Genomic DNA, 57,671 nt, shown 5'->3' with positions numbered 1-57,671 from the left:
CAAGCTCTTGACGACCTTGCGGCAAATCTTGGCTATTTCGCGCTCAAGGCTACGAACACCGGCTTCTCGAGTATAGAAGCGGATAATATCTCGAACCGCCGATTCGGTGATATGAATTTCGCTGTCCTTAAGCCCGTTGTTCTTGACCTGCTTTGGAATCAGATAGCGCATGGCGATGTTGACTTTCTCATCCTCGGTGTAGCCAGCGATGCGGATCACTTCCATGCGGTCCAGAAGCGGCGCCGGGATATTCAAAGTGTTCGCCGTTGCAATGAACATTACTTCGGACAAATCGAAATCGACCTCCAAGTAATGGTCGTTGAAAGTATGGTTCTGCTCCGGGTCCAAAACTTCCAACAATGCGGCAGCAGGATCACCGCGGAAATCCATCGCCATCTTGTCGATCTCGTCGAGCATGAACATCGGATTGCGGGTCTTTACCTTGGAAAGGTTCTGCAGGATTTTACCCGGCATCGAGCCAATGTAAGTTCTGCGATGGCCGCGAATTTCGGCCTCGTCACGAACCCCGCCCAAGGCCATGCGAACGTACTTCCGGTTGGTCGCTCGAGCAATCGACTGACCGAGCGAAGTCTTGCCCACACCGGGCGGTCCAACCAAGCACAATATTGGGCCTTTTAGTTTCTTGACGCGCTGCTGAACGGCCAGATACTCGAGGATACGCTCTTTGACTTTCTCCAAACCGTAGTGCTCGGTTTCTAAAATTTCTTCGGCACGCTGCAAGTCGTGACTGATCTTGGTGCGCTTCTTCCACGGCATGTTGACCATCCAGTCGACGTAATTCCTGACTACCGTAGCCTCGGCAGACATCGGCGACATCAACTTGAGCTTGTTCAACTCCGTCTCGGCTTTGGTACGAGCCGCCTCAGGCATGCCGGCCTTTTCGATTTTGCGCGATAGCTCCTCGAATTCGTTCGGCACATCGTCCATTTCCCCCAACTCCTTCTGGATGGCCTTCATTTGCTCGTTCAAGTAATACTCGCGCTGATTTTTTTCCATCTGCTGCTTGACCCGCCCGCGGATACGCTTCTCCATCTCCAGCATATCCACCTCGCCTTCCATGAGCGTCATCAAACGCTCCAACCTGGCCGTCACATCGCTCATCTCCAGAATCGACTGCTTGTCTTCGATTTTGATGGTCATATGTGCGGCGATGGTATCCGCCAACCGGCTCGGGTCGTCGATGCCGGCAAGCGAATTCAACACTTCGGGCGGTATCCGCTTATTGAGCTTGACGTAATGATCGAAGGTGTTGATGGCGGTGCGCATCAACACATCGATTTCTTGATCGGTGATGTTGATCTCGTCCAGCTGCGGCGAAACTACGGCTACGTAGTGCTTGTCGGCGACACGGTACTTATCGACCTTGCAGCGCTCGCTACCCTCGACGAGCACTTTCACAGTGCCGTCCGGAAGCTTCAGCAATTGCAGGATGTTAGATAAAGTGCCGATCTGGTACAGGTCATCGAAGCTGGGATCATCCAGTTCGGCTTCTTTCTGCGCTACGAGCAAGATTTGTTTGTTGTCCCGCATGGCAGAGTCTAGGGCCAGAATCGACTTCTCTCTGCCGACGAAGAGCGGTATGACCATGTGGGGATAGACTACGACGTCCCGTAAGGGAAGCACCGGTACCATCTTTTCCGGCTTTGCACGATTTTCAAGCGAGGTATTTTCCATTAGCCACCCATGGATATTAGTGAGTACGCGTTGTTACTGAGTATATAGGTAAGCTTCGGGCAAAAAACAAGACTAAGCCCGATAAAATCGGGGACTATTTGATTTGGCCAAAAACTTCAGATGAAGAGATCAGCAAAAATTCTGCGATCCCGTCCGGGTAAGTACGAAAAACTACTTAGATGCGAATGTATCGTCGAGATTCCCGAATCCGAACGATTTTCTATACAAAATGCGTAGATCAATGCGCGGTGATGCTTACGCGCTGAAATAAGCGACCGCTACCATTAGGATCAGTGAATGCAAACAGGTGTTTGTGCCGACAGGCGAGCAAGAACGCAAATTCAACTTGAAGGCTGCCCTAACGAGCTTTAAGACTGAGAAGCTATCAGCCATTAGTCAGACAGTGAAGTTCGGCCATCGATCAAGATCTGAAAATTGGCCGCATAACAAAACCCTGAATCGGCTACCGACGCCCGCTCGCCGCAAGGCATCGATAGCACTCGAAAGATATTTCACTCTACCGAAGCGCAGTGCTTTTCTTCGGTTTGATAAATCAGATACGGGTCCGATTCGCCGCGAATAACCTTTTCATCGATCACAACTTTGGAAACATGTTCGGCGGAAGGCAATTCGTACATCGTATCCAGCAACACGTGTTCGAGAATCGTTCGCAGACCGCGTGCGCCGGTTTTCCGTTCCATTGCCCTTCGCGCGATCACCCGCAAGGCGTCCTCGCGAATCTCCAGATCGCAACCCTCCATCTCGAACAACTTCTTGTATTGTTTGACCAGAGCATTTTTCGGTTCGGTCAGAATTTGAACCAATGCCTGCTCATCCAATTCTTCCAGAGTCGCCACCACCGGCAAACGACCGACAAACTCCGGAATCAGGCCGTATTTGATCAGGTCCTCCGCCTCCACGTCCGCCAAAACTTCGCCGACATTGCGGCGTTCGTCCTTGGTCTTGACCTCCGCGGAAAAACCGATGCCGCCCTTTTCGGAGCGTGAACGAATGATTTTTTCCAGTCCGGCGAACGCTCCGCCGCAGATGAAGAGGATATTCGCCGTATTGACCTGCAAAAATTCTTGCTGAGGGTGTTTGCGTCCGCCTTGTGGCGGTACCGAGGCCACAGTGCCCTCGATCAACTTCAGCAGAGCCTGCTGCACACCTTCACCGGACACGTCGCGGGTGATCGAGGGATTATCCGACTTACGGGAAATCTTATCGATCTCGTCGATATAGACGATACCGGACTCTGCCTTCTCCACGTCGTAATCGCATTTCTGCAAGATCTTTTGGATGATGTTTTCGACATCTTCCCCGACGTAACCCGCCTCGGTCAGCGTCGTCGCGTCGGCGATCGTGAACGGCACGTCCAACAGCCGGGCGAGCGTCTCGGCAAGCAAGGTCTTTCCCGATCCGGTTGGGCCGATCAAGAGGATATTGCTCTTGGCCAGTTCGACATCGTTCTTCTTCAGGTGGTTATGCACCCGGAGCCGCTTATAGTGGTTGTAGACCGCAACCGACAAGATCCTCTTGGCTTTCTCCTGGCCAATGACATACTCGTCGAGTACGGCCTTGATCTCTTTCGGTTTGGGCAACTTATCTACGCTAGCGGCAACATTTTCCTGAAGCTCCTCGCGAATAATATCGTTGCACAACTCGACACATTCGTCACAGACGAACACAGCCGGACCGGCAATGAGCTTTCTGACCTCATGCTGGCTTTTTCCGCAAAACGAGCAGTAAAGAAGTTTCCCGCCCCCGTCTTTGCCGTGCTTATCATCACTCATCGCAAACCTCTTATTCGTCAGATGACTGTTGTAGCAACCTACGCGAACCAACCGCTACCGGCATACGTCCACTAGTCCTTCGAACTCGAATTCCAATGCGTTTAACCGCTAGAACCCGGTTCTCGGCTAGCGAGCACCTTGTCGATTAGACCATATTGCGCTGCGTCTTCTCCACTCATGAAATTATCACGATCGGTATCGACTTGAATTCGTTCCAACGGCTGACCTGTATGTTTCGCCAATATTCGATTCAGTCTGTCGCGGGTCGCGAGAATTTCGCGGGCATGAATGTCAATGTCGCTGGCCTGTCCCTGGAAGCCGCCCAAAGGCTGATGGATCATGACTCGCGAATGGGGCAGACAATATCTCTTGCCGGGCGCGCCGCCCGCCAGAAGCAACGCTCCCATGCTAGCCGCCTGACCGATGCACAGGGTGCTGACGTCGGGTTTGATGAACTGCATGGTATCGTAAATCGCCAGTCCCGAGGTGACTATGCCGCCGGGAGAATTGATATAAAGATGGATGTCCTTGTCCGGATTTTCCGATTCCAGAAAGAGCAGTTGAGCGATGATCAGGTTGGCCATGTAGTCTTCGACCTGCCCAACCAGAAAAACCACCCGCTCCTTGAGCAAGCGAGAATAGATATCGAACGCCCGTTCGCCACGCGCCGACTGCTCGATAACGACGGGCACCAACCCCGTCGCCCGAGTATTGACGGTTTTATCAAAATCGCCGGTAAACATCATGAGATCTCTCGGGTTAAAGTTACGCCGCTTGTGAGGAACTGCCGGTAACCTGCTGCATCAACTCTTGAAACGCGATCTTTTCTTCGGTCACCTTTGCCTTGTCCAATACCAAATCCACCACCTGATCCTCCATGACCACGTTTTCCACTTCGCGAAGCCGCTCCGGCTCGGCGTAGTACCAGCGCACCACGTCTTCCGGGCTCTCATAACTCGCGGCCAATTCGTCGACGGTCGAACGCACCCGCTTTTGATCCACGACAAGATTATTAGTTTCAATGATCTTCCCGAGGATCAGCGCCAAGGCGACTCTTCGTCTCGCCACTGGCTCTAGCTGCTCCTTCAGCTTGGCTTCATCGAGATCCTGCCGCCTTTTCTGGGCCGCTTGCCGGTAGGGCGCCAACAAATGCTCAAGCTCATCTTGGATTAAGGCGTTGGGCAGAGCAATCGCATTCTTGGCGAACAGAGCATCCATCACCGAGGATTTCGTTCTCGTCTGCAGCGCCCGCTTCATCTCGCGCTCCATGTTAGCGCGGATATCGCTGCGGAAAGCTTCCACGCCACCTTCCTCGATGCCGTAGGATTTTGCGAATTCCGCGTCCACCTCGGGCAATAAGCTTTCTTCGACTTTCAGCGGCTCGATGGCAAATTGCGCCGTGTTGCCGGCCAGCTTTTGGTTGGGGTAGTCGGCCGGAAACGGCAATTCGAATTCGAGCGTCGACCCGGCCACTGCGCCGACCAACTTATCTTCGAATCCTGGAATCATTTGGTTCGTGCCCAGGACAACGGGCAGATTCTCAACTTTTCCGTCGGTAAACGACTCATCGCCGATCTTGCCTTCAAAGGCGATCGTAACACGATCCCCCGTTGCCGCCGCGCGCTCGACCTCTTGCCAGCTCTTCCGCTGCTCTCTGAGACGTTCGATCATGGCATCGATATCCGGCTCGGTCACTTCCGAAACGAACCGCTTGACCTCCAATGTCTCCAACGGCATCAGCACGAACTCCGGCATCACTTCGAAGCTCGCTTCATATTCCAGCCCACTGCCCTCGTCGACTCGGCGAGCGGTGATCTGCGGCACTCCCGCTGGTTTGAGCCTCTCCTCCCGGACGGCTTCATAAAAGCTCGATTGGATCAGATCCGAAAGGACCTCCTCCCGGACCTGCTGTCCATAGCGCTTTTTTACCAGACTTTGAGGCACTTTGCCGGGACGGAAACCGTCGATCTTGACCTTGTTCGCCAAAGTTTTGAGGCGTGAGGCTATTTTTTCCTGGATCTCTTCTTCCGGCACCTGTACGGTCATTTTCCGGCTCAATTCAGATGTCGTTTCGACAGAAACTTGCATGTCGCTGTTACCTCAAGAATGGAAAAAAGTATCGGAGGGACTGGCTCGAAAAGCACAATCGCCTAAATTGCTGGCTGATGCGCCGAACTCTGATATCCGTAATCGGATATTTATGCTAGGAAGCTTGGCTTCTTGGTGCTTACTGAACATTTGGTGCGAATGGAGAGACTCGAACTCTCAAGGGTTGCCCCACTGGAACCTAAATCCAGCGCGTCTACCAATTTCGCCACATTCGCACATAAAATCTGCCCGGATTATACTCCGTTTGCCGAGGAATTTCCGGCTCGGTCCCGCTTCCCTTCAAGATTCGATCCAAAAACTCGCCCCGCCGATCGGATGCAAGCTTTCTATTATAAAACGCGCGAATATTTTTTCATCTGTTCGTTCTTTGGACGCATAGCGGATTTTGCCGTTTTTCGCTTTTTCGTCCGGCCTGTAGTAATAAATATGTTCGGCCAAGGCTATGGATTTAAAGATGGATCAGAAACAGGACAGAGAAGGCGTCGTCAAGTATCGCCTCGATTACACGACGGCTCCGCCGGTAGATTCGGAAATCGTCGCCGAACTGAATGCCTCGCGGACCATCCTCTATCGTCTCGGACTCACCGGGCAGGACTCTCGTCGGTATGACGGCCTGGCCTACGGCAACGTCAGCCTTCGCCGCGGTGAAACCGCCTTCCTTATCAGCGGAACGCAGACCGGCGGCAAGCCCAAGCTCACTAGCGAACATTACTGTCTCGTCACCGGATTCGATCTGGAACAAAACCTCATCATCGCCGAAGGACCGATAGCGCCCTCTTCCGAAGCCCTGACCCATGCTGCGGTTTACCAAAGCGGAAGCGGGATCGATTGCGTACTGCATGTCCACTCGCCCGAATTATGGGAAAAGGCCGAAGCCTTGGCCATTCCCGTGACCGACCGGCAAGTCGGTTACGGCACGCCGGAGATGGCCCATGAGGTCGGGTTTCTGGTTCGAACTTCGAAAAGCCCGGTCATCGCCATGGGTGGCCATGAAGACGGCGTCATCGCGTTCGGCCGCACCGTCGAGGAAACCGCCATATGCCTGATTCGCAGCCTGGCGCAGGCATTAGCCTAAGATCACGACAACGTCGTGAGACCGCCCGTCCGATAGCAAAGGAATTCGTGCCGTTTCCCGTTCGACCGGCACCGGCCGTCCGTCCAGATCAGCACTGAGAACACGCCGAGGCTTTTTATTCGGATTCGTTACCCTGATCGTATAGCGCGTCGGATTGCCCGGATGCCGATAGCGGATCACAAACTCCGGCCACTCGGCCGGTATACAGGGTTTGAGCTCGATGAAAGCGCCCTCCTTCACCCGAAATCCCAAAATCGATTCCAAGGCGACACGGTACATCCAGCCCGCGGACCCCGTGTACCACGTCCAACCGCCGCGGCCCACATGCGGCGGTTCGCCGTAAACGTCGGCGGCGACTACGTAGGGCTCGACCCGGTAAACATCGGTTTGTTCCTGCGTCCGCGCGTGGCTCACCGGGCTGAGCATTTCCAATAGCCGCGCGGCCCGGTCGTTCCGGCCGAGTTCTGCCACGGCGCGCACCACCCAGCACGCGGCATGGGTGTATTGCCCGCCGTTTTCGCGCACGCCGGCCACATAGCCCTTGATGTAGCCCGGGTCATGCGGTGTGTTGACGAAGGGCGGCGTCAATAAACGAATGAGACCATTATGATCGGAGATCAGGTGCTCCTCGACCGCATCCAAAGCTCGATTCGCCCGCTCCGCCGGCGCCGCGCCTGAAATCACCGCCCACGCCTGGGCCAAGGCGTCGATTCGACACTCATCGCCGTGTTTGGTGCCTAAAGGGGTACCGTCGTCATAATAGGCGCGTCGATACCAGTCGCCGTCCCATCCCGCGTCATTGAGCGCCTGGTAAAGATGCTCTCGATAAGCCCGGTAAGCTTCGATCCGCGCCTGGTCGCCGCGCTTCTCGCAGATTGGCAGGAATTCTTCGAGAACGTGGTAAAGAAAGAATCCCATCCACACGCTCTCGCCGCGTCCTTCGCGGCCCACCCGGTTCATGCCGTCGTTCCAGTCGCCCGTGCCCATCAAGGGCAAACCGTGCGCGCCCCGGGTCAGGGAGCGGTCCAGCACTCGACAGCAATGTTCGTAGATGTCCGCAACCTGACCGGCATCGTCGGGTTTCAGATAAGCCTCGTCCTCCCCCTCCGCCAGTAAACGGGCAGTCACAAACGGCGCGGATTCGTCCAGTACGCTCCAATCGCCGGTGTGACGGATATAAAACGCCGTGACATATGGCAGCCAGACCAGATCATCGGAAAATCGGGTGCGCAATCCCCGCTCCAGGGGTTCAGGATGCCACCAGTGAAGCACGTCTCCCTCGACGAACTGATGAGCGGCGTGAAGCAGAATCTGGGCTCGAGTGAGCTCGGGGCGCAGATAGATCAGCGCCGAGGCATCCTGAAGCTGATCGCGGTAACCGAAGGCGCCTCCGGACTGATAGAACGCGGAGCGCCCCCAGACCCGGCAGCTCAGGTTCTGATATGCCAGCCAGCCGTTGACCATCAGATCGATGGCGGGAGACGGCGTCTCGATTTGAATTCCGGAGACAAAATCGCGCCAAAAACCTTGGGCTTCGGCCAAGGCGTTCTCGATGGCGCTAGCTTGCCGGTAGCGTTCGATGATCGATCGGCATTCGTCCTCGGAGAGGGTTTCGCCCAACAGGAACGCACATTCGAAGGTTTGCCCCGGTTCCAAGTCGATTTGAAGCTGAAGCGCCGCGCACGGATCGAGATTAGCGCCATTCCGTCCATCGAGCGATGCGCGTGCGAGCAAAGCCGCGGGGGCTTCCGGGCTGCCGTTCCGCCCGATGAAGCTCTCCCGATCGGCGGTGAAATACATGGCACCCGGCTGCCCTACCGCCGCCGCGAAGGCGACGCCGTCGGAAAACTCTCCTGCTTGGCGATTGATAGCGAACAGCGCCGACGTCTCCGGATCATGGCGGGTGATCACGAACCGGCTGCTGTCGGACGGCGTTCCGCCCAGAATTAAGCGCTGGTATGAAAACAGCGACAAGCGGCGGCGGCTAGCGCCCCCATTCGTCAGACGCCATCGGAAAATTTTGACCGGATCGTGGCGGGCCGCGAACAGTACGACGTCCTGATCCAAACCATCGTAGGTGCTGGTAAACCGGCTGTACCCGAACCCGTGGCGCGCCTCGTAAGCGGCGGGTGCCGAACAAGGCCCCGGCAAGGGAGACCAGAACGCGCCGGTTTCCTCGTCCCGGAGATATAACGCTTCGCCGAACGAATCGCTGACGGGATCGTTGAACCAAGGCGTCAACCGATGCTCGCGGCTGTTCCGATGCCAGGTATATCCCGCTCCCCGCTCGCTGACCAGAAAGCCGAAGTGTTCATTGGCGACTACGTTGATCCATGGAAGAGGCGGCCCTTGCAACTCGCCGTCGGTCAAATCCAAACGAACCACGTACTCGGTGCCGTCCGCGGCAAAACCGCCATATCCGTTGAAAAATCGAAGCGCTTCGCGCCCGGCCTTGAGTTTCGGCGTCTCCGGCGGCAAAAGGGCGCGCCGCGCTCTCGCGCTTGGAACCGGAAGCTCCGATCGAAGCGACGGCGCGTTTTCATCGACCACCAGGCGCGCAACGGCGCACAGCAATTCGAGATCGGCCGGCGCAATGTCTTTTTCCGCGCGAATAAAGATGTCCTGATCAAGCCCGCCCAACCCACCGAAGTCGGCCCCCTTGTCCGGACTCAAGATCATCAGCGCGAAACGTAAGCCTTTCGCCAGCCAATAGCGCTGCGCCTTGATGAGTTCGGCAACCCGTGAATCCTCGCGACTGTCACTGGCCCGTACCAGAACGATCGGCCGGTAGAACGGCAAGCCGTAGCGGTCGAGCCGCGCAAGAGGACCGCAGGCGCTCCGCAGCACCGACTCCGGAGCCCGAAGCTTCGGATCGCCGTAAAGCAACGCACCTGCGAGGGCTTGAAAAAACTCCGCCCCCGTTCCGGTCATGTCGAGCCGCCGGACGAGTTCCCGCTCGCCTTCGGCCGCGCGGGCGTAGATAGTATTTATCGCTTTTTCCGCCGAGCAACGCTCGATGAGCTTCAGCGCCTGCATCCTGTCTTCGGCCGCGCCGAACAGAAACACCACATCTCCCTGCGTGTTGGGAGCAAGTTCCAAGCAGCGCCGCAGAGCGAAAACCGGGTCGAGCACGTTGCCGATCCCGCCGGACAGCGGCTGTGTTTCACGAAGCGCCTGCGGCTCCGCCGGCGTCCGGTTCCGGCCGAGGAAGCGCATCCGGTCGGTCTCGTACTCCAATTCACCCGGCCCGAACGCCGCGCCGACCAACCACGGATAAACCTCATGAGCGCTGCGCGGCCTGCGACGAGCGAGCAGCGCTTCTCGTTCCGCCACGAACTCGGTTTGCACGAACAACTTGGAGAAAGCCGGGTGCGCCGCATCGGCCGCAGGATGATTCAGGACCACTTCGAGATAGCTCGTGATTTCGATCCGTCTGGGCCGATTCGAACGATTTCGCAGCGTGACTCGGCGCAGCTCCAGATCGTCGTCCGGGCTGACGCACACATCCAAAACGGCCTCGATACCGCTGTTCTCGCACTGAAGCCTAAACCGGCCCGGCTCGTAACGAGCGGTCCGTGCATCGGCTTCCATCCCCGTCGGCTGCAAACCGAGCGACCACCAGTCTCCGCTATCCAAATCCCGGAGGTAAATGAACCATCCCTCGCCGTCTTCGACGCGGTCTCCGCTCCAGCGGGACAGCGCGTGGCCGCCAAGCATCGAAAACCCGGTGCCGGCCGATGTCAGCAATACCGTGTAGCGTCCGTTGGACAGAAGGCGCGACGCCGGGACCGAATCGTTCGGTCGATCGAGACCGGCCTGGTTAGGATCGAAGCTCATGCGGACTCCTTAGGTCAAAAATCGAAATCAATTAGCTTGCTGCGTAATTGCCGCCCCGTAGTTCACCGTCACTTCCGCCGGAAACTCGCCGATCACCGCTTGATCGGCGGTAAACGTATCGACCGGTTTTCCGTTGACGGTAAGCGACCGGATGGGCTGGTCGGCGGGTGCCTTGAGAACGATCTTGCCTGGAGGCAGGGCGAGATCGCCGGAGAGCACGAGCCGCAATTTATCGGGTTCTTCCTGGCGCAAGGTATAGTTCAAGGTTCCATACCACGTGGGCAAACGCTTCACGCCCACATCGCCGCCACCCTCCAGCCACGCTTTCGGAATTCCTGCCGCCAGAACCAATGCTTGATCGCTTTCACGTTCATACGCGTACAGAGCGCGCATCGCCCGCACGAATTCCGCCCCGATCCAAGCATGGGGCATATCGCCTATGAACTTGGGATGCTTGGGATCGCGCCAGACGACCTCCGCCCAGTGATTCCAGTCGGCGGGACGTTGATCCTTGAGCAGAAAATTCAACAGCTCCAGCGCCTGCTCGCGCCGCCCCATACGGACCAGCGCTTCTACGGTACGCACTTCGTACGGCGTGTAAGCGATCCATTCCAGCTTGTCGTCGCGCCGCTTGTTGAAATAGTCGTAGAAATTGTCGAAGGTCTTGTTCAGCGCCTCTATCGGAAGATTGGTCTGCTCGCCGCCGACCGCGACCGCCATGGCCGTGGCGGTGGCGTCGAAATCGCCCAGCTCCGCCGAACCCGGCATGAAGGCGATCTTGTGCTTGGCCATGGTGCGCTTGATGGATTGGTACAGGTCGCTGCGAAAATCGTCCCGCAAAGCGTCAAAATGCGCGGCATTGTTTTCGTCCATGACCAGCACGGCCAAGTCGGCGGCATCCTTGAGCCCGCGCAAAGTCCAAAAGCCGTCCCAGTAGGAGTGTACCGGATGGGCGCTGTAACCTTCGTGACTGATGGATTCGGGCATCATGCCGAAAAACATCGATTTATCGGAGGACTTGTACTCTTCGCTCTTCCGTTGATTGCGCAACTGCTCGATATAGTGCACCGATTTCACGATCGTCGGCCACATCTCGTATACAAAACCGATATCGCGCGTGTAACGGTAGTATTCGGCGACAACGTAAATGAACTCGCCGTGGCTGTCGTTCTCGGGGACGCTATCGGGCCCCCTGTGATCGACGCAGCAGGGAATCTTCCCGTTGGGAAACTGGAACCCGGCATACCATTCGATGAAGTGCCGTACTTCTTCGGTATACCCCATGCCGAGCAAGGCGGCGGACATCAAGGCCGCGTCGCGAATCCAGGAGCGGGCGTAGGAGCGAGAACCGGGATAAAGCGCGGCGCCGTCCCGGTTGATGAAGATATAGGCCAGATTGCTCCTCACCGTATCCCGAAGCTTTTGCGCCTCGGGCGGAACGATCAGATCGGCGCGGACGATCTTGGCCTCCCAGAAGTTGACGGCATCCCGAAACCGGGCCCGACCGAAGGCACTGCCGTTCCCCTCCACTATATTCGCCGCCTCCAGAATGGCCTCCGGATTCTGATACGGAATCGCCAGATAAATCTCCCGCGACGCGCCGGGAGGCAAATCCAGCTCGTATTCCAAGGCGGCGGACGCATAGCCGAAGGGGTCGTGAGCTTCGGTCTGCTGCGGCACCTTGCCTTCCATCAAGAAATCGGTAATCGAACCTTGGTCGAAGGTCGTCGCACCAAAGTGATGAGGCGGGGTCAAGGGGATTACCGAGCGATTCTCGTCGACCCGGATGATTCGCCCGTCCAGCGCGATATCGTGGATTTGCGCCACGCCCCCCACCATATTCAAGGCCTGCCAGGGCGGATTGACTTGAAACGGACGGATCGCGAGCAAGAGCTTCAACTGCTCACGCTCGCTGCCGTTGTTCTCCACCCGATAGCGCGCATAAAGCGCCTGCCCGGGCTTGCTGGCGGCGAAAGCCGTCGTCTTCATTTCGACCGAATCGGACCGCCAGGTCACCGAGGGCACGGGCAAATAACCGCGCTCGAGCTCCTGTACCGGAAACACGTCGTTCCAGGTAACGAGCTTGCCTTTGGTGTATAAGAAGGGTTCGATGGAAAATGCGTTCTTATCCACTTCCAGCGCCCCTTCCTCGTTCAGCAAACCCTCCTTGTCGCTGCCGTTGGCGCCGATGACGGTGAAATAACTTTGCTCGCCGTAAAAATATTTCGGGTAGATACCGCGGGGCGCTTCACGGGCAATGGTTTCGAAAAATGCGTTCGGCGAGGCGGAAAAGTCGAACGGTTTTATGGTCAGCGAGCTGATGCCGTATCCCCGGCCGCGGCTGCTTTTCTGCAACTCCAGCCGCAAATAGCGGGATTCTGCGTCGGGCATATAAATGTAATCGCGGCGCCCGTTGCCCAGACTGACCGTGTACACCGGCTGCCATAGCTTGCCGTCTTGGGAAATCCGAACCTGATAAGCGGTGGCGTAATCGTCGCGGTCCCACTCGATGATCAAGCCGCCATATTCGCGGCGCTTCAGAAAATCGACCTGCAGCCACTGGCTTTCCGCGAGCGCGCCGCTTTGCCATGAGGTTTCGGGCTTCGCGTCCAGCACCGACTCCGGGTCGTGATCCTTGGCGGTGGTCGAGGCCGTGACTTTGGGCGTGAGATTGTAGGCGGTAATCGGCTCGCGCTTCTCGAAGCGGAAATCGTCGAGCCAAATCGATCCCTTGCCGCCGGTGCTCGACGTGATCGAGAACTCGACGAATCCAACCTGCTTGAGTGGCGTATTGGACGGTCCCCACGCGAAGTCGAACATGCGTTTTTTCACGCGGTACTGTTGCCAGTCCACCGGCAACTTGAAATCGAAGCGCCGTCGCCACCAGACGTTATCCCCGGAGGGGTCGATGATCTTAAACTCGACATTGTTGGCCGGCGCTTCCGCCCGCGTATAAAACGTGAATGCGTAATTTTCGGGCAGCGGGATGGAGAACTTCTTGCGCACGGTAACAAAGCCCGTACCGCCCCTGAAATCGAAATCGAGGCGTAGACCCATGCCGGTCCGGCCGGTATCCTGAGCCAATTCCACATGAGTGCCTTCCGCGGCCACGGCGGTCCAGCCGCTCAGCGTTTCGAAATCGTCCAAAATCACTGCTGCGGAATTCGCCGCCCGCGCCAAACCGAACCCCACCAGACATGCCAAGCCCAACAAGAGCTTGATCAGTTTTCGTCTATTCATTTCTATCAATCGGAAAAGCAGGTCTTCTCTATATAGACAAGCTTCGAGACCTTCTTGACGAGAGCGTAAGCCTGATCCGCTCGGCCAGGCAAGCATGGAGGTCCCCGGAATATCGTTGATCAAGCGGCGGGCATCTCCCCACGGATAAGAAAATCGGTTTTAATCCTCAAGCTTTGCTCTCCGACTCGATACACATAACGCCGATGCACTCCGTCCGCCACTGGCTTCCCTCGCCTTTTCTGCGCTATTCCGCGGCTTTTCAAGTCATCGGCGGGTCCGCCGCGCTTCTTGCGCCCGAGGGATCGACGCTGCTCGTCGAGGCCCTCGCAGCCAATCACGCGATCGTATTCGGCGCGAGCTTTTGGCCTACCAGCCCGCTGCTCGGCCCGAACCTCACCCGACTCCCCGCCGAACGAGCGGAACGCAAGGAAATCGCACTGACCTTCGACGACGGCCCCGACATCGAAACCACGCCGAAAGTGCTCGATCTGTTGGATCGTTACCAAGCCAAAGCCAGCTTTTTTTGCATCGCCGCCAGAGCCGAAAAGTATCCGGAACTGGTTCGCGACATCGTATCGCGAGGCCATCGCATCGAAAATCACACATACCGCCATGCGCATACCTTCGCCTTGAGCGCCGTCGGCGGTTTCAAGGCGGAAATCGGGCGAGCGCAAGCGGCGTTAACAGCTCTCACGGGCGCCTCACCGCGCTACTTCCGGGCCCCCGTCGGCATGCGCAACCCGTGGCTGCAACCCGTGCTGAGCAGCTTGGATCTGACCTTGGTTTCATGGACACGCCGTGGCTACGATGCCGTGTTCGGCGACCCTCAAAAGATCGTGCGGCGTTTGTCCAAAAACCTCCGCGGCGGAGATATTTTGCTGCTGCACGATGGCTCTTCGGCCCGCGACCGGAACGGCCGCCCCGTCGTACTGGAAGCCTTGCCGAGATTGCTGGACGAAGTCGCTCGGCTGAACCTGATTCCCGTTCCGCTATGACGACTCCAAGCTTTAAAAAGCTGTTACCCACATAGAAGTTTCGGGATCGACGCTAACTTAATGTGAACGATTGTTGCCCTGAACGCGGATCCTTTGCACAATCGATCTGGGGGGATAAAGGATCGTCGGAACAGCGATTCGTGCTTAGCGTCCTCTTGGGATTTTCCGTCAACCAACAAAAAGAGAAAAAACAATGAGACTCAAACCCGTACTCGTCGCCTTATTCGTCGCCGCTTTCGTTCTCCTGGCCGGTTGCCGGACTTCTCCGGTATACAACGTCTACGACGCGCCGGTCATGGTGACGGGCAACAAGCCTTATACCGCCGAGGACGTCGAGAAAGCCATCATTCGGGCAGGTGCCGGACTCGGCTGGCAGGTCAGAAAAGTAAAGCCGGGACAGCTCATCGGAACGCTGTTCATCCGCTCCCATATGGCGGAAGTGGACATCACCTACAGCAAGGACAAATACAATATCCGCTACAAGAACAGCAACAACCTGAACTACGACGGCACCAAGATTCACAGCAATTACAACGGCTGGATTCAGAATTTCGATAATGCCATCAAGCGCGAGCTGTTGAGCATTTAAAAACGCGCAGTGATCGTCGATTTCGGCCATTTGGCCGAACAAACCGCCCGCCGCTATCGGGCGGCGGGCCGCTTCACCGAAGGATTCGTGCGCGGCAAGCTGCGGCACGATCCCGTGTACGCCTATCTCCTTTCCAATCCCGATTGGCTTCCCCGAAGCGGCGCGATTCTCGATCTCGGCTGCGGGAGAGGCATTCTCATGAGCCTATTGTCGGAAGCTCGGAGACTCGATCTGATTCCGCTGAGCAACGCGCAATTTTTCGGCATCGATCTGCGTCCGAACGACGTAGCCGCCGCCAGGCTGGCCTTGGGCGACGAGGCGGAAATCGCCGTCGCCGACGTGCGCTCGGCAGCCTTGCCCGCCTGCCGAGCGGCTGTCCTGCTGGACCTTCTGCTTTATCTCGCGGCGGACGAACAGGAGGCGCTGCTCGAGCGAATAGCGGACGTACTGCCCGATGGCGGTGCGCTGGTCATGCGGGAGGCGGATGCCGGTTCAGGCCTAAGTTTTCAAGCCACCCGAACCGCAGAGCGGCTGTGCGCGCTGGCGCGGGGCCATGTTCGGCAACGCTATCATTACCGCAGCGAGACGGAATGGAAAGGCTTGCTCGAAGCCTTGGGATTTTTCGTGGAGACCGTTCCGATGAGCGAAGGCACGCCGTTTGCCAACGTGCTTTTCATCGCCCGGCGCCGCAATCCGTCGCTTACGGCAGATTGACCAGCCGCGGCGGCTCCCACGCCGGATCGCGGTGCTCGGCGACAACCGTGGTGTAGATACCTCCACGTACATTGAAGCGGGCGGTCACGCGCATGAAGTTCGGAGCGCAGGCACTGACGAGATCATCGAGAATTCGATTGGTCACCGCTTCGTGGAACGCGCCCTCCTCGCGGAAAGACCAGATATAAAGCTTGAGCGATTTGAGCTCCACGCACGATCGGTTCGGCACGTACTCGATCAGAATGGTGGCGAAGTCCGGCTGGCCGGTTTTGGGGCACAAGCAGGTAAACTCCGGAATCTCGATGCGGATAGTGTAATTGCGGCCGGGTTGCGGATTATCGAAGGTTTCGAGGTCTTTGCTAGGTATTGATGGCATAGGAGAACGGTAAAGGATCTTCAGAAATGCGCGATGCGCAGTAGTGGCGGAACACAGACAGGACATAAACAAGTACGGAATGACGCCGTGACTTAGTCCGCTATAATAGCGCCCGGTTCCATTACAAACCAGACTAACGGACTTGCCCGCCATCGCGCCCACCATCATTTTCCTGCTGTCGTCTCGTACTGCAAAACTCATTTACACCCTCTGATGCGGCTGGACAAGATCAAACTCGCGGGCTTCAAGTCCTTCGTCGACCCCACGCCGATTCCGCTTCCCGGCAATCTGGTGGGCATCGTCGGACCGAACGGCTGCGGCAAATCGAACATCATCGACGCGGTGCGCTGGGTGATGGGCGAGAGCTCGGCCAAGCATCTCCGCGGCGACACCATGGCCGACGTGATCTTCAACGGGTCCAGCACCCGCAAGCCGGTGGGCATGGCCTCGGTGGAACTGATCTTCGACAACAGCGAAGGCAAGGCGCCGGGCGAATTCGCCAGATACCCGGAAATTTCCATCAAGCGCCAGGTCACGCGGGACGGGCAATCGACCTACCTCTTGAACGGCACCCGCTGCCGCCGCAAGGACATCACCGACCTGTTCCTCGGCACCGGGCTCGGCTCCCGCAGCTACGCCATCATCGAGCAAGGCACCATCTCCCGGCTGATCGAAGCCAAGCCCGACGAACTGCGGGAGATCATCGAGGAAGCGGCGGGCATTTCGAAGTACAAGGAAAGGCGTCACGAAACCGAACTCCGCATGGGTCACACCCAGGAAAACCTAGACCGGCTGCAGGATCTGCGCGACGAGGTGGCGAAACAACTGGACAATCTCCGGCGGCAGGCGAGAAAGGCCGAAAAGTACACGGGCCTCAAGCAGGAGGAGCGGCGCTACAGAGAGCAACTGCTCGCCATCCGCTGGCGCAAATACGACGAGCTCCTGCGCGATCATCAAAAGTCCCTGGCAACATCCGAACAGCTGTTCCGACAACTGGTCAGCGAAGGCAACGGCTTGAACGAAACGCTGGAGCAATATCGAGACCAGCACGAAGCGCTGCAACACCAACTCGGCGAGCATCAAGGCCGCTTTTACGAGCTGGGCTCCGAAGTCAGCCGGCTCGACCAGGCGATCAAGCACGCGCACAAGACGCGCGAAACCCTGCGTCAGGAACAAACCCGGCTCCAAGGGGAAAAAGAACAGGCGCTGCGCGACCTGGAAAACGATCGACACCAACTCGAAGCCGTGCGGGAAGAGCTCGCGTCAGTCGAGACCGACCTTGATCGGGGTTTGGCCGCCGAAATCGAAGCGGTCAAACACCGAGACGAATCGGACCGGGCGCTCAGAAACCTGCGCCAGGCCTTCGAATCGCTGAGCGGCGAAATCAACCGTTGCAAAGGCCAGGCTGAGCTTCAGAAATCGCGGCTCAAGCAACTGGAACAACAGGAGCGACAATTCCAGTCCCGGCGGGAGCGGCTGGAAACCGAGCGCGACGAGCTCGAAGACACGCTGCAAACCGAGGGCCTGGAAGCGCTGCAACAGGATCTGGCGGAACTCGAAGCCGAACGCGCGGCGCTGCACGAGCAGCTGCAAAGCCTGGTCGAACGAATTCAGCAGGAACGCCAGCGGGCCAAAGCCTGCCAGGACGAACTGAACGCCGGCCGTGCCGAAGTGCATGCCATACAGGGCCAGATCAGCTCGCTGGAAACGCTGCAACAGCACGCCATGGGCAAGGACCGCGCCGCAGTCAGGACATGGCTGGCCGAACGCGATCTCGATCGTGCCGGGCGCCTGGCCGAACACCTGGACGTGCGTTCCGGCTGGGAGACGGCGGTCGAAAGTGTCCTCGGCAGCCATCTCGAAGCCCTGTGCGTCGAGGGACCGGCCGTCTATTGGCCGCATCTGGACAAACTTCCCGGCGAGTCGCTGAGCTTCTTTGAAACCCACTCGCCGAATGGGGCTGCCACGCCGGCCGCAGAGAAACTCATCGGACAAGTGCAATCGCCCTGGGATCTCGGTCCGCTGCTCGGTGCCGTATATTGCGCGGAAAATCTTGCGGCAGCGAAAACCTTGAGCGAGCGGCTGGCGGACCACGAATCGGTGGTGACTCCGGACGGCATCCGCCTCGGCCGGGGCTGGCTGGCCGTCCACAAGCCGGAGGACGGAAAGGCCGGCATGATCAAGCGGGAGCGCGACCTGCGGGAACTCAAGACCCGGCGCGACAGCCTGCTCGAAAGAAGCCGGATACTGGAGCACGATCTCGCGCAAGCCGATCAAGCAGTGAAGGATGCGGAGCACGAGCGCGAGCGCCTGCAGTCTCAGGAGCGTACTTTGGGCGCCGATCAAACCCGTCTCAAGGCCGAGTTGAGCGCCGCCACGGCACGCTGCGAGCAGGCTGCGAAGCGTCTCCGGCAGCTCGAATACGAGCTGGACGATCTGGAAGAACACCAGTCTCAAATCGTCGAAGAAACCGCCGAGGCCAAGACTGCCTTGCTCGAGGCGGAAGAACGGCTTGCCGAGCTGGAACCGAAAACCGCGGATCATGCCGCCCGGCGGGAGGCGCTGGAAAATGTTCTCGGCAACGCCGATGCGTCCTTGAAAGCGGCGCGCGACCGGGTCCACGAACTCAAAACCCGTCTCGAAACCCTGAAGTCGGCTGAAGGTTTAACCCGAAAACACCTTGAGCGGGCCCAAAATCAGTACGACCAGTCCCTGGGACGGCTGGAAACCGTCAGCGCACAGATGAACGAAGCAGAAACACCGGTCGAGGACGAACAAGCCCGGTTGGAAGAACTGCTGGAGCAGCGCGTCGAGGTCGAGCGGACACTGTCGGATTTACGCAAGCGCGTCGGCGACCTGGAAGCCGAAATTCGCCGCGTCGACCAAGCTCGGGTCCGTAATCAGAGGGACTTGGACGGCCTCAAACAGCGCCTCGAACAGACCAAGCTGGAACTCCAGGCCAACGAAGTGCGCCGACAGACGGTGCAGGAGCAATTCGATGAACTGGGCGCGGAACCGGACGCGGTTTTAGCCGAATTGCCCGAGGACGCGGATGAAAAGATCTGGCAGAAGCGAGTCGCCGAACTGGGGGAAGAAATCATCAGGCTCGGCGCGGTCAATCTGACGGCGATGGAAGAATACCTGGCGCAAGAAGAACGCATGAAGTTTCTCGATCAGCAGCACCAGGATCTGATCGAATCGCTGACCACGTTGAGAGAAGCCATCGAGAAAATCGATCGGGAATGCCGAGCCCGCTTCAAAGAGACCTTCGACAAGGTGAATGCCGGCCTGCAACGCATGTTTCCCAAGCTGTTCGGCGGAGGCCAGGCATCCCTGGACCTCACCGAACGCGATTTGCTGGAATCCGGCGTCAGCATCATGGCGCGGCCGCCCGGCAAGCGGAACAGCTCGATCCACCTGCTATCGGGCGGCGAAAAAGCGCTCACGGCGGTAGCGCTGGTGTTCGCCATCTTCGAGCTCAACCCGGCGCCCTTCTGCCTGCTCGATGAAGTGGACGCTCCGCTGGACGACGCCAACGTCGGCCGTTTCAGCCAGTTGGTCAAAGAAATGTCCGAAAAGGTACAATTCCTGTTTATTTCGCATAACAAAGTGACGATGGAAATCGCCCAGCATCTGGCCGGCGTTACCATGAAAGAACCCGGCGTGTCCCGCATCGTCGCGGTCGATATCGACGCGGCGGTGGAAATGTCGGCGGTTTGAGTTCCTGTGCCGTGTGCGGGCCGGTTTTCCGCACGAGATAACTTGGCCGCCATTGGCGGCTTCCTTGTTTGCAGGCTGTCAAGTGCCTTTGAGGAAAGGAGATGGATAGAGATACCGTACGTTTGGTCCTGCTGGTGATCGGCGTCATCGTCATCGCCGGCATCTATGTCTGGGGACGCCACAAGCAAAAAGTCCTGGATTTTCTACAACGGCGCGGCGAGTTCGACGAACTGGATTTCGACCCTTCGATCGATAAGGAGTCGCCTGATTACGATGAGGAAGAATTCGAAAGCGTTCGCGTCCTGAATCGAAACGAGCGGCATTTTTCCGATAATGAATTCGATTTCGAAGACGAGGCGGAAGACGTGATCGAGGCGCCGCAGGAACCGCCGCGAACAACGCAGAGAGAAGCGGACAGAACCGCCGCTTTGGGCGCCCCGTTTCTGATACAACTCAGCGTGGTGGCGGGAGACGAGTTCGTTTTTGCGGGTGACGAACTCAAGAATGCTCTGTTGGACCTCGACCTGGTCCATGGCGAGATGGGCATCTTTCACCGTTATGACCGCGAATTCCGCAAACCTCTGTTCAGCGTGGCCAGCCTCGTGAAACCCGGCACCTTCCCCGTCGACGACATGGCGTCGTTCGAGTGCCCCGGCGTGGTCCTGTTCTTTCAACCCGCCACGGTCGACGATCCCTTGGGCGTGTTCGACGATTTGGTCAACACTTGCCATGAGCTGGCCGTTCGATTGGACGGGATCGAGTGGGACGACGCCCGCCGTCCGCTGACCGGGGAAAAAATCGCCCAGATGCGCAACCGCCTGGAAGAAGCTTACGAGTAGCCGTGAACGCGCCGGAAGAGATTAAACGTCGCGCGGACGAATTGCGCAAAGAAATCGAATTCCACAATCTGCGCTACTATCAGCTCGATTCGCCGCTGATTTCCGACGCCGAGTACGACCGCCTGATGCAGGAGCTCTTGGCGATCGAGCACCAGTATCCGGAACTTGCCACCCCCGATTCCCCAACACAGCGGGTCGGCGCTCCGCCGGTCGCAGCATTTGCCGCGGTACGCCACGAAATCCCCATGCTGTCGCTGGACAACGCCTTCAGCGACGAGGACGCCGAGGATTTCCATCGCCGCGTGAGCCAGCGGCTCGGACGCAACGACATCGGCTACTTGGTGGAACCCAAGCTCGACGGCCTCGCGGTCAGCCTCATCTACGACAAGGGCGTCCTGGTTTGCGGGGCCACGCGCGGCGACGGTCAGACCGGCGAAGACATCACTCACAATGTCCGCACGATCCGCGACATTCCGCTGCGGCTCAGGGACAGCGGCTGGCCGGAACGCTTCGAAGTGCGGGGCGAAGTGTTCATGCCGAAAAAGGGTTTTCTCGCCTTGAACGAGCGGGCGCGGCAAAACGGCGACAAGGTCTTCGTCAACCCGCGGAATGCCGCCGCCGGAAGCCTCCGCCAACTCGACCCAAAGATTACCGCCTCACGCCGCCTCTGCTTCTTTTCTTACGGCTATGGCATCTTTCCGAGCGACCAGCTGCCGGATACCCAGAAAGAGTTGATGGACCGGTTCAAGTCCTGGGGCATTCCCGTCAGTCCGGAACTACACGTGGTCCAAGGCATAGCCGGCTGTCTTGCTTACTATCGGGACCTCTTGGCCCGGCGGCACGATCTCCCCTACGAAATCGACGGCGTGGTTTACAAAGTGGACCGTCTGGCGGACCGGAGCGCATTAGGTTTCGTCGCTCGCGCGCCGCGTTGGGCCATCGCCCATAAATTCCCCGCGGAAGAAGCCACCACCAAAGTCATCGCCATTGAGGTTCAAGTGGGACGCACCGGCGCCCTGACCCCGGTGGCGCGGCTCGAACCCGTTTTCGTCGGCGGCGTCACCGTAACCAATGCGACGCTGCACAATGCGGATGAAGTGCACAGGCGGGATATTCGGGCCGGCGATACCGTCGTCGTCCGGCGCGCCGGCGACGTAATCCCGGAAGTGGTGAAAAGCCTGCCGGAACTCCGCCCGGCCGACGCCCCGGTCTTCCAAATGCCTAGCCACTGCCCCGTGTGCGGCGCGGAGGTGGAATTGGAGCCCGGCGAAGCCATCGCCCGTTGCAGCGGCGGCCTCTTTTGCCCCGCGCAGCACAAGGAATCCATCAAGCATTTCGCCTCGCGCCGCGCCATGGACATCGACGGCCTGGGCGACAAGCTGGTCGATCAGATTCTCGAAAACAAGCTGATCGAGACGGTCGCCGATCTCTACCGACTGACCGCGGAACAGCTGGCGGCACTGGAGCGCATGGGGCGAAAATCGGCGGAGAACCTGATCAATGCGCTGGAACGGAGCAAGCATACTACCCTGTCCCGCTTCCTTTTTGCGCTGGGCATTCGGGAAGTCGGCGAAGTCACGGCGCACACCTTGGCGGCTCACTTTCGCACCCTCGACAACATCGTGGCCGCGGACGAGGAAGAACTGCAGAATGTTCCCGACATAGGCCCTTCCGTGGCCCATCATATCCATACCTTCTTCCGGCAAGCGCACAATGTCGGGGTGGTCCGAGCTCTGCTCGATGCCGGGGTGCATTGGGAAGAAGTCGCGGAGGTAAAAACCGAGCAACCGCTCCAGGGCCGAACCTTCGTCATCACCGGCACGCTGTCCTCCATGAGTCGAGAGGAAGCAAAAGCCAGGCTTCAGGCTCTAGGCGGCAAGGTCACCGGTAGCGTGTCCAAGAACACCAGCTACGTGATAGCCGGAGCCGATCCCGGCTCGAAACTGGCTAAGGCCCAGGAACTCGGTGTCGAGGTATTGGACGAAGCGGCGTTTCTGGACTTGGTAGGAAATTAAGGACGTAGGCGGATCAGGTTTAACCGGTCCGCGAACGGTCGATTTTTGCTCGGTCCGCCGTGCGCCTTTCGATCAGAACTGAAAGTAGATCGCAAGAATGACGGCGATCAGCAGGCTGGCACAGATGGCCAGTCTTTGCCGGTTCGATATTCGGGTTTGATGTAGATTCAAGCGGTCCGACCTTAGCGCAATCCATTCGCGAAACAGGCTTACAGTCTTACGAAAAATGAACCAGCCGAGCAGCAGGAATAGGAAAAGCCCGGTCCAGGCCGTCAGGATCTGTGCTGTGCGTTGAGATACATGAAATGTCGCTTCGATCAGGTGCTCAAGGCCCAGTTCCAATACCTCGATCGCGTAATGCAATAACGATCCGATCCAACCCAGAACGACGTCGCCATAGAGCATTATGACGATAGAGCCGGCCATGAGCAGGACCATCCGTTCATCCATCTTGGCCTTTATCCAGAAAAGCAAATTATTCAGCTTCACTGAGAAGCGACCCATCATGCCTGATTGCCCTCCACGAATCAGCACCTTCGACCAGAGGATTTCGCGAATCGATTTGCAACCACAAAAAAAAGGTCGGCTGAGGAGGCTCGGGCCGACCCTATAAGTCTTCCTTCGCTAGTTCGTTGAGGTATTGAATCTAGCTACTGCCTTGAGGGGGACACGACGGCAGTGAAGTCATATTATAGTTTCGACTCGATATATTCAAGCATTTTTTAAAATAAGAAGAGCCCCGTTGAGGTCTTTTCATTATTAGCACTCATCGAGTTCCGTTCTCATGTCGACACCGCCAAGAATTCCATTCGCCATCCGGACATCGATCTGGGACTGTTTCATCTCGGCGGCACCCGGATTATGAGCATCCTGGTCACGATGGACGCTAAGGAGGGCATTGAAGCGATAAGAATCGTTAACCCTCGCGAGGCGATTCCTATCCACTACAACGATTACCGGGTTTTCAAATCACCGCTCGAAGACTTCAAGAAGGCCGTAACCGCCGCCGGTCTCGATGATCGGGTGAGATATCTGAGTCACGGCGAAACTTACCGCTTCGAGGTTCCGGATCGCCGACTTTCAGCCGGACCGCGCAGTTAAGGTTCAAGGACCGGGTTGCACCGCGCATGCGGCGAGGTGCCGTTGTCTCTTATGTGAGCTTTCCATGGCCATGAAGAGCCTCGGGCGGATGAGTCTCCCGCTCGCCATATTTCTTGGCCGCCTGACGGCAGAAAGCTTCGACAAAGGACTCGGTCACTTCCTTGAAAAAGCCGCCGAAGGCCATTCCCAGCAAGGCGTTGGCAAACTCGAAATCTAGGCGGAAAGTCGCCTCGCAACCGCCAGTCGCACTCGGCTCAAAACGCCAATGCCCGCGCAAGTGCTTGAACGGCCCTTCGACCAGATTCATCCGGATATGCCTGCTGTCCTCCATCGAATTTTCCGTCGTGAAGGAAAACTTGATCTTGCCTTTCGACAGCGTGATGGTAGCCCTGAGGGCATTCGGTGTTTTTGAATGCAGCTTTACATTGCTGCACAAAGGAAGGTAGCTGGGATAGGATTGAACGTCGTTCACCAAATCGTACATTTCTTTGGGCGTATAGTTGACGCAAACGCTCGTGCAAATAACCGCCATATCAAAACCTTAACTTGCTCATAATCTGCATTTACGGCGTCGGCCTAGCGACACGCACATTTGCGGCCGAACGCGAACAGCGCCGGGAAACTTCTTGACCACACCGTCTTATCGCTCATGCGTCTTTCACACGGCAAAGACGCCGGCTTTTTTATTTCGTCAGCCTAGAGACATTCTCCAAGTTTTCGCTCAGGCGCTTGATCTCTTCCTCGGCCCGTACCTGGTTGGTCACATCGTACTGAATCCCGAGATAATAAATCACCTTCCCGTCTCGATCGAAGAGCGGCGTGAGTGCGAGATGATTATAAAAGAGCTCGCCGTTCTTTCGATAATTGCGGAGCGTCACTTCAACCGGCTGAGCGTTCGCCAGCGCTTCGCGGATCTGGGTACGAGCGTCCTGATCTCTATCGTTTCCCTGTAAAAACCGGCAGTTTTTCCCCACTATCTCTCCCTGGTCATATCCCGTTATCTCTTCGAAGGCTTTATTGACATAAACGACGGGCATATCGTCCAAATCCGGGTCGGCCAGCGTTACGCCATTGACGCACGAATCAAGAATCTTAGCCAGCACCTGCGGGATCAGTCCCGGATCTTTTTCCACAATGAAGGCCATAATCGGTTCCTCCTAATTCTTCACTTCAATCTCTCGCTTCCGCTTATTGTTGATCGAAAAACCTCGCCAAATTCCTTTTGACTCACGAATGGCCCTCGATGAGGCCTTTTAGATTTTTCACCGTCTGCTCGGCACCATCCTGCACGGCGACTCGAATCAATTTCTCGAACGGACGCATGAACAGCTCGAGCTCCGATAACTCAAAGGTAAACGCGACCTGCGTGGATGGCGACTGCGTACTCTTTTGCTCGAAATCATAGACACAGCGGAAAGGGCTGGACACTCCGCTGAAGCAAAGCCGCTTGTTCGGTTGATAATCAGTCACCCTGAACGTGGATTCGGTCCGGTGCCCATGATCGACTCGAACCTGCCGCGCCAGAGTGCCAAGACGCATTGGCCCTTCCGACAAGGGTTTCAATTCGACGACTTCGGGTGACCACTTCGGGTAATTTTCGAAGAACTCGTCGCTTATAAAATGAAAAACTTCCTCTACGGGTTTGTTGATGACCGTGGTCGCCTTGGCTTTTACGGGCTGACTTGAGCCAAACATCATTTGCGCCTCCTGAATTTTCCGGCGTCATTATTGGACGCACCGATATCCCATATGAATCCAGTTCACCTGCTCACGCTTTGACAACAGCGCCGCAAATATACGCCTTGCCACCTTTCCTCCAGCCGGTCACAACACATAGGTATCGATGCCCGCAAGCAATAGATCGTATTGCGCTTCGACGATTTCTTTCACGACCGCTGCGGGAAATCCCCCGACCACATTGCGTTCCAACGCCACCCATCCCACGGAATCCTGAGGCCCCAGGCTGACCAGATAGCCCAGATCGCGATGCAGATACGGCTCCAGCAATTTGACGAGCCCCGAATGCCTGAGAATGTTTCGAGCGGCCAACTTACCTTTGCGCACGGCGGACTGAGCCGTCATGGCGTTCGATCCCAATGAGCGATAGTACGAGCAGTCGCCGGCGGTGAAAACCCGGTCCAAAATGTCTCCGTCCACAACGACTTGGCCGAAAAAATTGGCGTGCAAACGGATGTTGGCGCTCTTGCCGACGAAAAGCAGGCTCAGCTGGGAATCGAGTTCGGACAGCTCGCCCGTCTCAACCTCCTCGAGCACGACACGATCCGCCTCCTGAGCGCGGAAAAAACGACCTGTCACATGCTCGATTCCGAGGTCCGCCATTCGAGCCTCCGCATACTGCCCCAATTTCGCATTGAACTGCGTCAGCACCCTGTGCTCGGAGTCCACCAGACGAAGCCGACAGGGAATGCGGTGCTCCCGCACGAAATTGGCGATCTCGAACAGATACTGGATGCCGGTCGCACCGCCTCCGACCGCGGTAATCCACGGAGCGGAAGAGTTCGCAGCCGCCAAGTTCTCTTGCAGGACCTCCGGCCCCGGCTTTTCGATGAAATCGTCGAGATCGATCACTCGGCTAGGTTTCTCGAGCTTCTTGAAACCCGCTCCGGTGGCGATCAGAAGATAGTCGAACCCGATCTCCTCCTGCCCGACCGGTATGACCCGGTCGCTTTGCCACTGTTTCAACGCCGTATCGTCGAATCTCAGATCCGCCATGACATGGCGAAAATTGAACCGCTTCTCCAAGGCCGCGAAAGACACTTTGAAGTCCGTCAGAGGACGGCGAAAACTTTCGTGCAGATGGGTAATCTTAAGGTGATAAGGCCGGCGATCGATCAAGACGATCTCGGCGTCGGAACGGTATTCACGGATCGTAATCAGCGCCGACAGCCCTGAATAGCCGCCGCCTATGATGACGAGCTTGAGCGCTTCCTTACTGGGGAAATAAAATGGCAAAAACATATCCGTTCTCTTCTTGTTGTTTCTTCTTGTATGAACTTCCCATGGTCGACGGACTGATTTCCAGAAGCACGGTATCTTGGCCGCCTTGCCGGGGAAATTCCCGCTCTTCATAAGACTTGCCGGCCCGACAAAGATTCCCCTTTGTTCGGCTCCCCATTGCTCCGGCTATTCACGTCTTATTTGTGTAGACGCGTCGCTCGACCTATGAAAGCCCCCGGTTAGATCGTATTGTGTTACCCGGCATTTCCGAACTGTGACAAAAAGGAACTGATGTATGACCGACCAAGACACCAAATCCAAGCGTATTCTCGTGGTCGATGACAACACGGATGCCGTCGAAAGTTTGGCTTTATTACTGGAACTCGAAGGCCATGACGTCCGAACCGCACTCGATGGGCCGGCCGCTCTCGATTTGGCATCCGAATTTAGGCCCCAGGCCGTGCTGTTGGACATCGGCCTCCCGGGCATGGACGGCTACGAAGTAGCCCGCAGACTGCGTGAACGTCCGGAGACGCGCGAAGCGCTGATCATCGCCATAACCGGTTATGGCCAGCAAGAAGACCGAGCTCTCACCAAAGCCGCGGGGTTCGATCATCACCTGGTAAAGCCGGTCGATCCGGAAGAATTGGGCGCCCTGCTCGGATAGCCCTACCGAGATGTAGCCCACGCTCTCTCGTCAGAGACATCAAGAAAATATGTGTGCGTCATTTCAAACACCTGACTGCGTGATTTGCCGCAGTTTTACGGATGGCTTCGGAACCGAGCGCCAAGCAACCTTGCGCCGCGCAACGGGTTCGGCATGCTTGGCTCGATTTCTGCGTGATGCTCCGCCCATTTGACCGGCCTTTTACAAAAGCCTTGGCGATCTGCGAAAACACACACTTCAACATTTACCGAAGCAAAGAGTTTTTCTTTACTCGTGGAGCAAGAAGCAAGAAATGCATGCCGTAACTTTGACCATCGGCCTTTGCAGCCAAAGGACTTCGATAACGGCGGCCAAGTTCTTTAAGGAATCTCTGATTAAGTCCTTCGACAGGCTCAGGACGAACGGTAACGTATTGATTCCGTTCGTGATGAGCCTGCCGAAGGGCATGACCGGAATCCACTTGTTCAGAGCTTCCTTAATGTTTCACCGGCTGGTGTTGTTGCGGGCAGCGAAACCTTAAACATGGCTTTTCGTACGATGTCCCTCATCGCGACCGAGTTGAACGGTTACCCGGCGGAACCGGGTTACCGCATCGCCGGTCGAACCAGGGTTACGTGCAGATGGGGCGGCTAATTTGCGAACCGGGGGTTTGATTTCAAGCGTGTTGTCGATCGGACTCAAACGAAGAGCGATTCGGACGAGGTCTTTCTCCGGCGTCCGCAATCATCTGGCCTCGCTGTGTTTCTGGGCTTTGTCCGTGGCGGTCTTGTCCGGTTGCGCGTCCATAGGTTCGCGAACAAAGCCGATTTCGGACGGATTTGAACATTATCGCGGCATGGACATAAAGCTTCCGGTCTCGGCGGCTTTCGGCCCCGACCGACGGCTGTGGCGCGTCGTGCCCACCACCGACCGCGTCTACGTCGATTTTTCCAGCGATTACGGCAAAACCTTCAGTCCCCCGGTAGCAATCAACCCGGAGCGCGTGCCGATCAGGACGCAAAGCGAATACTGCCCGCAGATCGCCGTCGATCCCGCCGGCCGAATCTACGTCGCTTACCCGGCCTTCGGCTTGCAGCCTTGGACCACCTATTTGAGCATTTCCGAAGATCAGGGGCGGCATTTCACCGCGCCGGAGCCCTTGAGCGACATGGCTAGAACAGCCAACTCGTTTCAGGCCGTACTGGCGGTTGATCCCCGCGGCGATTTGCACGCGTTTTGGCACGACGAGCGCGAGGGCGTCGACGAAGCACGGGGCAACGACATCTTTCACACCGTCCTGGGCGCCAACGGAAAGCCCCTTCAATCCAATCAAAAAATCGTGGACGACGTTTGCAGTTGCTGCCGCCTCGCCGTCGATTTCGATACCGATGGGCGGCCGGTTTTGATCACCCGGTTCATTTATCCCGGCAACATCCGCGATCATGGCCTTCTAAAGCCCGAGGACGGCCGTGCCGAGTGGGCGGCGACACGAGCCACGAATGACGGCTGGAAAATCGAAGCGTGCCCGGTTCATGGACCGGCACTTTCCATAGGCCGGGACGGCCGCTACCACGTCGCATGGTTTACCCAGGGAACGAAACGCCAGGGCCTGTTTTACGCTTATTCCGACGATCGGGGCCGCAGCTTTTCAGAGCCCATGGCCTTGGGCGATCCCGACCGATTGCCGGGACATCCGGACGTCTTGGCCGCGGGCGATCGGGTGATTCTCGCCTGGAACGAGTTCGACGGCCGGAAGAATCGGGCGATGGTCAAACAGTCCAGGGATGGCGGAAAAACATGGTCCGAGGCAGTCGCAACGGTGGAATCGGACGCCGAAGTCGATTTTCCGTTCCTCTTGACCGACGGCCAAGCGATTTTTCTATCGTGGAATAGCCAAGACAAGGGTTACCGCCTGATCCGCATCGATTAATCGATCCGCTTTTATCCCTTCCGATTCTTATGAATACCCATATGAAAAAATTATTCGCTCTGCTTTGCCTGTTCCTGACGCTATTTTCAGCTCCGTCATTCGCCGAAAATCAAACGCAGCCATTCAGGGCCGGCAGTCTCAGCGATATCTTGAAAACCCGCCAGGGAAAACCTTTCATTCTCATGTTCTGGTCCCTGGACTGCGCCAGTTGCATGAAAGATTTGGACGCCCTGGCAGCCTCGATGAAAAAGCATCCGAAGCTGGATCTGGTGATGGTCTCCACCGACGAAGCCGAATTTGCCGGCGAAGTGAGTGATATGCTGGCGAAACACAAGCTGAAGCAGGTCGAATCGTGGATTTTCAGCGATTCCAATGCGCAGCGGCTGCGCTACGAGATCGACTCGTCCTGGTACGGCGAGCTGCCCCGCAGTTATTTCTACGATGCGGGCCATAACCGTCTGCCGGTCAGCGGCGCGATCACGACCGAACACATCGACGCCTGGGTCGCCGCGGTCAAGCCTTGAGGAATCTCTGAAAAAGCCTTCTCCCGCAAGGTGTCGCAAAAACCCCTCTCCCCTTGGGCAGAGCGAAGCGAGGGAGATGAGGCCGGTCGGGGTTAGCTCCCCGGTAATTGATCAGGGAAGCATTTGTGAAGGCCTATGTTTGCTCTCCCGGTTGCTATTAATCAGGCCCGTAAATACCCTCCTGGTATTTCGGGCCGCCGCCCAGGCCGGTACACGCCCGGCCTGGGCTCACGCCGTTTGTCGCCGCGCCGGGGCATCCCTGCCCCGGATTAACCCGGCCTATATTTATAGGCCGGGTTAATAGATTGGGCATCGATTCGCAACGGCCAATGGGAGTGAAACCTGATTTGCCGGGATTTGCTTCACTCTTCCAGCCCACATGGACTGCCCCTTTTCCCGTTGGAGACCAACGGCCGCCGAAGGCGGTCGGCTGGAACGACGAGTCGGGCATTGCAGCAAGCAGGGGGCGGGGCACTACTTTACGATTTGAGCGCTGAAAAGTATCCGGCCGGCCAGAAATGGCGCCATCGGCTTAAATAGAATGAGCAGAATGCGATCGATCTTTGCAAACAATTCAGATTGATCGGGGATAATTCTCGTAACCAGAAAGTTGAAGTGCTTCTCAAAACGCCGCGCCTGCAGAGGCTTGGTGATCTCGGCAAGGTCGCTTTCATTGAGTTTCCGTTCATCTTCCGTGATATAGGGCTTCTCGGGACCATAAATCAATCGTCGCATGCGCGGATACAAGAACGACTCAACAAGAGAGGAGCGGCGGACCTTCTCGGTTATAGAATGTGAATAAATCTCGTTCACAATGAACTGAGCCCCTGGCTTTGCCACGCGAACAATTTCGCTCATGGTTTCGGGGATGTTGACGTGGTGGAGGATATCTCTGCAAATCACATAGTCAAAACTGGCGTCCTTGTACCTCATTCGTTCAGCGGGCATTTCGTCGAAGGCGATCTCCAAGCCCTCGCGAGCGGCGAGGGTCCTCGCGATCTGGAGCACGTCCGGACTCAAGTCGAAAGCACTTACTTTTGCACCGAGTTTGGCGAGCCGTAGAGCGTCGTCTCCGAAGCCGCATCCTACAACCAGTACATCCTTGCCCTTGAGATCGCAACTCACAAGGTAGGCGTACATCTGCCAGTAGGCGTTCCACCATCGACGACCGGGGTTCAGAAGCACATCCCACGAAAACGGCTCGGCAAGAATCGCTCCGTGTTTCTTCGCATGTTCTCGATGATAGTCGAGCTCTCTCTGCTGCCGTTCCGTTAGCTCAGGTTTCATGTTCATGAGTTGTTCCTATAGTAATGCTCAACTGGAAATAACACCCTAAGCGGCACAAACCATTGCACCTTCGAGGTGGAAAATGTTAGTCATGTGCCTGTATTGATACAAGCGTAACCTTGATTGAGTGTTACAAGCCGATAAGTTGTCGGGTTTCATAAGAGTCTGAGAAGGGAGGAGTAAATAGGATGGAACGGCTACAGGAGGTCGTGAGGACGTGTAAGGGGCAGTGTAAAAATCTGGCTTTTGTCATCTGTTTCTGTTTAAGCGATTCCGGTCTCCACAGTGGGAATTGACCAAGCCTACTGAGCCGGAAGGACGAAGACAAAGACGAACAAGAAAATCCTGACTCCTTTTCCAACGACATTGGGCCAAGGGTGCAGTCCCTTGGATCAGGGCCGGCGGCCGGTTAAGCTTCCGTTCTTTGCTCAACGTATACTGCCGTCATGTTCAAGATTTTCGCCTATGGCACGCTCCAGGTTCCGGAGGTAATGCGAGCCGTCACCGGCAGTGTTTTCCCATCGCAACCGGCCCGGTTACATGGTTTTGCCCGCTATCGTATTCGCAACCGGGTCTATCCAGGACTTCGCAGAGAGACGGGCAGCTTTACCGACGGTGTACTCTACGAAGATGTCTCGGCACGCGCGCTTAAAGATCTGGACGCGTTCGAGGACGACTTTTATCGGCGCGAAACCCTGACCGTGGTCACCCGCACGGGGATTCAAGCCGATGCGGAAGTTTATATCGTTCCGCCCGCGCATTACCGGCTGCTCGTCCGGCGGAGCTGGAATCTGGAGGACTTCAAAGAAACGTGGCTCCGTGAATTTTTAACTCATTGCCGCCGTCTAAGTAATTAAACCAATCGTTTCACGCCGGTAGTTCCGGCCCGATAAGAACATGTGAACGGTAAGCTGCTGCAAGATCTGCTCTCGATACGACTCGCAATCGTCACAAGTCCCCGGATTACAAGGCGCTGAAACACGACCCGATTGCCGCGCCGGTATTCGGCGCGAAAACTTACCTACAAGAACTTTGCGCCTATGTCTTTGCCGATGAATTCCACGTTATTATTCTCCGTGCAACTTGTCCTATAGAAACAATTGCGGATGCTGGAGCCAAACGATGAATATCTCGACTGAAAATCGTAACGGCAGGACCATCCTCAGCCTAAAGGAAGAGCGCCTCGATGCGCACAACTCCGGCGAACTGAAGGATTACATCCTCAAGCTTTTGGAAGACGGTCACACGCGCTTGGTTATCGATTTGTCGGGCGTCCGTTTCATCGACAGCTCAGGCTTGGGCGCTTTGCTGTCCGGTTACAAGAACGCTTCCTTGCGTTCCGGCAGCTTCGTACTGGCGGGACTACAGCCGCGTGTACAATCCATGTTCGAGCTTACCCGCTTGCACCGGGTGTTCGATATCTATCCCAGCCTTGGGGAGGTACCGAGCAGCAACTAGCCAGGAGATTTCGATGGGCGGCGAAACCGACATTATCAACGTCGAAATTGTGGTCCCGAACCAAACTCGGTATTTGAGTTTAATCGGCAATATCGCCGAACAGGTGGCCAAGACTTTGGATGTCTACACCGGCGACCGCGATGCGCTTGCCTATCATCTCAACCTGGTTTTGACCGAGGCGATGGTCAACGCCATTCAGCATGCGGCACCGGGCGACGCGAACGAGACCGTTAGGGTGTGCATGCGCATAAGAGACAAGGATCTCCGGATTTATGTATACGACCATGGTCAGGGTTTCGATTTGAATGCCGTACCGCCTCCTAATCTCGATGCCTTGAACGAACGCGGCCGGGGCATTTTCTTTATGCGTACATTTATGGATTGGGTCAGCTACCGTAAGGCGGACAACGGCAACGTGTTGGAAATGTACAAGAGGCTGGCCTAGACCTCATCAATCGGCCGAACTCGGATGCGGCGAAACTCTAACCATCCCAGCCGAGAATACAACCGGCATTCCGATTCGGCAGGAGAAAAAGACTATGCCCTGGGAACGCAGCTTCAGAATTTTTCTCGACCAGGCCGCTCGGGAATTCCACCAAACCGCCCCCTCGTTTCCTTATGAGCAGGCTTTCTCCGCCGAATACCGCGCGCTCGTTCCTCCACAGTTGGCGACTCGTGACGCATTCAAGGTAGAACAAGTCATCCGAACCGGCCGGGAAGCCGTCGACCTGTGGGAACCCGACCGGCAACTCGGCGATCCGTTCCATCGCCTTCAGCTTTACGGGCTGCGCGAGCGGAGCCTGGACGAGATCATTCCGATCCTCCAGGACCTGAACTTACGGGTGGTCGATCAGGTTCAGTTCAGGGGCGAGATCGGATCGCAGCGCATCTATATCCGCAGCTTCTCGGTCAAGCCCGCCGCGGACGGTTTCGATTCCCTGATACCCGTCAAAGAGCCGTTGCTGGAGGCCTTCATGGCACTGCTGACGGCACGGGCGGACAACGATGCCCTCAACGGTTTGCTGCTGCTGACGGGGCTTTCGTGGAAGGAAATCGACGTCTTCCGCGCTTACCGAAACTACTATTTTCAGCTCGGCAGCCGTTTCGGCCGTTTCCGCTTTCATCAGGCGCTGCTCAACAATCCCAAAACGGCCCTGCTGCTTTTTCACTATTTCGAGAGCCGCTTCAAGCCCGACAGGCGCTGGATCGATCTCGCCCGGCGCGAGGACGAAGCCATGTTGCCGATCCGCATGGAACTGGGCTCGTCGCTGAACGAGGTGGAAGATTCGAACGAGGACCGCATCCTCCGCGATCTGTTCAACCTCATCGACGCCACGCTGCGGACCAACTTCTACCGGAGGATGGATCAGCCGGACCATTTCGTCGCCTTCAAAATCAGCAGCCTCGGGATCATCAACATGCCGGCGCCGAGGCCGTTGTTCGAAATCTACGTCCATTCGGCGCTGATGGAAGGCATACACCTGCGCGGGGCCAAGGTGGCTCGCGGCGGCATCCGATGGTCGGATCGGCCGGACGACTTCCGCAGCGAGATTCTCGATCTGATGCAAACTCAGATGATCAAGAATTCCTTGATCGTTCCGCACGGGGCCAAGGGCGGATTCATCGTCAAGCAGACGGCGCGGGATCCGGCCGATCGCGAGCGGCTGGTCCAGGAAGCGTATTCCACACTGATTCGCGGGCTCTTGGACTTGACCGACAATCTACAAGGCACCGTCGTGACGGCCCCCTCCGAGGTCGTGCCCCACGACGATGCCGATCCCTATCTCGTGGTCGCCGCGGACAAGGGGACGGCGCGGCTGTCGGATCGCGCCAATATCATCGCATCGGAGTACGGATTCTGGCTCGGAGACGCCTTCGCCAGCGGCGGCTCGCATGGTTATCACCACAAGAAGCTCGGCATTACCGCCCGCGGCGCCTGGGAGTGCGTGAAACGGCACTTCCGCGAATTGGGCCAGGATATCGACACCCGACCGTTTACGGTGATCGGCATCGGCAGCATGGACGGCGACGTGTTCGGCAACGGCATGCTGCTGTCCGACAGGATTTGCCTGCGCGCCGCCTTTAGCGCCAACCATATCTTCCTCGATCCGAGTCCCGACCCGGCGCAGTCCTATCGAGAGCGAAAGCGCCTGTTCGATCTTCCCTACTCCAGCTGGGACGATTACGACCGCGGCTTGATCTCGCCCGGCGGCGGCGTGTTCCGGCGCGATGCGAAGGACATTCCACTTTCTCCGGACGTCCGCGAGTGGCTCGGGGTGCACCACGTCACGGTCGACGGCGAAGAACTGATCCGGCTAATGCTGACTGCTCCGGTCGATCTGCTCTGGCTCGGCGGCATCGGAACCTACGTCAAAGCGAGCACCGAGACCAACGAGGACGTCGGCGACAAAGTCAACGACAGCACCCGCGTCGACGCCAACCAGGTCAAGGCGAAAGTCGTCGGCGAAGGGGCCAACCTCGGCTTCACCCAACTCGCCCGTGTCGAATACGCTCTGAGCGGAGGGCGCATCGATACCGACGCGGTCAATAACTCGGGCGGAGTAGATCTGTCCGATCACGAGGTCAATCTCAAGATCCTCATGAATCTTCTGCAACACAAAGGATTGATCGCCGACCGGGAGGAACGCGACCGATGGCTGGCGGAAGTCAAGGACGATGTTTGCCGTTCGGTCCTGGCCAACAATTATTGGCAAAGTCTCTGTCTCTCGCTGGACCACCAACGCTGCCTACAGGATGCGGAACCGTTCCTCGAAGCCGCCGCGCGCCTGATCAACGCTGGACTGCTCGACCCGGCGGTGGAGTCGTTTCCGTCCCGCAAGGACATCGCGGCACGCTCCCAACAAGCCTTGACCCGACCGGAACTCGCGGTATTGATGGCTTACGCCAAACTAGCCTTGAAGCGGGCTTTCTTCGATAACCCCGAGTTTCTGTCGGCATCCTGGGCCGGGGATTGCCTGGCCGGCTATTTTCCGGCCGCGGTACGGGAGCGTTTCGCCGAAGCGCTCGACGAACATTCGCTCGCCAAGGAAATCACCGCCACGGTGATCTGCAACACGCTCATCAACCAGGCCGGCGCGGGCTTTCTGGTTTGGGTCGACGAACTCGAGCCCTCTCTCCTCAATCAAGCCGTCAGGGCTTATCTCCTGTTCGACCGTGTACTCGACGGACGTACGTTGCGCTACAAGATCTGCGCTCTGGACGATCGAATCGCAGCCGCTCGGCAGCTCGAGCTTTTGCTGCGTTTGGAAAGCCTTCTGAACTCGTTCTGCCTGTGGGCGCTGCAAAAAGGCAAAGCGCTGCATCCGAGTCCCGAATCGGTAGCCCTGTGGCGCACGGACCTGGCACAGCATCTAGCTTATCTGGCGGAAAGTCTCGCAACGAGCGAGCTCCCGGATTACGAGCAGCGTATCTCGGATTCGGAAGCTTTGGGCTTCACTGTAGAAGAAGCCCGTCTCATGGCGCTCATGGAACGGCTGCACAACTTTCCGGCCTTGGTCGACTTGACCGCCCGCACGGGCGAGCCGCTTTCAAAGGTAGCCGAACTGAACGATGCGGTCGCCGACTATCTGGACTTAAGACGGCTGATTCCCCGGCTCGATGACGTAAAACCCCGCAACCGCTGGGAACGCCGGGTACAAACTGCATTACTGGAACGGCTGAAGTCCGGCTCGGTTCGCTTCAGCCTTGCCATGCTGCGCGCCGGATTACGCGATCCGGCCGCATTTTTCACCGGACCGCGTCTCCAACAACGCCTGGCGAAACTGCGCCGATTCGGACGGGAACTTAACGAATCTACGGAAGTCTCCCTGATTCCGTTCACTGCCCTGGTTACGGCGTTGGACGCCTTGCGGGAAGCCTGCGACGATCCCAGCGATTGACCGGACGCTCCAAGAGATTTCCCCTCGCCTTTGCGGGAGGATACAGTCGAAATCACGCGGCAAAATATGAATTTACTGGCCTTCGGGCGGGTCTTAGAGGTACACTATAGCCGCTTTTTTCAAGCTATCCGCCTGATCTAAAAGCCTTTACGGCAAAATCAATCCGCTCCGCCCCGGTAGCTCAGTAGGATAGAGCGTCCCCCTCCTAAGGGGAAGGTCGTACGTTCGAATCGTATCCGGGGCGCCAACCGAATCAATCACTTAGCCAAGCTTTGATGGTCTTTCACGACCGTCAACGTGACTATTTCGTGACTGATCCAAGAGGCTCAACGCAGCCCTGGTATTTTCCGGGCTGAGATGAGCATAGCGCTCGGTCATCTTGATCGAGCTGTGCCTAAGGACATCTCGAACGGTATACAACGGTACGCCGTCCATGACCAACCAGCTGGCCAAGGTGTGACGCTGGTCGTGAATCCTAAATTTTTTGATCCCTGCCTTCTTTATTGCCGACTTGAACGAACGGCGAAGCGTGGTCAATCGCTCGCCGTCCTTTCGGCAAAACACCCAGGGACTCTCCGGGCAGTAGCCGGCCCTGAAATTGGCCCTGGATAGCAGCGCACCCCTCGCCTCCTGATTAATCGGTACGGTGCTGACCTTACGACCCTTCTGGTCCTGTTCACCGAGCCAAATCAGGTTGTTTTGAAAATCAACGCGATCCCACGTCAACCAGAGCATTTCGCCGAGTCGACAACCCGTGTTCAACGCCAAGCGGACGAAGTCCACTAACCAAGGTGCGCGACGATTGTCTCTCGCGGCAGCAATGAGCTGTTGTGCCTCATCTGGCGTTATCCAACGCGTTATACCTTGGGGCTCTCGAAGTTTCTTCTTCGCGGCAGGATTCGGAATTTTCCATCCGAGTTCATCCCGACAGTAATTTATCGCCGCACAAAACAGTCCAACTTCCTTATTGATGGTGGCGGGCGAGGCGCCATGAGTTTGTCTTTGCCTGATGTATGCTTTGACCTCCAAGTCTTCTATCGACGTGATGCTCCGCCCTTGAAAAGCCAGATAAAGATGGCGAGCAGTGCTTTTCACTTTCGACGTAACAGGCCGCGCTTTGAAATATTCCAAGAGGACTGCATCAAAGGAAATGTCGCATTCCTCATTGCCATCGGGCTTTCGTCCCCACTTGACTTCCTCGTAGACCTCCGTTTTCCATTTACTCAGGAGCGCGTTCGCTTCGCGCCGCCCTTCACTTCCTCGACTCCTGACAATCCCAGTAGAACACCTAATTCTCTTTCCGCTTGCGTCTGTGAACGAAGCCCAGAAGAACTGCGAGTCCTTCCGCTCATAAATACCTTCTTTGAATTTGCGCATGTGCTCATCTCCTGTCGCACATTCCCCGCGCGGTGGCCATTATGCACAGATTGAGTTTTGTCTTCTATCCAGGTACGGACAGCCTGGGCGGGGATTCTCACGGCTCTTCCGATCCTGACGATCGGAATTTCGCCGCGATCGATCAATCTGCGGATGGTGCGGGTCGACAGCCCACCCATCTGGCGGGCGGTCTCGTCAATGCTCCACAACAGAGGCTCGGGTGGGGACGTCACAGTAGACTCTCTCCGAAAACTCGGACTCGATGAATGAGATCGGGCCAGATAATACCATAATGGTATATTACGTAAATGCCATTATGGTTTTCTCGTTTCGGAGAGTTCCGCGAATGGTGCGCCGTTGCAAGAGAACGGCGCCAGGACCAAGGTGGGTTACTTTTTTCTAGACCGATTTTCCGACAGGAGGAACGAGCAGCAGAAGCCGAGGGGCGGTTAGATCTTCTCGCCTTTGAATATGACGCCCCCGCAATAGACGGCAGACTCCCCCAACTCTGTCACGCGTTCCGGCCAGTCTTCGTTGAGCGCTTTCAGGTAACGTCTGCCACCTTCGATGATAAGCTGTCGAAACACGGGCTCCTGGTCGGCTTCCAGGCGAACGATGACGAATTTGCCGTGTTCCGGCGGAACCGCCGGGTCGATGAAAATTAATTCGCCATCGCGAAAGCGTGGCTCCATGCTGATTCCTGTGACGCGCAGCACATACGTGTGTTCGCTGCACTCGACGGGGCAGAGGTATTTCTCCAGAGCTTGTTGTCCATCCTTGATCTCGGACCAGCGTCCTGCCTCATTCCAGCCGATCAAGGGGACCACCCGCTTGATGGGAGGGACGGTCGCCACGTTCGAGTGCGGTAGAGGGGGTCTCTTTTCAGCCGGCGCGTGGCGCGTTCGTTGTATCCCTGCCTCGTAGTCGACAAATTCATGAACCAAATCCATCCAGCCATCCGGTTTCCCCGTAATCCTCTCGATCTTCTGCGCCAGATTTCGTCCAACATTGCGCCGGTGCGCAGGATTGGAGCTAAAGATCCGTGAAATCTGCGACGCTTGAATAGCTAAAGCTCGCGCCAGGTTAGCATCGATCCCCTGATAGTCCTGCTCGATCAGCCATATCAGATTTTGTCGCCTAATCTCTTCAATTCTCATGCCAGAACGGTCTATTTTTGACCGCTACGGTAATTTGTCGCAGCGGTATAGTTATTGACAATATGAATACCTTTTAGGTATTTTTCAAGCCTCTTGGGTTGATTTCCTCCGGGCGAGCCCAAGCCATCCTGTCCGTGCAAGAGGCCGAGTAAGTATCCGGGAAGAAGGCGAAGTGTACCACGCCCCGTATTGGTCACTTGAAAGGACAGCGAGCGCTTCGACCGGATGCGGTAAGGCGAAAAATCATTGACCAGTTCGGTAACCAAGCACCCCTGATCGCGTGACGATACCGGATGGGGATAGACCGACGATAAGCGTGAGGGCTCCATGACGATCTGCATTACCATCACCAGTACCAAAGGGGGCGTCGGCAAGACCACCTTGACCGCAAATCTGGGAGCGCTGCTGGCCGACTTGGGGCAGAAGGTCCTTTTGATCGATGCAGATCCTCAGCCTACTCTGTCCAGCTACTACCGATTGGCATCGGTGGCGCCTCACGGTTTGACTGAATTGATGGTGGCAGCCAGCACCGAAACCGTCATCAGCCGAACCGATTTGGATCGTCTGGACTTGGTGTATTCCGACGATCCCGACGGAAAACTGCGGGATTGGATTCGTGACGCGGTGGATGGCCGGGTGCGATTGAAACATATCCTGGCGCGATTCGACGGAATTTATGATTTCATTCTGATCGATACCCAGGGTGCGGTGGGGCCTCTCCAGGATGCAGCGGTTGCTGCCGCCGATCTGCTGTTATCTCCGATTCCACCGGAAATTCTTTCCGCCCGCGAATTCGTGCGCGGCACGGTAGCCATGCTGGAGCGTTTGAAACCGATGGCTTACCTCGGTGCCCCCATCGGTCCTTTGCGCGGTGTCATTTACCGACAGGACCGCACGGTGGACGCCCGCCGCATCGTTGAAGAGCTGCGCAGCGAAGCCTATCTTCCCAGCAAAGGCGCCATCACCATTCTGGATGCGGTGATTCCGGCCTCGGTAGTTTACCGGGAGGCTGCCACATACAAGCAACCGGTCCACCGGTTGGAGCGCAAATCCCGAAATCAATCCCCCACCGCTCTGGATACGATGCTGAGTTTGGTGGTCGAGCTGTTTCCTCATCTGAAGCTCGCCGAGCTGTTACCGCCGAACAAGGCGTGACAGGCGCGCCATGAGCCGCAAGACTACCATCCCCGATGTGCGCGGCCTCTTATTGGAGGGAAACTTCGGTACCAGCCGGGATTTGCCCACTACCGATCCACTCACTACGACCCAAATGTTCCTGGAGATCGAGCGGATCAAGCCGTACGACCGCAATCCCCGGCGCGAAATCAACCCCCGTTATCACGACATCAAGGACTCGATCCGTGCCCAGGGCGGCCTCAACAATCCACTCACCGTGACCCGGCGCCCCGGTGACGAACTCTTCATGGTGGAGTCCGGCGGCAACACTCGGCTGATGATCCTTAAGGAACTGTGGCAAGAGACACAGCATGAGTCATTTCGCCGAGTGCACTGCCTCTTCGTTCCCTGGCAATCCGAAAGTCACGTCCTCAGCGCCCATCTGATCGAAAACGAACTGCGCGGCGAGATGCTGCTGATCGACAAGGCCGTGGCCTTGAAGGATCTCCAGATGCAATTGGAACAGGAAAGCGGTTACCGATTGTCCCGCAGCGAATTTCAGCGCCGGCTGGCTGCCATGGGCTACACGATCTCGCGCCGCCAGATGATCCGCTACGAATACGCCGCCGAAGTTCTGGAACCCTTGATTCCAAGGGCATTACGGGGAGGATTGGGACGCCATCAGATCGACCGGCTCCGCGATATCGAGCAGGCCTATCGGGTCGTGCATCGTTCGCTGTCAGCGTCCGCACCCGCGCCGCTTCCCGCCCTCGATCCCTGGTTTGCCGACGTGCTGGCCGCGCAAGACGGCGATACGCTGGACCTAACGGCGGTACGGCGCGAACTCGACCGCCGGCTCGCGGAATTGTGCGGCCGTCCGCTGAATCGCATTCGAATCGAAGTGGATGCGCTCCTTCATGAAACCTCGGAGGAGCGGGACGAAGCCATGGCGGACCGGGAAATCCCGGGTGGCGCGCAATCGGATGTCGCTGCATTGGGTCAGAAAGAACGGCGTTCAGGCACCGGTAACGATACCCATGGGGGACAATCGAAGCCCCCGGTAGCCAAAGCGCAACCGATTCCCGACGCCGATGGTCCGGCGCGTACGGCTGCGACGGCCGCATTGGAGTCCGATCGGTCAAACGCCGACAGCGATCGAGGTCCCGATTCGAACGCAAACGATCAGCCCTTGTTCTCGAGGCACGAAACCGATGCGGAGCCGGCGCTCTTTCTCGACGAGCGTCTGAATACGGAACCGCGACGCTTGCCCAGGGAGACCGATTTGAAATCACTCCGCAGCCGGGCCTACGTTCTGGCGCTGAAAATCGCCCAGGGCCTCGGCTTCAAGGAGGCGGTGCACCCCTGGAAAAGCGGGTATGGTTTCGTGCTCGACTTACCCGATAGAAACTTCCGGGACGATCAGTCCTGGTACGGGTGGTGGCTGCTGCTCGGGCTGTCCGAGCAATCGGCCAGCGAGGAACGGCTAGCCCTGGCACCAAATAGCCTTCGGCTGCCGGTTCTGCTTCGGGACGGGCAGGAACATATGATTTTCGAGATCGTCGATAAACCGCCCGGGATTCTGGAACTCCCGCTTCATTTTCTGCTGTCCCGTCAGATTTCCGATCAGGTGTTTCACGATCTATTGCTGCTGATGGAATGCTGCCGAACGCTGCGCAAACAATTCCGGGAAAGCGATTTATGGGAATGCATCACCGTCGAACAGGTACGGATGCGTGCTCTCTTGGCCGAAATCGAGAGGAAAGACGATGGATAACGTCCACGCCGAATATAATCTCCAAACCCTGCTCTATGTCGCACGTCTGGCGTCCGCAGAGGACTATGCCACGGCCCTGAGCCTCGGCCTCCGACCTGAGCAGGTCGACCGCATTCGGAACCTCTCCCTGGAAGCGCTCCATGAACTGGCGCTCGGCATGAACGGACGCATCATGACCGTTTGCTTCGATCCCGATGCACTGAATACGGCGTTTCGGATCCTTCAGCGCCGAGCCGAGGAGCGGCGACTCTGCATGGACATGATCGTGGCGGGTGCGTCGTTCAGTGTCATGAACGAACTGTTCGGGCTGAACAAACCCGCCTACAGCGGGTACCGCAAACTGCTGGGCCTCTCCGATCTCGGAATCGGACGCACCGAGAAACCGCCCGAAGATCAACAGAAAGCCATCTGGCGGGCTTGGCTGGAATCGGACGCCCTGACGGACTTACGCGATCGGCTCATGGCGGTCCATCGGGCTACTCGGGCCGAAATCCGGGCGATCTGGGCCTTGATCAAGGAATGGGAAGCCACCGGTCTGACCCCCATTCTGGACGAAGCGTCCTCAATGAATGGAAGGGACAAGCCGTTCGCCTCGGAGGGTCGCGATGGCTGACGAGTCGCTCACCGAACGCATGCGGCGGCTGATCGAGGAATCCCGCCGAGGCACCGCCACCGAGCCCGACACCGATGCCTTGCTGTTTCTCGGCAATTGGCATGATTCCATCCCCAGGGCCTTGACCTTGGACCCCGTCCTTGAAGCGGTGGATGTCCGGGTTTATCTCCTGATCCGAATCTGCCTGTCCGCGCAAGGGCTGAGTCGTTTCCCGTCCTACGACGAAATCCAGCGCCTGTTGCGTCTCTCGCGTCCGACGGTGGCCCGGTGCATCCTGATCCTGCGGGCAGCCCGCTGGATTTCCCTATGCAATTGTCTTCGGGACGAGTCGGGACGGTTCAAGGGCAACGTCTATGCGGTTCACGACGAGGTCCTGCCCTTGGGCGATACCATCGCCCTGGACGGAAGCTATCTCGAGTTCCTGGAAGGACTCGAATCCCATCATCATCCACGCGTCGCCATGGTGGCCCATGCCGTCCTGGAAACGGTCCGCCATCGAATCCGCCGGCAGGAAGACCTCACGGCAAGCCGCTCGCCGGTGATGCGATTCACCCATGGAGAAGAAGATTTGTACGCGGCCCACCCGGAGCGAATCCGCCGAATCCATCAACGGCCGGAATCAGCCGGCCCGGTTCAAAATTCGAACTCGGCGGCCCTGGTTAAGGAATTGAACTCGGATGCACCGCGCCGAGTTCAAAATTTGAACTTGGATAAAAATCCTGCGGAAAATCAGGGACTTTCCGGCGCAGGAAAAAAACTTAACTCGGTCCTATGTAGTAGTAGTTTAAATAAAAAAACTGCTACTACGTTTCATGCCCTCGAAGATTCGACGAATTCCGCGCACGCGCGCGAGCCGATCGATCCCGCGCTGATCTTTCCTAGCGAATTCAGCGACGACGAACGGCGTCTGGCCTGGGAATACCTGCGCCCCCTGACCGGAGCCGACCGCCAGGCCCTTTTGGACGAGTTGGCCGCACAAATCCACGCCAAGCGGGAGACCGACAAGCCTATCCGCAACGCGCTGGGATATCTGCACTGGATGTGCGGACGCCTGGCCGAGGGACAAAGTCCTCTCACCAGCTTAGGACTCAAATATCGGCAGTTGCGAGAACGCGAACGGCAGCGGAACGAAAAGGATCTGGCGCGGAATCAGGCGATCGGGCAGACGGCCGGACAATCCGCGCATTTGCTGACTCGACGGTTGAACGCGATCCATGACAACTGGGTGGCCAAGAAAGGCAAGAATGATTGAGGGGAAATTGGCTGCTGTGCCACTGGCACAGCTGTTCTGAAGGCCGGCAACCGATCGATTCCCGGTTCGGTATTCTGGGGAGGTAGAGCGATGAACGACAAAGAGAGCACAATGGCCGAGCGACGCGTCGAACCCGGGGCTTTGCGCAGCGAGGCGTTTCTGGAGATCCAGACCCGGCAAGCGCAGAGGCTGGTGCATGGTCGAGAGTCCGGCAATGACAAAGCGCCTGCGATCATCGGGCTGTTGTCCTTCGGCCGCCGGATGCGCCAACTTTGGCTGTCGGCGCAATTCGACGACCCCTATGCGGACTGGTATCTGCTGAAGATCGAGCAGGCCATCGAAGCCTCGCGCGCATACATGGCCGAGAAGCAGAACGTGCTGATGCAGGTGTTGGACGGCATCTCCGGGGTCAAGATCGATGTCGCTCATTCCCTGGAGCCTATCCGCGTTTCTCTGCAATTCTCCAATCCCTACGGGTACATGGGTGCCTACCTGATCGCCGATTACGATGCCCTGATGCGTGCGGTATTGACCGCCCGGCATTTCGCCCTGATCGATCGCGACAAGAGCCAAAACATCATTCAGAGTGCCGGCCGCGGCATCCGCCATACCTTCAACCTGGCGGCCGTTTGGCGCTACACCGGTGTCACCCGCGAGGACCTCAGGCAAATGAACCAAGCCGCTCAAAGAGCCAGAGATCTCATGGGCAAGTTGCCGGAAACGATTCTGGATGCAACGTGCCGGGCACGCGTTGCCCCGAACCTTCGGCGCAATGCCACGTCAATCGATCCTGTCGCTCAAGGCGCCGAAAAGCTCGGCCTGACCGAGCAGGCCCTGATTGTGGCGAAGGTGAAGCAGCGCCGGAAGCCGCCTTCCGGTGAATCGAAGGAAACGGCGAGTTCGCACTGATCGAACGCATGCTCTCTGAATCATGTCATGGGTACCCATGACTCGAAGCGGATCGGGTAGATATGGACCGGATAGCCCCTTTAAAAGGCTTTTACCTTTTTAAGGGATAAGGGCAAGTGCGGCCATTTCCGAGATGTGCCAGTGGCACAGCCTGAAAACACGTAAACCCATAAGACTCGATGTCGCCTGTTGTCCTTGGATGTACGAACGAAAGCCCACCGGCAAAACCGAGGTATGGAACCGCATTCACCGGCTCCGTCAGGAACTCGACGAAATCATGGCCGCCATGTACGCAGTCTCGGACGAATTCAAGCACATCTTCCGTGCCCCCTGGCCGATGCATCTGAGCGTTCAAAAACTCAAGACCGGCGCGGTCTATTTACGCTGGCGCAAATCCGGCGTCAAAGGACAACAACCTTATCTGCAGTTGGAAAGCGGGGCTGGACTGAAATTGTTGCGAGCCCAACCTCCGGCAGTACAACGCCAGTATTTCCGGTTTCATCAAATGCTGCTCGAGTTGAACCTGTGGCACTCGGTTTGCTTCGCCGAGCTGCGGCGGTTGGAACGATATGCCGATCAGTTGAAAGCCTTCCAGGGACTGAAATCGGGCATCATGGAATAATCGGTGTCATTTGGACTTTTTGTCACCGTTTGGCGCAATGGACGGTTGTCCGAACCCGTGGTGAAAGATGCTGCCGAGTTCTCAGCGCCGTAGAGGAGGCCATGAGTTTCGGTCTGCCGCTACCTTTCGCCGTCGGGCGGTCGAAGGAAGCCCGGCCAGATCGTGTTCTTCGCGTCAACAACGATGAGCCCCATTTCGCGCAGTTTTCTCATGTCTCTTTGCCGGGTTTTGTCGTTGCGCTTCAGATAAAGCGCTTCGTACCAGGGCGCTCTCCGCAGTTCTTCCGCCCGTATCGGACCCATGGCGATCAATTGCGTCAAGATGGCGTATTGGCGCACGTTCAGCTCTTTCTGGTCGTAAAGTCTTTTGACTTGAGCCTCATAAAGCAAGACGCCGACCATTCGGTTGACACGTTGATGCAGCCGGTTGATGACAGCGCGCATCCCCTCCAGGTGAAACGCAACGAAGGGCAAGTTGGGTGACGAGTGGTGCTTTTCGGCCGCCTTGCGGCAGACATTGAACAAGGTGAAATATTGATCGATTTCTTCGAGATAGTACCGGGCCAAGGCAAAAGGAGCGTATCGAAATCCGCCAGCTCTCAACAGGGTCGCCTCGATGACGCGCCCGACACGGCCGTTGCCGTCCCAAAACGGATGAATCCATTCGAAATAGAGATGAATCAGCGGCGCCCGTATCAAAGGCGGCACGCCGGCTTCGACAAGGCATTCGTGCCATTCGATGAGTTTCGCCATCAGCAGGTGAATGTCCCCACCATATTGCGGAGGCTTGTATTTTCCGCCGTGGGCAGCATCGCCGACTTGCGTGACGATTCCCTTGGGATTATCTCGAAACTGCCCCGGTTGGTTGTATTGATGAGGTAAATCGCGAGTAATGGCTGCATGGACCCGGCAAATAAAGTCTAGGTTCAATTGCCAGTCCGGGATCTCGGAAGCTTGTCGGGCGAGATCGTACGCCGCTTTGATATTCACGACGCGACGTTGTTCGATGTCCTTTACCCTTGCCGGTTCGATTTCCAAGACTTCGGCTGTTTCCTCCTCGGTCAGCGTACCGCCTTCAATACTGTTGGTGCCGAAAACGCTGCTCGCGATCACTTCGCGCTCGAGCCGGTTCGCCACTTGCGATAACGGCGACTCGACAAAACGCTCATGAGCATCGATGACACGCAGCAATGCGGTTTCCACTTCGCCGGGATTGATGCCTACCTGAAAGGTGAATGGACCGAAACGTTGCGTTTCGATGCGCAGTTCACAATTGGCGAAGTCGAGCATGTCCTTAAATATGTCGCTCAGTCGAGTTAAAAAATTAATTTACTATCATACATATATATCTCATTATGCCACCACGATGTCCTTAACAATGTCCGCCTCAGATACTTAGGAGTTTCCGTACATGAGCGGGCCGTCGACCAATCCTGGCCAACCGCCGGTGCGGTTCGCTTTTAGCCGTCATGCAGCGCGTGCGAAAAGTTCCTCTCTCGGCGAGCTCACGCGCGGTCTGTAATGGCGTTGCCGTGTTTCAGAATGTCCATCCGGCATCGCTTTTGAAAAGACGCTCATCGAAGGGAAGACGATCCACCGCCAGGTACAAGAGATGCCCCCTGATCTGTGCCAGTGGCACAGCCCCAGAATAAGAAACCCTAAAAACTCAATGGCATTATTACGGCTTTTTGCAAAGCCTGCCGGCGGTCAAGCCCTTTTGGCATTACGAAAACGGCAAATGGCAAGGTTTCCCGCGGAGAGTGTTGCTTGGCCGTAAACAGCCGCCCGGAATGTTCCCACGGATGGCTGGCGATGCTCGGATAGAGCTAATACTCTTCTGGTTCAATGTATTACGTCGGGGCCGATTCATGAGTACAACAGTGCCTCGTAGAGGGCAGTTCGCCAATCCGAAACCCGTTCGGGATCTGCTTGGTCTGAAACCTGGCAGTGCGGTGGGGTCCAAGGCGACGGAAGAGGAACAAGTGCCGCGCCTCCCTACCGAAACCAAGGAGCCCATGAGCCGCTTTGCCCTCCTCCGCGGTGTCGCCACAGTGAAGATGAGCGCGGATGAAATTATTGCCCTGACCCGCGGCGACGACTGACATGGTATACATCGATACTAACCCCTCTTGTCCACACTTATTCGATGTGCCGGTTCACAGTTTGGCTATGGCTGCCATGGGCGACCACAAGGTGAGCGAGGCATCGGGGAATCGTTCAAATTCGAAACGCTCATCATAGCGCCTGGCTTGCTCGCGCTTGGCATCGACCACAACGCGTGGCCGTTGGGCGATCAAATCGCGCAAGGGGTGAAAATCCGCTCCGGATCGCAGGGATCGTGCAGCGCCTCGGCTACCGCTTGGGACAAACCGACGTACCGATCCACTTGGCGCAACAGAAGCAACCCGCCATCCGAACTGATGGCGCCCCCCGAAAAATTCGCCTCGATCACCCGGCGTCCGAGACGCCCAAATTCTATCGTTTCCGCGGTACACTTTGGCATCGGCACAGCTCCCCACAAAATTGATTTTGCAACTTGATTTATGGGGATTTCAAACTGCGCTTTGTTCAGCCCTCGCTGCGTACATAGGCGGCCGCGACATCAACAGCATTTGCAGCTGTTCTTGCGGTCGCATCGCATCGCTCCCACCCTGCAAGGAACGCGGCCATCTTCTTCACGTATACCTTCCCGCTTCTATCGTTCCACAATACCCGGTATTTGCCTGCCTGGGATTCAACCGTGCCGATTTCTTTGTCAGCCATAAAGACTTCCTCCAGTCGATGTTGAATAAGTTAACGTTAAACCGTCTTCACACCCGAAATTGCAGATATATCAAGAAAACGCGGTCGCTAGTGAGTAGCCTCTGTTATCCGTTTCCCGTCATCTCTCCACGATTCGCCTGATAGCACGAACGTCTTCCAGCCACGCCCCGAGTTTCTCCTGAGTCAAGGAACTCATGGGAGCACGCGTTACCCAAAAACCGGCATGTTCGAGTTTCGAAACCATCGCTGTAGCTCTCCCGAAATTCATGGAATGGACGAGAATCGGAACATCCACGGAGATGTGTGTGATGATGGCATCGGTCACGTGTGTACCGGAGAAACGTTGTTCCCCGTCGGCTACGATTTGCTCGACCAAATCATGATCCAACAGAATTCCCGCATAGACCGTTCCACGATCCCGCTGTACGATGCCGATCGCCCGTCCTGCGCTAGTCGCCACGACCGGTCTGACGTCTTCCGGCAACCAGGATCGGAAACATTCGAGGCGCTCCTCGTTATCCTCGACGATCAATAGGCGCAGATAGGAAGGGATGTTTCGGGTCAAACTCGCCATGGGTCCTCACTTTTGCGTCACATCCCCGGAGTAAGACGGAACAGCCGTTCTCGGCGGAAACGCTTCGGCGATCCGCATCGCGAGAGTCCGCAATATTTCGACGCCATCGCCCGAGTTGTGGCGAAAGGGATAGCCAGGTGCGGCCGGCGTCATCCAAGGCGTAACCGACGCAAAACCGAATCCGGGGCGATTCACCTGCACGTTGCCGTAAAAGGACGGGCTTCCCATCGGCGCATCCGGCGTCGAGTGGTAAGACGCGGAAGCGGCCCAGAGGATCTCCCCCTGCTCAACCTGAACCAGACGGGCGGACAAGACAGCCGCTGGCGGCTGGTAGCCCGCAAAGCCGTTTCCGACACCGCTCAAGTGAGTGACTTCCACCAGCAAAAGCGCGGGTACGTTGAGCAAACGTCCCAACCGTGCAGCGTCGGCCTGGGTCAGCCCCGAATGCTGGAACTGCATCTCGCGCAGGATGGATTCCATGTCGGAACGCGTGGCCAGGCTGTAGCCTTTACGCATGAGTTGCGCGACGATTTCATCCTCGACGAAGCGGAGCGGGCTCTGCCGAATCGGCGCGACCACCACCGCCAGCTTGGTAATCGCATTCGGATTGAATGAAGGGGCTGGCGCGCCCTGAACGGTGATGGTGGGCCGAGGGGCGGCGCAACCTACCAGGACTACCAGTGCCATCATCATTATTGCCGCGATGGTCGTCGATTTCAGAACCTTGCCCATTACCATCCCCCATCAAGCTGATTTTTCTTTTCGAATTCGCTTCACCTTTTTCGATCAACACGATAGCGTCATTCCAAGGCCAGGAGATGCCGACGCAGAATTTCATCGGTTCGAAGCGTTTCCAACGCGGCACGCAACACTTGAAAAACCGCGTCTTCGTTCTGCGTCGTTCCCGCCCTGGAGGAATGGGTCATCGCTGAGCCTTCCACCATTCTGGAATAGACCACCTGACCGGAAGCAATGTCGATCAGGCGGATGCGCACGGTCCCGATCAGCTGGTTGATGCTGGAGCTGATGCCATATCCGGAAAAATTCCTTTGGCTTTCATGCACGTCCTGGATGGTTCCCATGACGATGGTAGTGGCCCCAAGCATCTTCCCCAACTCGATGGCCTGCTCGGTATCCACGAGGCCGCTCAATCGGCCAAACTCGGTTTCGAGCAGTATGGCATCCACTCGCTGCCGCTCCACCATGGTCGCGCCCATGCTTAGCAAAATGTCCTCCAGAAAGCCGCGAAGCCCCTCCGAAAAGCGGTCCACCACAAAGGACCGCTGCGGCTGATCGGGGTCGTGACCGGTGGCAACCTGATATTCGACCATCCGCTTCACGGAGGATAGGTTCTCGAACGGCGGAACCAAGACAATGGGACCGTCCGTCGTTCCGAAGGCAACTGCTCCCATGAGCAGCAGCCACAACGTCAATCCGACGCGCACGAAGCCATTTCTTTTCAGCGCTGTCACTGACTTCCGCTCCAAGAAGCGAGGTGATTAGGTGTGAATAGCAATTTTTGAATCCGGTTGGAGTTCAATAGTGGGATTCATTTTTATTCCTGGTCGCGGCTCATTTCCCGCTCGATTTCTTCAAGGTCTTTGACCCATTCATCGATGATTTCCTGGCGTAATTCGTCGTCGCTCTTAACAGAACTGATGGGGATGGAAGTCGACTCTTCGGCTGATGTTTCTTCCTGATCATCTTTATCATCTTTTTTTTCTTGCGGATCTTGCGTCGATGATTCCAGGGTGCCTATCTTGGATGATGAGTCCTCGGCCAAGGCCAGGCCCACCTCACAAAGCAGCATGCAAATATCATCGACGGATACCGGCTCGAAATTCCTGCCGAGCAGATCTTCCCTGGAGTATGCGGTCAACTCGCCCAGCGTGAGGTTGGCCATTCCCGCCTTATGCAACTCTGCATAGGTGCTCCATTTCTTAAAGCAAACCTTATTGGTAGACACTGCAAGCAGTTCGCGCTTCGACATCCTTCGCAACTCGCCGCTAGAAAAAATCGTACATTCTGCGTTCGTGCTGCTTTCTCGGAGTATTTCGGTAATGGCATCGATGCGATCCTGCCGCGCGAATTCGTCGGCTGACCTTTGAGCCCGATCGATAATTTCTTTCTCAACCTCCGACGAGGAACGGGTATAGCGCCGGCCATTTTCCAGAATGGTATCCCGAACCAATCTGGCAGCCTGCACGGTCACCATCCGTTCTTGCGTCGGCAGCGTCCGAAACACAAACGGCCGCTGCGGTGCATTGCGCATGAGCAGTCGCGCGGCAGCGTGGAAATCCGGCAGATACTGCAGATCCTGGGCATCGAGGTCCGCGCGAGTATAGGTTTCCAGTTTTGCCGCATCTGCCGGCCCCACGCGGAAGAAGAGCAGATTCCCGACATTGCCCAGCACGGACTCCAAGAGATTGTCCCGACCGTAGCCCCGATTCAGCTGGGCCAGATTCTGGTTGGCCAGCGTCAGGCGGATGCCGAACTTCCGGGACTCGCTCAACAAATGCTCCACGCCGTCAGTGGTGAAATTCTGGAACTCGTCGATATACCAGTGAAACGGGGTGCGATCCGCCTCCGGCACGTCGATACGTCCCATCGCCGCGAAAAACAGCTTGCCGATCAGGATCATACCCAACATCTGGATGTCAAGTTCGCCGAGCAGTCCTTTGGAGAGGTTCACCAAGAGGATCTGCCGATGGTCCATAATCTGCCGGAAATCGATTGTGGTTCTGCGCTGGCCGATGATGGGACGCAGCAACGCATTGTGGGTGAACTGGTTCAGTTTCGAAGTAATGTAGGGCGTCATGTTCGCCAGCGCGGCTTCCCCGCCGGCGCGTTCCGCCTGTTCGCTCCAGAACCGCACCACCAAGGGATTTTTGCAGATGCCCTTTAAGTAATCCCGATACGCCTTGTCCTCGAACAACCGCGGCACGTCCATGAGGGTTCCCGGCACGTCGTTGTCCATCACCAGCAGCAGTGCGTTCCTCATATACTGTTCGAACATGGGCCCGCCGGTCAGGCGCAAGTCATAGAGGCGATCGAAAATCTTGATCATCTCGTTGACGATGAGGTTCATCTGCACTTGGGGATAAGGACTGTTGCATTCCAGGAAATTGATGCCGACGGCACGTTCAAAATCACAGGGATCGATGAGCACCACATCCTTGGCACGATGGGCCGGAATGGCGTCCAACACCTCCCGGTAAAGATCGCCATGCGGATCGATGAGGCATACCCCATGGCCGTGGGCGATATCCTGGATGATCATGTTGTACAGCAAGGTGGACTTGCCGCTGCCGGTGGCGCCGATGACATAAGTGTGGCGGCCCCGGTCCGCCTGCCCAAGGTAAACCTCCCGATCCCCGGCAACTCCGAGACGCAGCCCCGCCGATGCGAGCTCGCCCGACGGACGGGGATAACAACGCTTGGCGCCAGCATCCGCCAACTGCTCCGGGCGCGGAAACAAGTTCGGAAACTCGCCTGTGGCATTGACGCCTCGGCGCAGATCGAGCGCGCCGTATTCTTCTCCGTTCAAATGGGATGGGGATAAGCCTGGCACAAATGGCTCGATCGACAGAGCCAGGGGTTGGTTCGGAAACAGGGCCTTGCCGAGCATGGCCATCAATGTCTCGGAAGGTCGCTCGCGGGAAAAAACGGTACAGTTCAGTTCGACCCCCGAAGGATGAATGAGCCAGCGCTGCAAGTGCTGTTTCAGTCCCGCTACCAGGATTTCACGCTCCTCGGCGGATATCTTGCGCCGCTCGGGCAGCGTGAAATAGGCGGCTTTTCCCTGATCTATGGCCTGCAGGATGCCTATTACCTGTTGTATAGCCTGCTCATCCAAGCGCCGCGGTTCTATCGACACGACGATTTCAACAGCTTGCGGACTGGCCAGCACGGTGTCGATGACCGACAAACCGGAAGCTGCAGCCGTTATGTTCGGAGAAATCAGCACGGCAGGCAGCGGCGCTTCTTTCGGCAGACCTTTCAAGGCTTGTTGGGCACTGACGAGCATGCCATGGGGATGGAGGCGTCCACGCCACTTTGCCGGGCGAACGTCGGCCGCGCGGTCTTTGGAAATTCCGTCGTCGAAACGCAATCCCGGCTGAGCGCTCAAGACCAAATCCAGATTTTGTTTCAGCCGGCGAGCATTGTCCGCCGCATCCTTTGCCGTAGCACCGCGCGTCTTGCCGCGCACTTGTAGGAAAAATGTGGCGAGCCCACCGTCCAGGCCGCCCCGGTAGACGAGTTCGATCGACTGTCCGCTCTCCAGAACGGCGAAGAGCGAATCCAGCGCCTGAGCGGCGGTTTCACTTCTCCGAAAAAAACCGCTTGCCACGTAATTCCCCTTTGGAATCGATCACCCAGGACGGCACGGCACCCACTCTCTGCCAGGAGGCGGGAAGCTCGATCCCGCTCAGTTCGATGGTGAACATTACCTCGAAACAGCCCCGCTCCCGATTCTCGGAGATCCGGAACAAACTCTTTTCCTCCATCCGGATGCCTTCCTGAGTACGGGTTTCATCTTTTTCTTCGAAAATCGGGACGGCTTCGATGCGACTCACAAAACCTCCTAAAGATGTTCAATGGAAGGATGCCGGCACATGAAATCACACTTCATGCCAAAGGCATTTATTTTAAGAATCATAGATATTGCGATCCTATCGAGACGCGACGCAGTCGAAGGAACTGGGGGGCCTTGATTACGCTTTTGTTCACCGGGTTGCCAATCCGAAATATCGAATGAGGGGGCCGGTGTCGCCCCGTAACCCATGGGCGTCGTGGGCGTGCGAGCCGGCTCACAGCGTCCTCGCTAGAAGGTCGCTGTTTCTTTTTCCTCGACGGCATGGCTGGGGAATAAGCGTTTACTCAGGCAGTTCCTCCCAATCGATCTGCTCCGGCGGCAAGGGCACGAAATACTTCACCAACCGGTTGTGGGCATTAATCTGCCCGTCCGCGCCGCGTCTCGGGCGCTTTTCCGTAATGGCTATACCGTAATATTCCCACGCATCCCCCAAGCTGTCCTCCAAAGTCTTATTGATGCGGCTCCGGGCTTCCTCGAAGAACGCCCGGCGTTTTCTAGCATCGTTTGTCTCTATTCGAAGCCGACGCCCAGTATCGCGCCGACGCTCCGGGGCATGATCATCCATGGCACTGACAATCTTCCGGTAAATCGCCCGGTATGCCTCCGTATCGGCCGGTTGCAACTCCGAACTATGAATTTCCCCGCTTCCCGGTCCCTTCAATCGACGCCAGGCCAGCCATGCATAAAAAGCGAGGAACTGCGGCTGCAGTTTCATAGAAACATCCCCGCACTCAAGGCTGCACCGGGAAAACACAATGGTCAAACGCGCAGCACCGAAGGCACTCTGCGCCGCCTCGACCAACCGCGCGAAGCTGGATTCCTCCACTAGCAGCGGCTCTGGAATCCGCTTGCGTAACCGAACAAAAGGAATCTCAGCCAGCATCACCTTAGCTTCGCGGGTATCTACCAGATCGCCGTTGCGCAGCTTGATCTTCCGGGGGCGGACGGGTGGAAAATAAAATTCCTCACTGGCTTCGAAGGGTTGCGATACCAGCACATGGGACAGGCGATCCTGCTCCCGGCCGAACAAGGACAGGGCATAACCGGCATAAAACCCCATGGTCTTGCGTCCGCCGGCAATGGAAACATGCACGGCACAATCAGGGTCTTGGGTATAACGCCGAATCCAATTGGTGATGGCGTCGCCTGCCGCCACGCTGTCTTCCTCCGTGACAATATCGTGCAAGGCTTCTCCCCGCGCATTCGTCATCGCCTCGATGTGGGACTGCCGAAAACTGATCCGGCCGGTCAAGCCGTAATCTTCGCAAAAGCGCTGGAACTGGTTCTTTTCTTCGCCGAACAAACTGTGCACGGCCACCTCCGTACCTTTCCCGGTCGTGAGAAGATAAACCTCGCTGGGCACAAACGGCTCCGGGCGACAACAGGCCAAATGGTACAGCGTCTCCGTGACGACCTGCGGCGAAAGCCCTGTCACGGCCAACAACAGCCGCCGCGGATAGGATGCCGGACTGGCAGGATTCAAATGCGGGAAGGAAACCTTCGTTTCGGAATCGCTCGGAAAAGACATTCCATAGTTCCCCAATACAGTACCGTCAATTCTCAAGGGCGGGTGACGACGAATTCTTCCAGGCGCGCGCCAGCCTTGCGCATATCCTCCGCAGTCAACTCCTTGCCGCGCATTTCCGGAGAAAGGTCGAGCACCAGATGAATATAACGCGCCCCGTGGGCGCACACCTCGGCCGCCAAATGCACCGGCAGAGATCCGATAACGATATCTCCGTCGCCAATGATTTCGGGATTCAGATGTTCCAAACGAACGTCCACCGGCACACCTTGCTCCGCAAACCATTCGTGTGCCCCACTGTGTCGCGACACCAAATAGGTCGTCATGAATCATGCTCCTACGGAAAATGCCCTCTCGTACCCATGGGGAGAAAGCCCCATGGACTCGCCGAGATGTTACACAAACGCAGCATCAAAGTTGATGCCTTGGACGGCGAAACAAGCTTGCGGCTACCCAGCGGCGATTGCCGGTGTGCGTACCAAGCCTTTCGAGTTAGAACGACAGCCGAGTTGATCCGCGGAAAGCGGATTTTGGAGATGAACGCGGTATTCCCGGATTTCCGAACTCCGGCGCTTATTTATCGCGGGAAAACCCCCGGCTCTGCCGCACGGCCATTAAGTTAAGCAACCTTTGGAAGCGGTCAAGGTCGTAGAGGGATTTGGAGGTCGTCATGGACAAAAAAGCAGGCGTTGAACCGGAGCCGCGAGACAATCAGCGATGAGGTTTTCAAGCGGCGGCACTCGGCGACGGACCAAGCCTTCACCCGATTGCGCAGCTTGCCGTTCAGTTTAGTACTGATGATGGTGCTCCGGAACAGTGTGAAGGCCCTCCAGAACGTGGTGAACGAGGTCATGGCGTGGTTGGAGCAGCGCCCGGTGACGGCCAGCGCGTACTCGCAAGCCCGCTACAAATTCAACCACACGGCTTTCATCGAACTGAACGAGGAAGCCGTGGTGCGGGCGATGTATGGAAGCGACTACCGGACGTTCTGGGGAATGCGCGTTCTGGCGGTGGACGGCTCCCGGCTGATTCTGCCGAACACCGAGGAGGTCAGGCAAGCGTTCGGAACACTCCCCCACACGAATGGCCGGGACGCGGGGCGGCTTGGAGAACACCCCTACGCCACGGCGTCGGTACTGTTTGATGTCCTGAATCGTGTGGCGTTGGACGCGACGCTGGGATGCGCCAAGGCTTACGAAGTGGATCTCGCCGTGGCGCACCTGCCCCACACCCGCCCTGGCGATCTCCTGGTCATGGACCGAAATTATGCGTCCTACCGGATGCTCGCGGAGTTCGCCCAGCGCGGCCGGGATTTTGTGATCCGCTGTTCTGCGGCCTCATTCGGGCCTGCGCAAAGAATGATGCGGGGAGAAGGGGCTGACAGCCAGGTCGTCACGCTGGTTCCGTGCGCCGCGCAAGCCGGTCTGGTTCGCCAACTTGGCCTGCCCGCAGCCGTCCAGGCGAGGTTTGTGCGCGTCCTGCTGGATACGGGCGAGTGGGAGGTGCTGGTCACCTCCTTGCTCGACGACACCCGCTATCCCACGACAGAATTCCGGTCGCTCTATGCCTGGCGTTGGGGGATTGAAACCTTTTACGGCTTGCTGAAGACCCGGCTGGAATTGGAGAACTTCACGGGCAACGGCGCCGAGGCCGTGCGCCAGGACTTCCACGCCACCCTTTACCTGTCGGGCTTGGAATCCATCCTGACCGAACCGGCCCAAGGCCGGTTGGACGCGAGGACGACCCGTTATCCGCAAGCCGTGAACCGCTCGGTCTCCTTCAATGCCATCAAGATGGCCGCTCTGGAATTGCTCTCCACTGATCTCGACGTGGAGCCGCTGCTGGAACGGTTGACTCAGTTATTCCAGACCAGCCCCGTAACGGTCCGGCCAGACCGTTCCCCTCCGCGTCGGAAGCCGTCCGACCGCGTTTCGCTGAATTTCCATAAGCGCAAGAAAAAGCACGGTTTATAGGACTGGCAAACCTTAACTTAATGGCAGTGCGGCTCTGCCGGGGGACTCGCAAAGTTTGACGTTTCCGGGAGTCAGGTATTGTCCCAATTTCGCTGGGCCGTCATTCCGGCATGGACTCACACCGGGCTGTCCTGCCCGGTGCCCTCCGGGTAAATGCAAATCCGCTCCCGGCGGATTTGTGCCGGACAAACCGGCAGGACAGCCGGTTTGCACGCATCGCGCCCGAAGGGTGTCGGGCAGGACAGCCCGGCATGAATCCAGTTCACAGGGATTGTGAACGGTCGAAACCATCCGTGGTCACTGGACCCCGGCAATCCAATCGCAAACGGTGTCTCCGGGAGCGCCGGAGCCACCCTTCCCTGCCGGGGTGACGATATGGCTTTTGCCCCATGGCGGTCAGGCCCCTTTGAGGGGCCAGCCGTCGAAAGCCACCGGCTCTGCCGGTGGATCGTTACTATGTAGCCACGCCCTGCCAGCCAGTTTGGCGCAATTCGGGAAGCTCGGCCTTCCAGAACCGGCGTTCCCAATCCGGATCAGACCGGGAACGAGCCTGCATTGGCCTTCGCGGCCTCTCTCAAAAGCACATTGGTTTATTGCTTCTGTTAGCCATTCTTTCCGGC

Annotated in this window: 50 protein-coding genes and 2 tRNA genes (1 of these 52 running past the window's edge); 24 read left to right on the top strand and 28 right to left on the bottom strand. The window is 57.2% G+C overall.

Translation table 11 applies throughout. The features are described from left to right. The 5 genes from lon to B2A78_RS18265 all read right to left on the bottom strand — a co-directional run. Positions 1-1,653, bottom strand: partial view of an endopeptidase La gene (gene lon / locus B2A78_RS18285; protein WP_346425851.1) — the 5' portion only. The gene continues 732 nt to the left of window position 1, outside the view; the window shows 1,653 of its 2,385 coding nt (coding positions 1-1,653); its start codon is at positions 1,651-1,653; its stop codon lies off the left edge, out of view. A gap of 554 nt (positions 1,654-2,207) precedes the next feature. Beyond that, complete coding sequence (gene clpX, locus B2A78_RS18280) at positions 2,208-3,488, bottom strand: ATP-dependent Clp protease ATP-binding subunit ClpX (protein ID WP_077731466.1); 1,281 nt, start codon at positions 3,486-3,488, stop codon at positions 2,208-2,210. A 101-nt stretch (positions 3,489-3,589) separates the two neighbouring features. Then, positions 3,590-4,234 carry an ATP-dependent Clp endopeptidase proteolytic subunit ClpP gene (clpP, locus tag B2A78_RS18275; protein ID WP_077731465.1) on the bottom strand — a complete coding sequence of 215 codons (645 nt, stop codon included), beginning with the start codon at positions 4,232-4,234 and terminating at the stop codon, positions 3,590-3,592. Between the two features lie 19 nt (positions 4,235-4,253). Further along, positions 4,254-5,576, bottom strand: coding sequence for a trigger factor (gene tig, locus B2A78_RS18270; protein ID WP_077731464.1), 1,323 nt, complete (start codon positions 5,574-5,576; stop codon positions 4,254-4,256). Positions 5,577-5,727: 151 nt separating this feature from the next. After that, a tRNA-Leu gene (locus B2A78_RS18265) sits at positions 5,728-5,812 on the bottom strand. 239 nt (positions 5,813-6,051) lie between these two features. On the opposite strand from B2A78_RS18265, the gene B2A78_RS18260 reads away from it, so the two are divergent. Then, positions 6,052-6,672, top strand: coding sequence for a class II aldolase/adducin family protein (locus B2A78_RS18260; RefSeq protein ID WP_077731463.1), 621 nt, complete (start codon positions 6,052-6,054; stop codon positions 6,670-6,672). Here the strand turns inward: B2A78_RS18260 and B2A78_RS18255 are convergent. Then, a complete protein-coding gene (locus tag B2A78_RS18255; RefSeq protein WP_077731462.1) occupies positions 6,664-10,509 on the bottom strand; it encodes a hypothetical protein in 3,846 nt (1,281 codons plus the stop codon). The genes B2A78_RS18260 and B2A78_RS18255 overlap by 9 nt on opposite strands. A 27-nt stretch (positions 10,510-10,536) precedes the next feature. Then, positions 10,537-13,749 (bottom strand): discoidin domain-containing protein, encoded by a 3,213-nt coding sequence (locus B2A78_RS18250; RefSeq protein ID WP_168175476.1) that lies wholly within the window; start codon positions 13,747-13,749, stop codon positions 10,537-10,539. Between the two features lie 203 nt (positions 13,750-13,952). Here B2A78_RS18250 and B2A78_RS18245 point away from each other — a divergent pair, with 203 nt between their 5' ends. The 3 genes from B2A78_RS18245 to B2A78_RS18235 all read left to right on the top strand — a co-directional run bounded on the left by B2A78_RS18245 (position 13,953) and on the right by B2A78_RS18235 (position 16,047). Further along, positions 13,953-14,744 carry a polysaccharide deacetylase family protein gene (locus tag B2A78_RS18245; RefSeq protein ID WP_077731461.1) on the top strand — a complete coding sequence of 264 codons (792 nt, stop codon included), beginning with the start codon at positions 13,953-13,955 and terminating at the stop codon, positions 14,742-14,744. 193 nt (positions 14,745-14,937) lie between these two features. Then, the gene (locus tag B2A78_RS18240) at positions 14,938-15,333 is read left to right on the top strand and encodes a hypothetical protein (RefSeq protein ID WP_077731460.1); all 396 of its coding nucleotides are present in this window, start codon (positions 14,938-14,940) and stop codon (positions 15,331-15,333) included. Between the two features lie 9 nt (positions 15,334-15,342). Next, positions 15,343-16,047 (top strand): class I SAM-dependent methyltransferase, encoded by a 705-nt coding sequence (locus B2A78_RS18235; protein ID WP_077731459.1) that lies wholly within the window; start codon positions 15,343-15,345, stop codon positions 16,045-16,047. Here B2A78_RS18235 and queF read toward each other — a convergent pair. After that, entirely contained in the window at positions 16,034-16,423 is a 390-nt protein-coding gene (gene queF / locus B2A78_RS18230; protein WP_077731487.1) for a preQ(1) synthase, read from the bottom strand. The two genes, B2A78_RS18235 and queF, sit on opposite strands and share 14 nt — an antisense overlap. 213 nt (positions 16,424-16,636) lie before the next feature. On the opposite strand from queF, the gene smc reads away from it, so the two are divergent. The 3 genes from smc (at position 16,637) to ligA (ending at position 22,997) form a co-directional block, all read left to right on the top strand. Next, on the top strand, positions 16,637-20,143 hold the full coding sequence (gene smc, locus B2A78_RS18225; protein WP_077731458.1) for a chromosome segregation protein SMC: 3,507 nt from the start codon (positions 16,637-16,639) through the stop codon (positions 20,141-20,143). 101 nt (positions 20,144-20,244) lie between these two features. Beyond that, a complete protein-coding gene (locus B2A78_RS18220) occupies positions 20,245-20,982 on the top strand; it encodes a cell division protein ZipA C-terminal FtsZ-binding domain-containing protein (protein ID WP_077731457.1) in 738 nt (245 codons plus the stop codon). 2 nt (positions 20,983-20,984) lie between these two features. Further along, on the top strand, positions 20,985-22,997 hold the full coding sequence (gene ligA / locus B2A78_RS18215) for an NAD-dependent DNA ligase LigA (protein WP_077731456.1): 2,013 nt from the start codon (positions 20,985-20,987) through the stop codon (positions 22,995-22,997). A 72-nt stretch (positions 22,998-23,069) separates the two neighbouring features. Here the strand turns inward: ligA and B2A78_RS18210 are convergent, their stop codons facing one another. Next, entirely contained in the window at positions 23,070-23,504 is a 435-nt protein-coding gene (locus B2A78_RS18210) for a hypothetical protein (RefSeq protein WP_077731455.1), read from the bottom strand. A 354-nt stretch (positions 23,505-23,858) separates the two neighbouring features. Here B2A78_RS18210 and B2A78_RS18205 point away from each other — a divergent pair, with 354 nt between their 5' ends. Continuing rightward, a complete protein-coding gene (locus tag B2A78_RS18205; RefSeq protein WP_205780825.1) occupies positions 23,859-24,098 on the top strand; it encodes a hypothetical protein in 240 nt (79 codons plus the stop codon). Positions 24,099-24,147: 49 nt separating this feature from the next. On the opposite strand, the gene B2A78_RS18200 is transcribed toward B2A78_RS18205, so the two are convergent. From B2A78_RS18200 to B2A78_RS18185, 4 genes are all read right to left on the bottom strand, one after another. After that, positions 24,148-24,630, bottom strand: a complete 483-nt coding sequence (locus tag B2A78_RS18200; protein WP_077731454.1) for a type II toxin-antitoxin system RatA family toxin — start codon at positions 24,628-24,630, stop codon at positions 24,148-24,150. Between the two features lie 151 nt (positions 24,631-24,781). Continuing rightward, positions 24,782-25,243: a PAS domain-containing protein gene (locus B2A78_RS18195; protein WP_077731453.1), complete on the bottom strand. Its 462-nt coding sequence runs from the start codon at positions 25,241-25,243 to the stop codon at positions 24,782-24,784. An 82-nt stretch (positions 25,244-25,325) separates the two neighbouring features. After that, positions 25,326-25,796, bottom strand: coding sequence for an SRPBCC family protein (locus tag B2A78_RS18190; protein ID WP_205780824.1), 471 nt, complete (start codon positions 25,794-25,796; stop codon positions 25,326-25,328). Positions 25,797-25,922: 126 nt separating this feature from the next. Continuing rightward, positions 25,923-27,077, bottom strand: a complete 1,155-nt coding sequence (locus tag B2A78_RS18185) for an FAD-dependent oxidoreductase (RefSeq protein ID WP_077731452.1) — start codon at positions 27,075-27,077, stop codon at positions 25,923-25,925. A gap of 274 nt (positions 27,078-27,351) precedes the next feature. On the opposite strand from B2A78_RS18185, the gene B2A78_RS18180 reads away from it, so the two are divergent. The 3 genes from B2A78_RS18180 to B2A78_RS18165 all read left to right on the top strand — a co-directional run bounded on the left by B2A78_RS18180 (position 27,352) and on the right by B2A78_RS18165 (position 30,156). Then, positions 27,352-27,723, top strand: a complete 372-nt coding sequence (locus B2A78_RS18180; RefSeq protein WP_077731451.1) for a response regulator — start codon at positions 27,352-27,354, stop codon at positions 27,721-27,723. An 835-nt stretch (positions 27,724-28,558) separates the two neighbouring features. Further along, positions 28,559-29,632 (top strand): sialidase family protein, encoded by a 1,074-nt coding sequence (locus tag B2A78_RS18170; protein WP_143735215.1) that lies wholly within the window; start codon positions 28,559-28,561, stop codon positions 29,630-29,632. Positions 29,633-29,673: 41 nt separating this feature from the next. Continuing rightward, positions 29,674-30,156 (top strand): redoxin domain-containing protein, encoded by a 483-nt coding sequence (locus B2A78_RS18165; RefSeq protein WP_168175475.1) that lies wholly within the window; start codon positions 29,674-29,676, stop codon positions 30,154-30,156. A gap of 474 nt (positions 30,157-30,630) precedes the next feature. Here the strand turns inward: B2A78_RS18165 and B2A78_RS18160 are convergent, their stop codons facing one another. Further along, entirely contained in the window at positions 30,631-31,449 is an 819-nt protein-coding gene (locus tag B2A78_RS18160) for a class I SAM-dependent methyltransferase (RefSeq protein WP_077731448.1), read from the bottom strand. Positions 31,450-31,889: 440 nt separating this feature from the next. Here B2A78_RS18160 and B2A78_RS18155 point away from each other — a divergent pair, with 440 nt between their 5' ends. The 5 genes from B2A78_RS18155 (at position 31,890) to B2A78_RS18135 (ending at position 37,047) form a co-directional block, all read left to right on the top strand. Then, positions 31,890-32,300 (top strand): gamma-glutamylcyclotransferase family protein, encoded by a 411-nt coding sequence (locus B2A78_RS18155; protein ID WP_077731447.1) that lies wholly within the window; start codon positions 31,890-31,892, stop codon positions 32,298-32,300. 265 nt (positions 32,301-32,565) lie between these two features. Further along, on the top strand, positions 32,566-32,901 hold the full coding sequence (locus tag B2A78_RS18150) for an STAS domain-containing protein (RefSeq protein ID WP_077731446.1): 336 nt from the start codon (positions 32,566-32,568) through the stop codon (positions 32,899-32,901). A gap of 13 nt (positions 32,902-32,914) precedes the next feature. After that, positions 32,915-33,346, top strand: a complete 432-nt coding sequence (locus tag B2A78_RS18145; RefSeq protein WP_077731445.1) for an ATP-binding protein — start codon at positions 32,915-32,917, stop codon at positions 33,344-33,346. 94 nt (positions 33,347-33,440) lie between these two features. Then, on the top strand, positions 33,441-36,800 hold the full coding sequence (locus B2A78_RS18140) for an NAD-glutamate dehydrogenase domain-containing protein (protein WP_077731444.1): 3,360 nt from the start codon (positions 33,441-33,443) through the stop codon (positions 36,798-36,800). Between the two features lie 170 nt (positions 36,801-36,970). After that, positions 36,971-37,047: transfer RNA gene (locus tag B2A78_RS18135), tRNA-Arg, on the top strand. Positions 37,048-37,061: 14 nt separating this feature from the next. Here the strand turns inward: B2A78_RS18135 and B2A78_RS18130 are convergent. The 3 genes from B2A78_RS18130 to B2A78_RS25740 form a co-directional block, all read right to left on the bottom strand. Then, positions 37,062-38,177, bottom strand: a complete 1,116-nt coding sequence (locus tag B2A78_RS18130; RefSeq protein ID WP_077731443.1) for a site-specific integrase — start codon at positions 38,175-38,177, stop codon at positions 37,062-37,064. A gap of 449 nt (positions 38,178-38,626) precedes the next feature. Beyond that, positions 38,627-39,334, bottom strand: coding sequence for a S24 family peptidase (locus B2A78_RS18120; RefSeq protein WP_077731441.1), 708 nt, complete (start codon positions 39,332-39,334; stop codon positions 38,627-38,629). A gap of 11 nt (positions 39,335-39,345) precedes the next feature. After that, the gene (locus B2A78_RS25740; RefSeq protein WP_143735214.1) at positions 39,346-39,675 is read right to left on the bottom strand and encodes a hypothetical protein; all 330 of its coding nucleotides are present in this window, start codon (positions 39,673-39,675) and stop codon (positions 39,346-39,348) included. On the opposite strand from B2A78_RS25740, the gene B2A78_RS18115 reads away from it, so the two are divergent. The 6 genes from B2A78_RS18115 (at position 39,662) to B2A78_RS18090 (ending at position 45,620) form a co-directional block, all read left to right on the top strand. Further along, positions 39,662-40,489, top strand: coding sequence for a ParA family protein (locus tag B2A78_RS18115; RefSeq protein WP_077731440.1), 828 nt, complete (start codon positions 39,662-39,664; stop codon positions 40,487-40,489). The two genes, B2A78_RS25740 and B2A78_RS18115, sit on opposite strands and share 14 nt — an antisense overlap. Positions 40,490-40,499: 10 nt before the next feature. Next, on the top strand, positions 40,500-42,224 hold the full coding sequence (locus B2A78_RS18110; RefSeq protein ID WP_077731439.1) for a ParB family protein: 1,725 nt from the start codon (positions 40,500-40,502) through the stop codon (positions 42,222-42,224). Next, positions 42,217-42,837, top strand: coding sequence for an STY4526/YPO1902 family pathogenicity island replication protein (locus B2A78_RS18105; RefSeq protein ID WP_077731438.1), 621 nt, complete (start codon positions 42,217-42,219; stop codon positions 42,835-42,837). The genes B2A78_RS18110 and B2A78_RS18105 overlap by 8 nt, the downstream gene beginning before the upstream one ends. Beyond that, positions 42,830-44,089, top strand: a complete 1,260-nt coding sequence (locus B2A78_RS18100) for an STY4528 family pathogenicity island replication protein (RefSeq protein ID WP_077731436.1) — start codon at positions 42,830-42,832, stop codon at positions 44,087-44,089. Before B2A78_RS18105 ends, B2A78_RS18100 begins: the two co-directional genes overlap by 8 nt. Positions 44,090-44,179: 90 nt before the next feature. Further along, positions 44,180-44,998: a PFL_4669 family integrating conjugative element protein gene (locus B2A78_RS18095; RefSeq protein ID WP_077731434.1), complete on the top strand. Its 819-nt coding sequence runs from the start codon at positions 44,180-44,182 to the stop codon at positions 44,996-44,998. A 199-nt stretch (positions 44,999-45,197) separates the two neighbouring features. Then, positions 45,198-45,620: a hypothetical protein gene (locus B2A78_RS18090; protein ID WP_077731433.1), complete on the top strand. Its 423-nt coding sequence runs from the start codon at positions 45,198-45,200 to the stop codon at positions 45,618-45,620. A gap of 119 nt (positions 45,621-45,739) precedes the next feature. Here B2A78_RS18090 and B2A78_RS18085 read toward each other — a convergent pair whose 3' ends face one another. Further along, positions 45,740-46,909: a Fic family protein gene (locus B2A78_RS18085; RefSeq protein ID WP_077731432.1), complete on the bottom strand. Its 1,170-nt coding sequence runs from the start codon at positions 46,907-46,909 to the stop codon at positions 45,740-45,742. Positions 46,910-47,487: 578 nt separating this feature from the next. Here B2A78_RS18085 and B2A78_RS18080 point away from each other — a divergent pair. Then, the gene (locus B2A78_RS18080) at positions 47,488-47,721 is read left to right on the top strand and encodes an AbrB/MazE/SpoVT family DNA-binding domain-containing protein (RefSeq protein ID WP_077731484.1); all 234 of its coding nucleotides are present in this window, start codon (positions 47,488-47,490) and stop codon (positions 47,719-47,721) included. A gap of 54 nt (positions 47,722-47,775) precedes the next feature. Here B2A78_RS18080 and B2A78_RS26165 read toward each other — a convergent pair whose 3' ends face one another. The 10 genes from B2A78_RS26165 to csx16 all read right to left on the bottom strand — a co-directional run bounded on the left by B2A78_RS26165 (position 47,776) and on the right by csx16 (position 55,404). Beyond that, a complete protein-coding gene (locus tag B2A78_RS26165; protein WP_168175473.1) occupies positions 47,776-47,925 on the bottom strand; it encodes a hypothetical protein in 150 nt (49 codons plus the stop codon). Continuing rightward, positions 47,913-48,122, bottom strand: coding sequence for a transposase (locus B2A78_RS18075; protein WP_077731431.1), 210 nt, complete (start codon positions 48,120-48,122; stop codon positions 47,913-47,915). Before B2A78_RS18075 ends, B2A78_RS26165 begins: the two co-directional genes overlap by 13 nt. A gap of 65 nt (positions 48,123-48,187) precedes the next feature. Continuing rightward, complete coding sequence (locus B2A78_RS18070; protein ID WP_077731430.1) at positions 48,188-48,382, bottom strand: hypothetical protein; 195 nt, start codon at positions 48,380-48,382, stop codon at positions 48,188-48,190. A gap of 118 nt (positions 48,383-48,500) precedes the next feature. Continuing rightward, entirely contained in the window at positions 48,501-48,956 is a 456-nt protein-coding gene (locus B2A78_RS18065; RefSeq protein WP_077731429.1) for a cyclic-phosphate processing receiver domain-containing protein, read from the bottom strand. 6 nt (positions 48,957-48,962) lie between these two features. Continuing rightward, a complete protein-coding gene (locus tag B2A78_RS18060; protein ID WP_077731428.1) occupies positions 48,963-49,688 on the bottom strand; it encodes a CsgG/HfaB family protein in 726 nt (241 codons plus the stop codon). Positions 49,689-49,756: 68 nt separating this feature from the next. Further along, positions 49,757-50,428, bottom strand: coding sequence for a CsgG/HfaB family protein (locus B2A78_RS18055; RefSeq protein WP_077731427.1), 672 nt, complete (start codon positions 50,426-50,428; stop codon positions 49,757-49,759). Between the two features lie 83 nt (positions 50,429-50,511). After that, positions 50,512-53,307, bottom strand: coding sequence for a type IV secretion system DNA-binding domain-containing protein (locus B2A78_RS18050; protein ID WP_077731426.1), 2,796 nt, complete (start codon positions 53,305-53,307; stop codon positions 50,512-50,514). After that, positions 53,279-53,533, bottom strand: a complete 255-nt coding sequence (locus B2A78_RS18045; RefSeq protein WP_077731425.1) for a hypothetical protein — start codon at positions 53,531-53,533, stop codon at positions 53,279-53,281. The genes B2A78_RS18050 and B2A78_RS18045 overlap by 29 nt, the downstream gene beginning before the upstream one ends. Positions 53,534-53,833: 300 nt before the next feature. Beyond that, positions 53,834-55,081 (bottom strand): CRISPR-associated ring nuclease Csm6, encoded by a 1,248-nt coding sequence (gene csm6, locus B2A78_RS18040; protein ID WP_077731423.1) that lies wholly within the window; start codon positions 55,079-55,081, stop codon positions 53,834-53,836. Positions 55,082-55,113: 32 nt separating this feature from the next. After that, the gene (csx16, locus tag B2A78_RS18035) at positions 55,114-55,404 is read right to left on the bottom strand and encodes a CRISPR-associated protein Csx16 (protein WP_077731421.1); all 291 of its coding nucleotides are present in this window, start codon (positions 55,402-55,404) and stop codon (positions 55,114-55,116) included. Positions 55,405-55,767: 363 nt separating this feature from the next. Between csx16 and B2A78_RS18025 the strand changes: the two genes are divergently transcribed. Then, on the top strand, positions 55,768-57,051 hold the full coding sequence (locus B2A78_RS18025; RefSeq protein ID WP_077731417.1) for an IS4 family transposase: 1,284 nt from the start codon (positions 55,768-55,770) through the stop codon (positions 57,049-57,051). The last annotated feature ends 620 nt before the right edge of the window (positions 57,052-57,671 follow it).

The organism is Methylocaldum sp. 14B, from assembly GCF_002005105.1.
Lineage (GTDB): Bacteria > Pseudomonadota > Gammaproteobacteria > Methylococcales > Methylococcaceae > Methylocaldum.
This window is presented reverse-complemented; position numbering and strand designations above follow the sequence as displayed.

Coding starts and splice junctions, on each gene's coding strand:
- clpX (WP_077731466.1), bottom strand. CDS start 3,488: ATGAGTGATGATAAGCACGGCAAAGACGGGGGCGGGAAACTTCTTTAC.
- clpP (WP_077731465.1), bottom strand. CDS start 4,234: ATGATGTTTACCGGCGATTTTGATAAAACCGTCAATACTCGGGCGACG.
- tig (WP_077731464.1), bottom strand. CDS start 5,576: ATGCAAGTTTCTGTCGAAACGACATCTGAATTGAGCCGGAAAATGACC.
- B2A78_RS18260 (WP_077731463.1), top strand. CDS start 6,052: ATGGATCAGAAACAGGACAGAGAAGGCGTCGTCAAGTATCGCCTCGAT.
- B2A78_RS18255 (WP_077731462.1), bottom strand. CDS start 10,509: ATGAGCTTCGATCCTAACCAGGCCGGTCTCGATCGACCGAACGATTCG.
- B2A78_RS18250 (WP_168175476.1), bottom strand. CDS start 13,749: ATGAATAGACGAAAACTGATCAAGCTCTTGTTGGGCTTGGCATGTCTG.
- B2A78_RS18245 (WP_077731461.1), top strand. CDS start 13,953: ATGCACTCCGTCCGCCACTGGCTTCCCTCGCCTTTTCTGCGCTATTCC.
- B2A78_RS18240 (WP_077731460.1), top strand. CDS start 14,938: ATGAGACTCAAACCCGTACTCGTCGCCTTATTCGTCGCCGCTTTCGTT.
- queF (WP_077731487.1), bottom strand. CDS start 16,423: ATGCCATCAATACCTAGCAAAGACCTCGAAACCTTCGATAATCCGCAA.
- smc (WP_077731458.1), top strand. CDS start 16,637: ATGCGGCTGGACAAGATCAAACTCGCGGGCTTCAAGTCCTTCGTCGAC.
- B2A78_RS18220 (WP_077731457.1), top strand. CDS start 20,245: ATGGATAGAGATACCGTACGTTTGGTCCTGCTGGTGATCGGCGTCATC.
- B2A78_RS18210 (WP_077731455.1), bottom strand. CDS start 23,504: ATGATGGGTCGCTTCTCAGTGAAGCTGAATAATTTGCTTTTCTGGATA.
- B2A78_RS18205 (WP_205780825.1), top strand. CDS start 23,859: ATGAGCATCCTGGTCACGATGGACGCTAAGGAGGGCATTGAAGCGATA.
- B2A78_RS18200 (WP_077731454.1), bottom strand. CDS start 24,630: ATGGCGGTTATTTGCACGAGCGTTTGCGTCAACTATACGCCCAAAGAA.
- B2A78_RS18195 (WP_077731453.1), bottom strand. CDS start 25,243: ATGGCCTTCATTGTGGAAAAAGATCCGGGACTGATCCCGCAGGTGCTG.
- B2A78_RS18190 (WP_205780824.1), bottom strand. CDS start 25,796: ATGATGTTTGGCTCAAGTCAGCCCGTAAAAGCCAAGGCGACCACGGTC.
- B2A78_RS18185 (WP_077731452.1), bottom strand. CDS start 27,077: ATGTTTTTGCCATTTTATTTCCCCAGTAAGGAAGCGCTCAAGCTCGTC.
- B2A78_RS18180 (WP_077731451.1), top strand. CDS start 27,352: ATGACCGACCAAGACACCAAATCCAAGCGTATTCTCGTGGTCGATGAC.
- B2A78_RS18170 (WP_143735215.1), top strand. CDS start 28,559: ATGGACATAAAGCTTCCGGTCTCGGCGGCTTTCGGCCCCGACCGACGG.
- B2A78_RS18165 (WP_168175475.1), top strand. CDS start 29,674: ATGAAAAAATTATTCGCTCTGCTTTGCCTGTTCCTGACGCTATTTTCA.
- B2A78_RS18160 (WP_077731448.1), bottom strand. CDS start 31,449: ATGAACATGAAACCTGAGCTAACGGAACGGCAGCAGAGAGAGCTCGAC.
- B2A78_RS18155 (WP_077731447.1), top strand. CDS start 31,890: ATGTTCAAGATTTTCGCCTATGGCACGCTCCAGGTTCCGGAGGTAATG.
- B2A78_RS18150 (WP_077731446.1), top strand. CDS start 32,566: ATGAATATCTCGACTGAAAATCGTAACGGCAGGACCATCCTCAGCCTA.
- B2A78_RS18145 (WP_077731445.1), top strand. CDS start 32,915: ATGGGCGGCGAAACCGACATTATCAACGTCGAAATTGTGGTCCCGAAC.
- B2A78_RS18140 (WP_077731444.1), top strand. CDS start 33,441: ATGCCCTGGGAACGCAGCTTCAGAATTTTTCTCGACCAGGCCGCTCGG.
- B2A78_RS18130 (WP_077731443.1), bottom strand. CDS start 38,177: ATGCGCAAATTCAAAGAAGGTATTTATGAGCGGAAGGACTCGCAGTTC.
- B2A78_RS18120 (WP_077731441.1), bottom strand. CDS start 39,334: ATGAGAATTGAAGAGATTAGGCGACAAAATCTGATATGGCTGATCGAG.
- B2A78_RS18115 (WP_077731440.1), top strand. CDS start 39,662: ATGACGATCTGCATTACCATCACCAGTACCAAAGGGGGCGTCGGCAAG.
- B2A78_RS25740 (WP_143735214.1), bottom strand. CDS start 39,675: ATGCAGATCGTCATGGAGCCCTCACGCTTATCGTCGGTCTATCCCCAT.
- B2A78_RS18110 (WP_077731439.1), top strand. CDS start 40,500: ATGAGCCGCAAGACTACCATCCCCGATGTGCGCGGCCTCTTATTGGAG.
- B2A78_RS18105 (WP_077731438.1), top strand. CDS start 42,217: ATGGATAACGTCCACGCCGAATATAATCTCCAAACCCTGCTCTATGTC.
- B2A78_RS18100 (WP_077731436.1), top strand. CDS start 42,830: ATGGCTGACGAGTCGCTCACCGAACGCATGCGGCGGCTGATCGAGGAA.
- B2A78_RS18095 (WP_077731434.1), top strand. CDS start 44,180: ATGAACGACAAAGAGAGCACAATGGCCGAGCGACGCGTCGAACCCGGG.
- B2A78_RS18090 (WP_077731433.1), top strand. CDS start 45,198: ATGTACGAACGAAAGCCCACCGGCAAAACCGAGGTATGGAACCGCATT.
- B2A78_RS18085 (WP_077731432.1), bottom strand. CDS start 46,909: ATGCTCGACTTCGCCAATTGTGAACTGCGCATCGAAACGCAACGTTTC.
- B2A78_RS18080 (WP_077731484.1), top strand. CDS start 47,488: ATGAGTACAACAGTGCCTCGTAGAGGGCAGTTCGCCAATCCGAAACCC.
- B2A78_RS18075 (WP_077731431.1), bottom strand. CDS start 48,122: ATGCCAAAGTGTACCGCGGAAACGATAGAATTTGGGCGTCTCGGACGC.
- B2A78_RS18070 (WP_077731430.1), bottom strand. CDS start 48,382: ATGGCTGACAAAGAAATCGGCACGGTTGAATCCCAGGCAGGCAAATAC.
- B2A78_RS18065 (WP_077731429.1), bottom strand. CDS start 48,956: ATGGCGAGTTTGACCCGAAACATCCCTTCCTATCTGCGCCTATTGATC.
- B2A78_RS18060 (WP_077731428.1), bottom strand. CDS start 49,688: ATGGGCAAGGTTCTGAAATCGACGACCATCGCGGCAATAATGATGATG.
- csm6 (WP_077731423.1), bottom strand. CDS start 55,081: ATGTCTTTTCCGAGCGATTCCGAAACGAAGGTTTCCTTCCCGCATTTG.
- csx16 (WP_077731421.1), bottom strand. CDS start 55,404: ATGACGACCTATTTGGTGTCGCGACACAGTGGGGCACACGAATGGTTT.